The sequence below is a fragment of the Moorena producens 3L genome, assembly GCF_000211815.1.
GTDB classification, from domain to species: Bacteria; Cyanobacteriota; Cyanobacteriia; order Cyanobacteriales; family Coleofasciculaceae; genus Moorena; species Moorena producens.
Genome location: NZ_GL890937.1, coordinates 1 through 52,298 on the forward strand (window position 1 = coordinate 1; position 52,298 = coordinate 52,298).

At 43.6% G+C, this 52,298-nt stretch carries 35 protein-coding genes and 2 pseudogenes; 14 read left to right on the plus strand and 23 right to left on the minus strand.

Features of this window, described 5'->3' with window-relative positions; genetic code table 11:
- The first annotated feature begins 85 nt into the window (after positions 1 to 85).
- The 3 genes and pseudogenes from LYNGBM3L_RS18955 to hetR all read left to right on the plus strand — a co-directional run bounded on the left by LYNGBM3L_RS18955 (position 86) and on the right by hetR (position 2,418).
- Positions 86 to 502, plus strand: coding sequence for a substrate-binding domain-containing protein (locus tag LYNGBM3L_RS18955; RefSeq protein WP_229414604.1), 417 nt, complete (start codon positions 86 to 88; stop codon positions 500 to 502).
- Between the two features lie 473 nt (positions 503 to 975).
- Positions 976 to 1,221, plus strand: coding sequence for a hypothetical protein (locus tag LYNGBM3L_RS18960; protein WP_008186642.1), 246 nt, complete (start codon positions 976 to 978; stop codon positions 1,219 to 1,221).
- 295 nt (positions 1,222 to 1,516) lie between these two features.
- Positions 1,517 to 2,418 (plus strand): annotated as a pseudogene (hetR, locus tag LYNGBM3L_RS50455) (heterocyst differentiation master regulator HetR).
- A 190-nt stretch (positions 2,419 to 2,608) separates the two neighbouring features.
- Here the strand turns inward: hetR and LYNGBM3L_RS18970 are convergent.
- Positions 2,609 to 3,373, minus strand: coding sequence for a TIGR00297 family protein (locus LYNGBM3L_RS18970; RefSeq protein WP_008186648.1), 765 nt, complete (start codon positions 3,371 to 3,373; stop codon positions 2,609 to 2,611).
- Positions 3,374 to 3,608: 235 nt separating this feature from the next.
- Here LYNGBM3L_RS18970 and LYNGBM3L_RS45915 point away from each other — a divergent pair, with 235 nt between their 5' ends.
- Both LYNGBM3L_RS45915 and LYNGBM3L_RS18980 read left to right on the plus strand, forming a co-directional pair.
- Positions 3,609 to 3,782, plus strand: coding sequence for a hypothetical protein (locus LYNGBM3L_RS45915; RefSeq protein WP_154659852.1), 174 nt, complete (start codon positions 3,609 to 3,611; stop codon positions 3,780 to 3,782).
- A 34-nt stretch (positions 3,783 to 3,816) separates the two neighbouring features.
- Positions 3,817 to 4,248 (plus strand): VOC family protein, encoded by a 432-nt coding sequence (locus tag LYNGBM3L_RS18980; protein WP_008186652.1) that lies wholly within the window; start codon positions 3,817 to 3,819, stop codon positions 4,246 to 4,248.
- A gap of 223 nt (positions 4,249 to 4,471) precedes the next feature.
- Here the strand turns inward: LYNGBM3L_RS18980 and LYNGBM3L_RS18985 are convergent, their stop codons facing one another.
- The gene (locus tag LYNGBM3L_RS18985) at positions 4,472 to 13,162 is read right to left on the minus strand and encodes a Calx-beta domain-containing protein (protein ID WP_008186654.1); all 8,691 of its coding nucleotides are present in this window, start codon (positions 13,160 to 13,162) and stop codon (positions 4,472 to 4,474) included.
- 430 nt (positions 13,163 to 13,592) lie between these two features.
- On the opposite strand from LYNGBM3L_RS18985, the gene LYNGBM3L_RS18990 reads away from it, so the two are divergent.
- Positions 13,593 to 14,882: a glucose-1-phosphate adenylyltransferase gene (locus tag LYNGBM3L_RS18990; RefSeq protein ID WP_008186656.1), complete on the plus strand. Its 1,290-nt coding sequence runs from the start codon at positions 13,593 to 13,595 to the stop codon at positions 14,880 to 14,882.
- 422 nt (positions 14,883 to 15,304) lie between these two features.
- Entirely contained in the window at positions 15,305 to 16,330 is a 1,026-nt protein-coding gene (locus LYNGBM3L_RS18995) for a DnaJ C-terminal domain-containing protein (protein ID WP_008186657.1), read from the plus strand.
- Positions 16,331 to 16,431: 101 nt separating this feature from the next.
- Here LYNGBM3L_RS18995 and LYNGBM3L_RS19000 read toward each other — a convergent pair whose 3' ends face one another.
- The 20 genes from LYNGBM3L_RS19000 to LYNGBM3L_RS19095 all read right to left on the minus strand — a co-directional run bounded on the left by LYNGBM3L_RS19000 (position 16,432) and on the right by LYNGBM3L_RS19095 (position 41,355).
- Positions 16,432 to 16,977: a peroxiredoxin family protein gene (locus tag LYNGBM3L_RS19000; RefSeq protein ID WP_008186659.1), complete on the minus strand. Its 546-nt coding sequence runs from the start codon at positions 16,975 to 16,977 to the stop codon at positions 16,432 to 16,434.
- A gap of 485 nt (positions 16,978 to 17,462) precedes the next feature.
- Positions 17,463 to 18,419 (minus strand): NAD-dependent epimerase/dehydratase family protein, encoded by a 957-nt coding sequence (locus LYNGBM3L_RS19005; protein WP_008186661.1) that lies wholly within the window; start codon positions 18,417 to 18,419, stop codon positions 17,463 to 17,465.
- A gap of 142 nt (positions 18,420 to 18,561) precedes the next feature.
- The gene (locus tag LYNGBM3L_RS19010) at positions 18,562 to 19,506 is read right to left on the minus strand and encodes a glycosyltransferase family 2 protein (protein ID WP_008186663.1); all 945 of its coding nucleotides are present in this window, start codon (positions 19,504 to 19,506) and stop codon (positions 18,562 to 18,564) included.
- A gap of 74 nt (positions 19,507 to 19,580) precedes the next feature.
- Complete coding sequence (locus LYNGBM3L_RS19015; protein ID WP_044493912.1) at positions 19,581 to 20,495, minus strand: glycosyltransferase family 2 protein; 915 nt, start codon at positions 20,493 to 20,495, stop codon at positions 19,581 to 19,583.
- Between the two features lie 2 nt (positions 20,496 to 20,497).
- Positions 20,498 to 21,532, minus strand: coding sequence for a polysaccharide deacetylase family protein (locus tag LYNGBM3L_RS19020; RefSeq protein WP_008186668.1), 1,035 nt, complete (start codon positions 21,530 to 21,532; stop codon positions 20,498 to 20,500).
- Positions 21,529 to 22,266 carry a methyltransferase domain-containing protein gene (locus LYNGBM3L_RS19025; protein WP_131827040.1) on the minus strand — a complete coding sequence of 246 codons (738 nt, stop codon included), beginning with the start codon at positions 22,264 to 22,266 and terminating at the stop codon, positions 21,529 to 21,531. Before LYNGBM3L_RS19025 ends, LYNGBM3L_RS19020 begins: the two co-directional genes overlap by 4 nt.
- The gene (locus tag LYNGBM3L_RS19030) at positions 22,263 to 23,906 is read right to left on the minus strand and encodes a glycosyltransferase (protein ID WP_008186673.1); all 1,644 of its coding nucleotides are present in this window, start codon (positions 23,904 to 23,906) and stop codon (positions 22,263 to 22,265) included. Before LYNGBM3L_RS19030 ends, LYNGBM3L_RS19025 begins: the two co-directional genes overlap by 4 nt.
- 307 nt (positions 23,907 to 24,213) lie before the next feature.
- Positions 24,214 to 25,998 (minus strand): ABC transporter ATP-binding protein, encoded by a 1,785-nt coding sequence (locus LYNGBM3L_RS19035; protein WP_044493896.1) that lies wholly within the window; start codon positions 25,996 to 25,998, stop codon positions 24,214 to 24,216.
- Between the two features lie 132 nt (positions 25,999 to 26,130).
- Complete coding sequence (locus LYNGBM3L_RS19040) at positions 26,131 to 27,087, minus strand: glycosyltransferase family 2 protein (RefSeq protein WP_008186679.1); 957 nt, start codon at positions 27,085 to 27,087, stop codon at positions 26,131 to 26,133.
- 163 nt (positions 27,088 to 27,250) lie between these two features.
- Positions 27,251 to 28,435, minus strand: a complete 1,185-nt coding sequence (locus LYNGBM3L_RS19045; RefSeq protein WP_008186682.1) for a glycosyltransferase — start codon at positions 28,433 to 28,435, stop codon at positions 27,251 to 27,253.
- 62 nt (positions 28,436 to 28,497) lie between these two features.
- The gene (locus LYNGBM3L_RS19050) at positions 28,498 to 29,565 is read right to left on the minus strand and encodes an acyltransferase family protein (protein WP_008186684.1); all 1,068 of its coding nucleotides are present in this window, start codon (positions 29,563 to 29,565) and stop codon (positions 28,498 to 28,500) included.
- Between the two features lie 267 nt (positions 29,566 to 29,832).
- Positions 29,833 to 31,074: a lipopolysaccharide biosynthesis protein gene (locus tag LYNGBM3L_RS19055; RefSeq protein ID WP_008186685.1), complete on the minus strand. Its 1,242-nt coding sequence runs from the start codon at positions 31,072 to 31,074 to the stop codon at positions 29,833 to 29,835.
- Positions 31,075 to 31,116: 42 nt separating this feature from the next.
- The gene (locus LYNGBM3L_RS19060) at positions 31,117 to 31,668 is read right to left on the minus strand and encodes a hypothetical protein (protein ID WP_048815282.1); all 552 of its coding nucleotides are present in this window, start codon (positions 31,666 to 31,668) and stop codon (positions 31,117 to 31,119) included.
- Positions 31,661 to 32,785, minus strand: a complete 1,125-nt coding sequence (locus LYNGBM3L_RS19065; RefSeq protein ID WP_008186689.1) for a hypothetical protein — start codon at positions 32,783 to 32,785, stop codon at positions 31,661 to 31,663. The genes LYNGBM3L_RS19060 and LYNGBM3L_RS19065 overlap by 8 nt, the downstream gene beginning before the upstream one ends.
- Positions 32,786 to 33,187: 402 nt before the next feature.
- Positions 33,188 to 33,724, minus strand: a complete 537-nt coding sequence (locus LYNGBM3L_RS19070; RefSeq protein WP_008186691.1) for a serine acetyltransferase — start codon at positions 33,722 to 33,724, stop codon at positions 33,188 to 33,190.
- A 181-nt stretch (positions 33,725 to 33,905) separates the two neighbouring features.
- Positions 33,906 to 34,901 carry a class I SAM-dependent methyltransferase gene (locus LYNGBM3L_RS19075; RefSeq protein WP_008186693.1) on the minus strand — a complete coding sequence of 332 codons (996 nt, stop codon included), beginning with the start codon at positions 34,899 to 34,901 and terminating at the stop codon, positions 33,906 to 33,908.
- A gap of 87 nt (positions 34,902 to 34,988) precedes the next feature.
- Positions 34,989 to 36,455 (minus strand): O-antigen ligase family protein, encoded by a 1,467-nt coding sequence (locus tag LYNGBM3L_RS19080; RefSeq protein WP_008186695.1) that lies wholly within the window; start codon positions 36,453 to 36,455, stop codon positions 34,989 to 34,991.
- On the minus strand, positions 36,442 to 38,637 hold the full coding sequence (locus tag LYNGBM3L_RS19085) for a GumC family protein (RefSeq protein ID WP_008186697.1): 2,196 nt from the start codon (positions 38,635 to 38,637) through the stop codon (positions 36,442 to 36,444). The genes LYNGBM3L_RS19080 and LYNGBM3L_RS19085 overlap by 14 nt, the downstream gene beginning before the upstream one ends.
- Before the next feature lie 23 nt (positions 38,638 to 38,660).
- Positions 38,661 to 39,833 (minus strand): glycosyltransferase family 4 protein, encoded by a 1,173-nt coding sequence (locus tag LYNGBM3L_RS19090; protein ID WP_008186700.1) that lies wholly within the window; start codon positions 39,831 to 39,833, stop codon positions 38,661 to 38,663.
- Positions 39,834 to 40,152: 319 nt separating this feature from the next.
- Positions 40,153 to 41,355 carry a glycosyltransferase family 4 protein gene (locus LYNGBM3L_RS19095; RefSeq protein ID WP_008186702.1) on the minus strand — a complete coding sequence of 401 codons (1,203 nt, stop codon included), beginning with the start codon at positions 41,353 to 41,355 and terminating at the stop codon, positions 40,153 to 40,155.
- A gap of 2,054 nt (positions 41,356 to 43,409) precedes the next feature.
- Between LYNGBM3L_RS19095 and LYNGBM3L_RS19100 the strand changes: the two genes are divergently transcribed.
- The 5 genes from LYNGBM3L_RS19100 to LYNGBM3L_RS19120 all read left to right on the plus strand — a co-directional run bounded on the left by LYNGBM3L_RS19100 (position 43,410) and on the right by LYNGBM3L_RS19120 (position 48,667).
- Positions 43,410 to 44,729 (plus strand): AAA-like domain-containing protein, encoded by a 1,320-nt coding sequence (locus LYNGBM3L_RS19100; RefSeq protein ID WP_008186703.1) that lies wholly within the window; start codon positions 43,410 to 43,412, stop codon positions 44,727 to 44,729.
- Positions 44,730 to 44,836: 107 nt separating this feature from the next.
- Entirely contained in the window at positions 44,837 to 45,529 is a 693-nt protein-coding gene (tmk, locus tag LYNGBM3L_RS19105) for a dTMP kinase (RefSeq protein WP_044493901.1), read from the plus strand.
- Positions 45,499 to 46,458 (plus strand): DNA polymerase III subunit delta', encoded by a 960-nt coding sequence (gene holB, locus LYNGBM3L_RS19110; protein ID WP_008186706.1) that lies wholly within the window; start codon positions 45,499 to 45,501, stop codon positions 46,456 to 46,458. Before tmk ends, holB begins: the two co-directional genes overlap by 31 nt.
- A gap of 445 nt (positions 46,459 to 46,903) precedes the next feature.
- Positions 46,904 to 47,506 (plus strand): peroxiredoxin, encoded by a 603-nt coding sequence (locus LYNGBM3L_RS19115; protein WP_008186710.1) that lies wholly within the window; start codon positions 46,904 to 46,906, stop codon positions 47,504 to 47,506.
- A 396-nt stretch (positions 47,507 to 47,902) separates the two neighbouring features.
- Positions 47,903 to 48,667: a hypothetical protein gene (locus LYNGBM3L_RS19120; RefSeq protein WP_008186713.1), complete on the plus strand. Its 765-nt coding sequence runs from the start codon at positions 47,903 to 47,905 to the stop codon at positions 48,665 to 48,667.
- A gap of 107 nt (positions 48,668 to 48,774) precedes the next feature.
- Here LYNGBM3L_RS19120 and LYNGBM3L_RS19125 read toward each other — a convergent pair whose 3' ends face one another.
- Positions 48,775 to 49,890: a geranylgeranyl reductase family protein gene (locus LYNGBM3L_RS19125; protein ID WP_008186716.1), complete on the minus strand. Its 1,116-nt coding sequence runs from the start codon at positions 49,888 to 49,890 to the stop codon at positions 48,775 to 48,777.
- Positions 49,891 to 51,274: 1,384 nt separating this feature from the next.
- On the opposite strand from LYNGBM3L_RS19125, the gene pipX reads away from it, so the two are divergent.
- On the plus strand, positions 51,275 to 51,544 hold the full coding sequence (gene pipX / locus LYNGBM3L_RS19135) for a transcriptional coactivator PipX (protein WP_008186718.1): 270 nt from the start codon (positions 51,275 to 51,277) through the stop codon (positions 51,542 to 51,544).
- 436 nt (positions 51,545 to 51,980) lie between these two features.
- Positions 51,981 to 52,298 (plus strand): annotated as a pseudogene (locus tag LYNGBM3L_RS19140) (cell division protein SepF); the annotation flags it as partial.

Here is a 52,298-nt window from a genome sequence, read left to right on the forward strand (position 1 = left end):
AAAGCCCCATCCAAGACTTGACTGAACTAGCGGTAAAGTCATTGCTTTAGGTCAACCTGGTTCTGCCACAGGATATTATCTGCCCATCTACAATCTCTACGGTCTGACCCTAGCGGAAGTGCGTTTTGCCCCCACACCAAAACAAGTCTTAGAGTGGATTGCCTCTGAGGAGGTAGTCGCTGGAGCTTTGTCTTTAGAAGAGTTGCAACGCTACCGCCTAGACTTTAGTCAGACTAGGTTCCGGATTTTATATATAGATTCTCATAAAATTCCAAGTGGTTCTATCCTGATCGGACCAACAGTCGAGAGAAATCTACAACAGGAGATCCACAAGGCACTAGAATCTGCCTCCAGCAGCATGGCAGCATCAGTAGGATACATCCCCAATGCTAAAGCACCTGATTATGATTACTTAATTGATGTGGTTCAGAAGGTTAGACCGATTGCCGAACGGATTCAAGAAAAACCTGCTCCTTTATACAGCCTTCCATTTGAGTTGTAAACTTCCAAACAAGGGGAGAGACCGGCAGTAGCGGAAGAGAATCGATTATATTACCATTGGGGATTTTTAACAAATAATTTAGGATTGCTACATAAGCCGTTGGCAATGTGAATGGTTGCTAGGTAATCCCCTTTGCCTACTTAGCAAGTTTGCAGTTATTTAAAGACCCATAATCACCAGGATTACCTATCCTTATTTTTATTCAAAGTAATTGCAATTATAATTTTTTAAATAACATTCATGGCGGTAAATAAATAAATTGTTAACATGAGATAAATCCTTCTCATATAAGGATTACAGTCGCTAAACTTACACAAGTTCGTCAAAACTTTTTTTTTTAAATAAAGAATTTCACGAGGTATTTACAATAACGGTATTTTTTTTAAAATTTCATTATAGTTTATATTTTTCCCTGAACCATATGCGAGCCATCCGTATCAGTAATTAGAGGAACATTTATACGGATATAGGCTATGCGAATTTACACTACTCTTGCTTTAATTACTGTTTTAACCATCTGGTTTGGGGTTAATTTACCGATGATTGCCCATGGCTCAAATGCACCACTAAACTATAGTAATGATTGTCCCAGTGTAGTAGAGCAAACAGGACAAATTTTTTCTTATGGAAGAAAAGAAAACCACAAATTTGTCTCATCACCAGTAATTCCGACTACCCTGATCGCCCATCGTGGTAGCGGACGTGTGTCTCTTGTGTGAGAGTCAACTGACTGGATTCCGTTTGATGGCATATCTGGCTGCATTTCAATCCCACTGTTGGGTACGAGTAGCGGGCTACAGTGGGAAAGTGCTAATTCAATATAGTGTACTTGTAGTTGGCTTATTTTATATAATATATTGGAATAAGACATGATTAGGGTGCCTCTTAATTGGTCAATTTTCTGCCAAGCAACCTCAGCTCGCTTTCTTCGATGACAGTGAGTTAGTTCTAGTGTGGAAAAATGAAACTAAATAAGCTTGATAACCAACGGAAGTAGATGTGATTGCCCCTAAGATGATCAACCAATCCGATCTGATCAAAACCCTAAGCCCCAGTGCAATGGATCAGATCATGCTATACCTGGCTTTCAGCGCCCTGCGGACGAGTGGACACCGACATGGGGCGTTTTTAGATGCAGCAGCAACCGCTGCCAAATGTGCCATTTACATGACCTATCTGGAGCAAGATGGCAATATCCGCATGACTGGGCATTTGCATCACATTGAGCCAAAGCGGGTAAAGGTCATTGTTGAGGAAGTTCGACAAGCGTTAACAGAAGGGAAACTGCTCAAGATGTTGGGGTCTCAGGAACCTCGCTATCTGATTCAGTTTCCCTATGTCTGGATGGAACACTATCCCTGGCAACCAGGGCAATCTCGGATCAATGGCACCAGCCTTGACCTGGAAGAAAAGCGCAATCTTGAGATTAAGCTGCCAGATCACCTGCCGGATGCCCAGATCATCAATTCCTTACAATTCTTTGAATTCCGATAGAATTTCTCCACCGGAGATCCCAAGAAGACTTACCACCAGAGCGACGTCTGCCATTGAGTGAAGCTCTAGCTGAACACATCAAGCGTCGCTTAACCTATTCAGGAACTGTCACCAGAATCGATCACACCGGTGGCTTACCCTACTACGCTCTAACCAATGCATATTACTCGCCAGTAGATGACAAAGCCCGCACCTACACCATGATTGACGAAACAGCGCGATACTTCCGGTTAATGAGAAACTGGGCAGAGCGTCAGCCGCAAGTCATGCGAGGGTTGGAGGAACTAGATATCCCGCCAGAGAAAATCAATCAGGCCATGGAAGAATTAGATGAAATTATCCGCCAGTGGGCAGATAGGTATCACCGCGATGATGGTGAACCAATGGTTCTACAGATGGTCTTTGGACCAAAATCTGAATAAAGTATGAAGTATGAAGTATGAAGTATAAAGTGGGAACTCGGAAGTCGGAAGTCTAACGCTATCTCAATTTATTAGATTGATTAGTTGCTTAGCAAGTTGTATGTTTTCATCCTTCATCCTTAATACTTCACGATTAACACTTCATGCTTCGCAATTAACACTTCATACTTCATGCTTCATGCTTCATGCTTCATACCTGGCTGATCCAGTGCCATGCTAGAGCTAACAGCACAACAGCGATCGCACCAATAATCGTATTAATAATATTCACGACTTCATTGGTCAACCATTCTAATTTAGATTGTAGTGTCGCACCAATTACACTCTCCAGATTGGTGGCGATGAAGGCAGCAATAACACAGAAAAATACTCCTGTCAAGTTAACCAAACCAACGCCCCAACCCACAAATGCGATCGCAGCTGAAGCAATTACTCCAGCTAGGGTTCCCTCAAGACTTACAGCTCCTTCTGTTCCCCGGGCTACTGGCTGTAAGGTAGTAATCAGGAAAGTCCGTTTGCCGTAAGCCTTACCCACCTCACTGGCAGTGGTATCGGACAGCTTAGTAGCAAAACTAGCAACATAGCCCAGTAACAATAACTGCTGGTAAGGAGCATCCACCAGTAGGGTACCCAAGGCACAAATCGCTCCAGTCAGTGCTGAACCCCAAACATTCTCTGGTCCCCTAGCACCGGAACGCTTTTCCGCAATTCCTGCCGCTTCCTTTTGCGCCATACCAATGCGGGTGACACCAGACCCTACCAAAAAGTAAAATCCGACTACTGTGTAACCTGGCCAGCTCAGAGTACCCCAAATCAGTACGCCTAATATCCAAGCGTGGACAATCCCAGCAGGGGTGAGTAATTTTTTGGGGGCTATCCATACCATGGCAAGGAAAACTGTGTTCACTGCAACAGCAACTAGCCAAGGATTTAAAGAAAGACTATCATCAAGCATAGCAAAATAGTTATATTGGTAATTAGTAATTGGTTAATTGGTAATTAGTAATTGATAATTGGTAAGTGGTAATTGATAATTGGTAATTGTAATTGCTTCCGAGCCATTACCCCAGCACTCATACCCTATTACCCATTCCCCATTATCCAAAAAACCAATAACAAAGCACACTACTGAAGCAACCGGATCCCAGATTAGGTCAGATTCTTGAATAAAGTTGAATTTCTTTAAAACCTTGGCCAAAAGGCCACGCTACGCGAACAACCTACCCTACAAGAGATCCCTGGGCAAGAACAACCTTCAACCCTTTTGCCTTCAACCGTCAAAACCTTCAACCTTCAACCGTCAAAACCTTCAACCTTCAACCGTCAAAACCTTCAACCTTCAACCGTCAACCTTCAACCTTTAAAACCTTCAACCGTTTTCCCCTCAAACCAAAACTTATGAAACCAGTCCTATTTCATCTCGCATTTCCCGTTACCGACATTGAGCAAACTAAAGTCTACTACGGTGATGGACTTGGCTGCGAAATCGGTAGAGAATCTCGCCATGCGGTGATTCTGAATTTATACGGTCATCAACTCGTGGCTCACCTAACCAAAGAAACCCTGACACCTCAGCGGGGTATTTATCCTCGACATTTCGGGTTAGTTTTTACATCCCTGGCTGATTGGGAAGCCTTACTTTACCGTACTAAACAAAAACAATTATCTTTCTACGAGCAACCCAAGACCCGCTTTCCCGGTCAACTTACAGAGCATCGCACTTTCTTCCTCCAAGATCCATTTTATAACTTAATGGAGTTTAAGTTCTACTGTCATAGTTCAGCAATTTTTGGTGGACGTGAGTTGGCAGAAATTGGCGATCGCGTTTAAGCCAAATCCTTTTCAGCAATTCTCAAACGAGAAACACACCCAAGAAGGGTTGATGAACACAAAGGTTGATAAAACTAGAAAAACCCCTTACTGAGTAAGGGGTTTTTTCAGCTAAGCTGATTGGAACTACTGATACCAAGTCCCTATAGCTTCCACGGTCGCTGTTTTGGGGGGCTAGTTCTGATCGTCAATCAGCTCAGGTTATAACCGTGTGCAGTATAGCTTAGATAAGGTTGGGGTTGAAGCCAGCCTCGGGTGGCTGGTCGATGACCATTGCATCCCTCAATTCAGACCCATTCAAGTGCCAAAAAGCAATAGTATTATTGTTGTTCCAGACAATATCATACTTGCCGTCATTATCTACGTCTGCAATACCCTGAATGCTCCATCCAGTTGAGCTTAGTATTCCTAAGGGCTCACCATCCCGTGTGAGGATGTCACCTTTGACTAGTTTCTTATTAGACATCTGCCATGTGGCAATCTGTCCACTCTCCGAGTGGTACCACAGAATCTGGTCTTGGCCATCGCCGCTGAAGTCCGCCACAGCTTCGATTTGCCATCCAGTTGATGATGGTGCTAGTACCGGCTCATCGTCTCGTGTTACCACGGCAGCATCGACTAGTTCGTTGCCATTTATCTCCCATATGCCAACCTGTCCACTATCCTGGTTGTACCACAGAATCTGATCTCGATCCCCACCACTGAAGTTACCAGCACCGTGGATTTCCCATCCACTGTCTTCGGCTATCAGTAAAGCCTGACCATCCCGTTCAATGCTCCCCTTATTCACCAGCTGGTCACCATCTATTTCCCAGATTGCAACCTCTCCAGTATCTCGGTTGTAGGCGAGAATATCATGTTTGAGGTCACCGTTAAAGTCAGCAAACTCGGTGATTTCCCATTCCATGGGGTCTACCTCACCAGACTCAATAATCACCTCCTTGATCTCGTCACCTTGCCCTTGCCAGTATTTAATGGCTCCGGTTACTTTGTTAAGCCAGAATACATCATCCGTTTCACCGTCGCCATCAAAGTCTCCAGTACCTTGGATTTCCAAATTGAGATCTTTTTCCGCAGGAAGGCTAACTGTATTTACCTGGTGAGTATCATCTATCTTCCACAGCTTATTCTCTCCTGTCAGTGAATTACGCCAGACAAACCTGGTACTATTGTCAGGAACTGACGATGTGTCATCAGCAATGGTAATCTGAGCAAACCTTTTGCCAACTAAGTTATAATCTTCGCTGGTATTTAAGACCAGGTTAACAGTTTCATCACCTTCGTCGATTCGGGAGTCGATTTCTGGAGTGATTTTCAGCTCGACGGAAGACTCACCAGCGGCAATAGTGACTGACCCATTGAGGGTTTCACTGTAGTCATCTGCGGTAGCAGTGCTACCAAAAGTCATGTAACTGACAGTAAGGTCTTCACTAGTGTCTCCGGAACGAGTGATGGTGATGCTGCCTGGGTCTTGGTCTTTTTCCGCTGCCTCAAGGTCACTAGCAGTGATCGTGACAATCGGGATGTCATTATCAAAAATATTGGCAGTGACTAACCCAACATTGCCCAGGGGATAGTTCACACTGTCCTCGGATTTGGTAATCTCGTGGCTGATGGTACTTTCGTGATCCCCTTCAACCTCTTGATCATCCAGCCCTCGCACTGTGATAGTTTGGAGTTTTGCCTCATTGAAGGTAAGCACTTGCTCTGAAGCAAAGGTAGTTCCATCTAAACTGATTTCAGTTTGATCATCAGCTTTGATAGTAACTTCTACTTCTCCAAGGGGCTGTTTAGTTAACGCAACAGTGTAGATACCAGTACCACCCTCAAATAGTATTGGGTTTTCACTGATGATAATCTCTGGGGTTGTGGTAACAGTCTCATTATCAGTAATGGTAATCTCGGTGGATGGGATATTGAGAGTTGATGGATATTTGACCTCATCCCCGGTGTTGATAATGGCGTAGCTGATGGTGCTGGTGTGCTCACCTTCGACAACGGTGTCATCCACCGCCATTACCTTAATGGTTTTGGCAGCAGTATCGACTAGGCTGACCACCACTTCGTTGTCGAAGCTCTCTCCATCAACACTGATTTCACTGTTGTCATCGGCAGTAATGGTGATTTCTACTGCCCCAGCTGGAACAGTGTCCAGAGCAATAGTATACTCCTGTGCCTCTCCCCCTTCCGTCAGAGGAGAAATTGGGGTGATGATCACTTGACCAGCAGCATCTGCCTCATTATCAGTAATGGTAATTTCAGTGGATGGGATATCGAGAGTATCAGGATATTTGGCCTCATCCTCGGTGTTGGTAATGGCGTAGCTGATAGTGCTAGTGTGCTCACCTTCTATACTCTGGTCATCCACTGCCTGTACCGTAATGGTTTGAGCAAGAGTATCACTTAGGCTGACCACCACTTCGTTGTCGAAGCTCTCTCCATCAACACTGATTTCACTGTTGTCATCGGCAGTAATGGTGATTTCTACTGCCCCAGCTGGAACAGTGTCCAGAGCAATGGTATACTCCTGTGGCTCTGCACCTTCCGTCAGAGAGGCAATCTCGCTGATCAGGACTTTACCAGCAGCATCTGCGTCATTATCAGTAATGGTGATCTCGGTGGGTGGGATAATCAGAGTATCAGGATATTTGACCTCATCCCCGGTGTTGGTAATGGCGTAGCTGATGGTAGTGTTATGGTCACCTTCCACACTCTCGTCATCCACCGCCTGTACCGTAATGGTTGTGGGGGTGGTATCCGTTAGGCTGACCACTACTTCGTTGTCGTAGCTCTCCCCATCGAGACTGATTTCACTGTTGTCATCGGCAGTAATAGTGATTTCTACTGCCCCAGCTGGAGCAGTATCAAGAGCAATGGTATAAGTGCCAGGCTCTCCTGCTTCTGCGATCGGGGAAATTTCCGTGATCAGGACTTGACCAGGAACAACTGCGTCATTATCAGTAATGGTGATCTCGGTGACTGGGATAATCAGAGTATCAGGATATTTGACCTCATCCCCGGTGTTGGTAATGGCGTAGCTGATGGTAGTGTTATGGTCACCTTCCACACTCTCGTCATCCACCGCCTGTACCGTAATGGTTGTGGGGGTGGTATCCGTTAGGCTGACCACTACTTCGTTGTCGTAGCTCTCCCCATCGAGACTGATTTCACTGTTGTCATCGGCAGTAATAGTGATTTCTACTGCCCCAGCTGGAGCAGTATCAAGAGCAATGGTATAAGTGCCAGGCTCTCCTGCTTCTGCGATCGGGGAAATTTCCGTGATCAGGACTTGACCAGGAACAACTGCGTCATTATCAGTAATGGTGATCTCGGTGACTGGGATAATCAGAGTATCAGGATATTTGACCTCATCCCCGGTGTTGGTAATGGCGTAGCTGATGGTGGTGTTATGGTCACCTTCTATACTCTGGTCATCCAGCGCCTGTACCGTAATGGTTTTGGCGCTGGTATCACTCAGACTCACCACTACTTCGTTGTCGTAGCTCTCCCCATCAACACTGATTTCACTGTCTTGATCCGCAGTAATGGTGATTTCTACTGGTCCAGCTGGAACAGTGTCCAGAGCAATGGTATACTCCTGTGCCTCTCCTCCTTCCGTCAGAGGGGAAATCTCGCTGATCAGTATTTGACCAGCAGCATCTGCGTCATTATCAGTAATGGTGATCTCGGTGGCTGGGATATCGAGAGTATCAGGATATTTGTCTGAATCCCCGGTGTTGGTAATGGCGTAGCTGATGGTGGTGTTATGGTCACCTTCGACAATCGTGTCATCCAGAGCCTGTACTGTAATGGTTGTGGGGGTGGTATCCGTTAGGCTCACTACCACTTCGTTGTCGAAAGTCTCCCCATCGAGACTTATTTCACTGTCTTGATCCGCAGTAATGGTGATTTCTACTGGTCCAGCTGGCTCAGTGTCAAGAGCAATGGTATAAGTGCCAGACTCTCCCGCTTCCGCGATCGGGGAAATCTCCGTGATCAGCACTTGACCAGGAACAACTGCCTCATTATCAGTAATGGTGATCTCGGTGGCTGGGATATCGAGAGTATCAGGATATTTGTCTGAATCCTCGGTGTTGGTAATGGCGTAGCTGATGGTAGTGTTATGCTCACCTTCGACACTCTCGTCATCTACTGCCTGTACCGTAATGGTTGTGGGGGTAGTATCCGTTAGGCTCACTACCACTTCATTATCGAAGCTCTGCCCATCGAGACTTATTTCACTGTTGTCATCCGCAGTAATGGTGATTTCTACTGCCCCAGCTGGAACAGTGTCCAGAGCAATGGTATACTCCTGTGCCTCTCCTCCTTCCGTCAGAGGGGAAATCTCGCTGATCAACACTTGACCAGGAGCAATATCATTATCAGTAATATTGGCAGTGAATTCTGCAACTAAGCCAACAGCATAGCTTGGATCATCGGAAACCGTAATTTCGTGCCTGATTTGACTGCTGTGCTCTTCTTCAACTTGCTCATCATCTACCGGCTGCACCGTGATTTCTTTTTCCAGAGTCTCAGCGTTGAGAGTAATGACTTGCTCTTTGGCAAACTCTTCATCATCTACCTTGATTACACTCTGGTCATCAGCAGTGAGCTTAACTGTTACATCCCCAGTGGGTCGGGTACTTAAGGCAACTGTGTAAATTCCCTCTTGACCCTCTTGGACAGATACAAGATCATCGATGAACACGATTCCAGGGTCATCGTCTGCAATATTGGCAGTATATGATGGGCCTTGTCCGATAGGATAGTTCTCAGAATCTTCTGTATCGCTAACTCTGTGAGTGATGGTGCTAGTGTGAACACCTTCTACCAGAGCATCCTGAACTGCTCGTACCCTAATGGTTTCTTCGAGTTTTTCTGGGTTGAGGTTAATGATTCGCTGAGAGCCAAAGTTGATGCCATCGAGACTAATTGTACTCTGGTTATCAGCTTGGATAGTAATTTGTACTGCTCCAGTGGGAGGAGTATTCAAAGAAACTGTGTAAGTGCCTGAACCATTGTTTTCAGTGATCGTGATGGCCTGGCTGAAGATCAGCCCAGAGTCATTATCAGCAATATCGACAGTGACTTCTTCTGGTAGCTCGCCCAGGTCATAGTCTAGGTCTTCGGAAGCAATTTCATGGCTAATTTTGCTAGTGTGATCACCTTCGACCTGATCATCATCTAATCCCTGTACTGTAATTTCTTTTTCCAGGGTTTCAGCGTTGAGGATAATCTCTTGCTCAGGGGCAAACTCTCCGTCACCCACTTTGATTAGACTCTGGTCATCGGCTGTGATAGTGACTGTTACGTCACTAGTAGGCACAGTGCTTAAGCCAATTGTGTAAGTATCTTCTTGAGCTTCCTCAACAGACAAGGTGGTCTTACTGAAAACAATCCCAGGGTCATTATCTGTAATTGTGGCACTGAAGGAGCCGCTAGTTCCTAGAGGATAGTTAGTGGTATCTCCGGTTTCAGTCACTTTGTGGCTGATAGTGCTGGTATGAATTCCTTCAACCAGATCGTCATCAGCGGCTTGTACACTAATGGTTTCTTGGAGTTTTTCTGGGTTGAGAGTAATGACTTGCTCAGAGGCAAACTCCCCTTCACTTACCTTGATTAAACTATCGTCATCAGCGCTTAGAGTAACAGTTACCTCTCCGGTAGGCACAGTATTTAAAGCAACTGTGTAAGTTCCTTCCTCACCGCCTTCGATAATTGCGATCGCACCACCAAAAATTAGTCCAGGGTCATTGTCAGTAATGTCGATAGTAACATCCTTGATCTCCTGGCCTAGAGGATAATTGGTAGTATCACTTGAACCAGTAATTTCATGGCTGATAGTGCTGCTGTGGTCGCCTTCCACAGCGGTGTCATCAACCACCTGGACTGTGATAGTTTGTCGTGTAGTTCCTTGGAGCTGGATCGGAAGGCTAGGAGCAAAGTTTGTACCATCTGTGCTGATTCTAGTCTGTGGATCAGCGGTGATAGTGACTTCTACTGAACCACCTCCCACAGGAGGAGTGTTTAAACCAATTTCGTAAGTCCCGATATCCCCTTCAGTGAGATCGAGATTACTGATGATAACTACTCCAGGCTCATCATCAGTAATCTCAGCTATAACATCTGGAATTTCCAGATCCAGGGGATAGTTTGTGATGTCTTGGGATTCAGTAATCTCGTGGCTGATGGTGCTGTCGCGAAGACTCCTAAATTCAGCATCATCCTTACCGCGCACGGTAATGGTTTTAAGGGTCAGGTCACTGAATGTAACATCTTGAGTGGAAGCAAAGCTAGTACCATTATCAATACTGATTTCAGTCTCATCATCAGCTGTGATAGTAACTTTGACATCTCCAGTAGGCTGAGTGCTTAAACCAATTTCGTAGGTATCAGTACTGCCTTCAGTGACCTGAGGAGTACCAATGATAACTATTCCGATATCATTATCAGTAATTGTGGCAGTGACATCCTCAATGGGTGTGTTCTGATCGGAATAGTTTGTATCCTCTGAAGCAATGCTGTGGGTAATGATGCTGCTGTGAATCCCTTCCGGCGGCTGATCATCTACCGCCTGCACCTTGATTTCTTTTTCCAGTGTGCTTTGGTTGAGGGTAATCACCTGCTGTGATGCAAACTCTTCACCATCCACACTGATCAGACCTTGCTCATCCGCTGTAATAGTAACCGTTACATCCTGGGTAGGCTCGGTGGTTAAACTGATGCTGTAAGTACCCTCTTGACCCTCTGAGAGGGACAAAGACTTATTGGAGATAATCATTCCAGGGGTACCATCCTTAATCTCGATATCAGTAGACCATGTTCCCTGTCTTTCAGGATATTGCGGATCCACAGAATCGGTAATTTGGTGAGTGAGGGTACTGGTGTGAAGACTTTCTACCTTGTCGTCTGTTGTACCTCGCACCGTGACAGTGGTTGGTGTAGTGTCACTAAGTTGGATATTTCGACTGGTGCCAAAGTTTAAGTTGTTCTGATCCAGAGCAAGTTCACTTTCCCCATCTGTGGTGATAGTAACTCTTACGGGGTCAGTGGGGGTGGTACTTAAGGCAACTTGATAGGTTGTCAAGTCTCCACCTTCCTCAGTGGGCTCGGTTGCTGGAGTGATGATTAGACCTGGGTCATTGTCAGTAATAGTGACAATGACATCTCCAACCTTACTATTTATTTTAAAATCTGAGCCATCCGGAGCCTCAGTAATGGTGTGGGTGATGGTGCTGGTGTGAGCTCCTTCGACGGTTGAGTCATCCTTAGGCTTGACGGTGATAGTTTTTGCCGATGTGTCACTGAATCTAACCACTTGGCTGTCGGCAAATGTGGTACCTCCTTCAATACTGATCAGACTCTGGTCATCAGCCTGAATAGTAACTCTTACATCTCCACCGGGATTCTGTAGTAATCGAAGTGTGTATTTCCCTTCATTACCCTCTTCAACACTATCTTCAACACCAGTTTGACCAAGTGGGGAAGTATCAAAAAAGAAAAGGTCAGAGCTATCATCAATAATCTCAATGGTAGCGTTATCTATTGTGGTTGTAGGATAGTTGTCGGTATCGTCTGTAGCACTGATTGTGTGGGTGATTGTACTTTCGTGAGGAGTCCCTTCTGATGGGTCGTTATCTTCAGTAGCCTGCACCTTAATGGTTTGGGGTGTAGTATCGCTAAGTGTGATAGTTCCCTGGTCTACAAACCCAGTCCCATCCGGCAATTTGATCTGACTATCGTCATCAGAATCAAGGGTGATTGTTACGTCCCCAGTAGGATTGGTGCTTAAAGCAATGGTGTATTCATTTTCGTCACCTTCTTGAATCTGACCAGTAGCTTGGGTGATGATTACCCCAGGATCATTGTCAGCAATAGTGACAGTGACGTCTCCAACCTTGCTCTCTTCAAAGTTTGAACTGTTTGAATTAGTAATTTCGTGGCTAATGCTGACTTTTTGAGGTCCGGTGACATCTGAGTCTTCAGTAGCCTGCACCGTGATAGTTTTTTCGGATGTGGTGCTATTGAGGTTGATGACTTGCTCGGAAGCAAATTCTTGGTCATCTTCTACCTTGATTAGACTCGACCCATTGGCTTTGATGGTGACTTTTATGTCTCCTGCATCAAGCCCGTCTGCTTTAATGGTGTACGTACCCTCTTGACCCTCTTCAATAGACAAAGTTTGGTTATCGAAGGTGAGCAGATCTGGGTTATTGTCAGTAATCCTGGGAAAGACCTGTCTAGTTTGACCTGGAGAATATTGTGCTTGTGTTGCCTCGGATTCAGTAATAGTGTGGGTGATGGTGCTGTTGTGCTCACCTTCTAAGGTGTTGTCCTGAATCCCCTGCACCGTGATTTCGGTGGTGAAGTCGGTTTCGTTAAAGGTTATCTCTCCGGAAGAGACAAAGGTGTTGCCCCCATCTAAACTAAATTGACTCTGACCATCACTAGTTTCGATTTCGACTGTTACGTCTCCATCGGGTGCGGTACTCAACCCAAATTCATAGGTACTATTTTCACCCCCTTCAATCGGTGTGGGGGTGCCTTGGATATATAGCCCTGGGTCATTATCGGTAATTTCAAGGGTGACACCAGTAAGTTCAGTATTTACGGGATAGTTGGTTTCGTCCTCTGTGGCTGTAACAGTGTGAGTGATGGTGCCGGGGTGAATACCTTCAGGAGTAGCATCATCTATAACCCGCACCGTAACAGTTTTTTCTGAGGTGTCACTGATTACGACGGTGTGTTGGGTTCTGAACCCCTGACCATCCACATTGATTTGACTCTGCCCATCAGTTCTGAGGGTAACAGTCACGTCTCCAGTTGGCGGGGTGTCTAAGGCAATAGTATATGACTGGTCAGCACTAGTTTCAGTAAGCTCGATAGTTGTCTGTGAGAGAATAAAGTCTGCCATAGTGATTCAAAATGTTTAGTTAGTTACCTATAGCAATAGCTAGTACCAATTGCTAATTAGGGATAGCTGCATCAGAATTGGCTTGGGGTTTGGGTCAATAGGAATTGGCTAAAGCGATTTCGGACACCCACTGGTATAGGTGTCGATCTGAGTTATCCATCCTCTGGCAATACAAATGCCCGACCGGGTTTCAATTTGTCTTAAAACCTTTCCCCAATTAATTTGACCCAGCGATTTTATTGTCTTCCCCTTGACCGATTTCTGTTCACCGGGAAAGTACCGAACTTACTGTGGGGCTAACTAGGGATTTTACATAGACTTCTCGAAAACTTTGCGTTTATAATAAATTACTGGCTTACCCCCCTTGAAAACTGCCCCACACCCATCAGAGACTGGAGTTGTTCAGGCATGAGCATTTCAGAGGTGTTTTGTGAAAAAAGTTTTAGGAATCATTCTCGGTGGTGGCGCAGGAAGCCGCTTATATCCACTAACCAAGCCCCGTGCTAAACCAGCAGTGTCATTGGCAGGTAAATACCGCTTGATCGATATTCCTGTCAGTAACTGCATTAATTCTGAGATTTACAAAATCTATGTCCTAACCCAATTTAACTCAGCATCTCTCAATCGCCACATTACCCGTGCCTATAATTTCTCTGGCTTCACAGAAGGGTTTGTTGAAATTCTACCAGCCCAAAAAACTGCGGAAAACCCAAGCTGGTTTCAGGGAACAGCAGATGCAGTTCGTCAGTATCTATGGTTATTTAATGGCTGGGATGTTGATGAATACCTAATTCTATCAGGAGACCACCTCTACCGGATGGACTATCGCTTATTTGTCCAACGTCACCGGGACACTGGAGCGGATATTACTCTCTCGGTTGTACCTATTGATGAGACACGGGCATCTAGCTTTGGCTTGATGCAAATTAATGATCGGGGCAAAGTGATTGACTTTCGGGAGAAACCCACAGGGGAATTGCTCAAACAAATGCAAGTGGATACTACTGTGCTTGGACTTACACCAGAAGAAGCCAGAAATAGTCCTTACATTGCTTCTATGGGAATTTATGTTTTTAGTAAAGCAGTGATGAAAGAAGTGCTCGAAGCTAATTCTGAACACACAGACTTTGGTAACGAAGTTATCCCAGCCTCGATGCCAAAGTATAACATTCAAGCTTATTTATTTAATGATTATTGGCAAGATATCGGCACTATTGAGGCATTCTACAATGCTAACTTATCCCTGACTCGTCAACCATCACCATCGTTTAGCTTTTATCAGGAAGATGCTCCGATTTACACCCGCGCCCGTTATCTACCGCCCTCAAAGCTTTTAGACTGTCGGGTAACAGAGTCAATAATTGGGGAAGGGTGTATTCTCAAAGACTGCCGCATTAATAACTCGGTATTGGGATTGCGATCGCGAGTGGAAGCTGGAACAGTTATCGAGGACACTTTAATTATGGGGGCTGACTACTATCAATCTTTAACAGAACGTCTCTCAGCCCAAGAACAAGGCCAAGTGACTTTAGGGATTGGTAAGGATACCGTTATTCGTCGTGCAATTATCGATAAAAATGCTTGTATCGGTAACAATGTCAAAATCTTTAACAAGGATCGTGTAGAAGAGGCCAACTGCGAAAGTGAGGGATTTTATATTCGTAATGGCATTGTTGTAGTGCTCAAAAATGCAGTAATTCCCCATGGAGCCGTGATTTAGTCCTATGGGATGGAAAGGGTAAGTTAATCCATATCAAAATTAGGCGCGCTGTAAGCATATGCGCTACGCGCACGCTACGCGAACAGCCCTTAGCGGTCAGCCGTCAGCCCTTACACGCTTACTTTAGACAGGCTTACCCTAAGGATTAGGGATTAGACACCCTTAGGCTAGGCATTAACTACTAAAACCATTCACCATTAACCATTAGCCATTAGCCTAAGACCTTGCTACCTAAGACCTTGCCCTAACCCTCAAAACACCCTTGACAGAGTATTACCATGTACGGAAATTGCGATCGCACCAGTGAGGAAGAACCGAACTAAGTTTACTTGAAACCTTTGTTACCCTGGCGTTGAGGTAGATAAACCATAATCGGCAATAACTGACCCCTTACGATCTTAGACGATTAGGAGACACTCTTGATGGCTGCGACCGACTTCAAAGACTATTACTCCATCCTAGGAGTCAGCAAAACTGCTAGTGCTGATCACATTAAAAAGTCCTTCCGGCGTTTGGCCCGGAAGTACCACCCAGACCTGAATCCTGGTGACAAACAAGCCGAGGCTCGCTTTAAGGAAGTCAATGAAGCCTACGAAGTGTTATCTGACTCGGACAAACGGAAGAAATACGATCAATTTGGTCAGTACTGGAAGCAAGCGGGACAAGGATGGTCTGGTGGTAGTGGAGTCGGTGTTGATGTTGGTGGCTTTGATTTTAGCCAGTACGGCAGCTTTGACGAGTTCATTAATGAATTGCTGGGTCGCTTTAGCACTGGTGCGCCCGGTGGTGCTGGCAGAAGTAGTCATAGCTACTCCTACAGTACAAGTACTTCTAGCTCTAATGGGTTTAATGATTTTGGTGGTTTTGGTGGCTATAGCAGCACGTCAGGCTTTAACAACACTACGGGAGCAAGTGCTGACCGGGAAGCAACCATTAGCCTCAGTTGGTCTGAAGCCTTTAATGGTGTCCAAAAACGTTTCAGCCTAGGTAATGAAACTATAACTGTCAGGATTCCCCCTGGTGCCAAACCCGGTAGTCGTATTCGGGTGCGAGGCAAGGGTCAGGTCAACCCCCTGAATGGGCAAAAGGGAGATTTGTATTTGAAAGTAGAACTCAAATCTCACTCTTTCTTTGAGTTCGATGGTGAGAATCTAGTTTGCGAAGTGCCAATCACACCAGATGAAGCGGTTTTGGGTGGGTCAATCGAAGTACCAACTCCAGATGGCTCTGTGAGTATGAATATTCCTGCTGGTATTCGTTCTGGTCAATCTCTGCGACTACGGGGTAAAGGCTGGTCTTTACCTAAGGGTGGACGTAGTGATCAGTTAGTGCGAATTACGATAGTAACTCCGAAAAACCTCACCAATCAGGAGCGGGAGTACTATGAAAAAATCCGTGAAAGTCGCCGCTTCAATCCCCGCAGTCATTTGTCCCAAGTTCGACTGTGATTATATCTAGCAGTGCTCAATTGGGTGATAGACTTTCCTGCTGGGTTAATGGGAGTAGGGAGTAGGCAGTAGGCAGTAGGGGTAAGACAATTGAAGGTACCTCATAAGAGGGTGTCGATGGCATTTAGGAGTGTTTCTACTTCGGCATTTGAATTTAGGAAAGAAAATAGATGTTGAAAGCGGAGTTTTCCTAGCTGATCTAAAAGAAATTGGCCAGGTAGGGGAGCACCAAGTGCTTGACCAAGGTTATAGGCGCGAAAGGTTCTACAGTTGGGGTCGCTCAGCAGTGGCATTTGTAAACTGAGATCGTTAACAACTTGTTGGCTTTGCTTGATATCTGTACTCGTAATCATTAACACCTCAACCCCTTTCTCAGTGAAACGTTGGTAGTTCTCATTGATGTTTTTGATGTGAGGGAAGCACAGGGGACAGTAATGCTTTTCTGTGAAAATGCGGGTGAATGCCAAGATGACCGGTTGTTTGCCCTGATAATCCGATAATTTGGTCTGACGGTTATTGGTAATATCTGGTAGCTCAAAATCAGGAGTCCTTGCTCCGAGTTGTAGCGCGTTAGTTGCTGGTACAGGCACAAAATTGTGGAAGAAGCGCTGATTGATTAAGCCACTAAAGTTAAGGTCTGTGAGCATCAGGGGTTCAATTCTCCTGGACAGGGTTAGTAAACAGCTAGAGAAAATGTCGCAGAGTCTACCAAAAACTTTTATTATTTGTTAGACTTAAATTAGGGTAACACCGACAGGGATTATTATGTAACTTAAATTAAAGCCGAAAACCAAGGGTTTAATAGTTGCGCTCTCGACCTACCGTGGAACGAACGTTTTGACATTTTTATGGCGCTCGCGGGATATTCCTGAGAGCTTTGGGAGATACCCCCTGGATGCGCAAGCATCTTGCATTGGCGGGCCAAGGTCTATCTTGGTAGACTTTGGTAGCTAAAAAGTATCGGAATAGTTTATAGTCACTGTTATAGTTTACCGATAGGCACCCTCAACTGTAGTTAGTTCAGGGAAAGCATGAATTAAGTGACTAATTTGATTACACAGACCGGAAAAGGGGAAAGAGGGGGAAGCGATGGAGATCAACGCTGGTCACCCCTTGAGAATAAGAAATCACATCAGTGATTAACCGGACTTAATTTTAATGATTCGATTAAACGCTGTAAACCTGACTCTACTGACCACTGAGCTGTAAAATCTAAACAGGAAGATGCGATTGAAATATCCGCTTGGGAATGTTTAATATCTCCAGGACGGGGAGGGGCAAATTTAGTTTCTGATTTCCACTGAGGAAAGCAAGTTTTTAGACTATCAACTAGCTGAAGTAAAGAAGTAGATTTTCCGGTGCCTAAGTTACAAATTAAGCATGAGCCTGATTCTAGGGGTGTTGTTAAAGCTTTGGCAAAAGCCCTGGCAACATCTTTGACATAGATAAAGTCTCGTGTTTGAGTCCCATCTCCGTAAATAGTTATCGGTAAACTGTGCTGCATGGCATTAACAAAGATAGAAATTACACCGGAGTATGGGGAGTTAGGTACTTGTCGAGGACCAAATACATTAAAAAATCGTAATCCCACAAATGAAAAATCTATTTGTTTGGCAAATAAACTGGCATATTGCTCGCTCACCAGTTTTTGTAAGCCATAGGGAGAAATAGGAGAAGTCTGTTGATTTTCTGAAATGGGTACTTGTGTGGGATTGCCATATACAGCGGCTGAGCTGGCAAAGACTAGTTTAGGAATGTTTAAGGTTTTACAAAGTTCAATAACAGCAATCGTTGCCGAAAGATTATTGTGATGAGCCTCTAGAGGTTGCAGCCATGATGCTGTAACGGAGGGGGTGGCTGCTAAATGGGCAATGCCATCAATTTTATTTGTAAATTTAGTTATAAAATCTTCTGGTTTACAAGTGGATATGTCTTTTTGCAGGAATTTGAGATTAGGATGCTTAGGTAGGTTTTGTAGACTACCAGTGGCAAGGTTATCAACTACTGTGATCTGATGACCTTCTGATAGAAGTTGTTCGGTAAGATGAGAGCCAATAAAACCGGCTCCGCCAGTGACAATGAAATGCATGATTTTTTATTTTTTACTAAGTAATGGTTAACGATGTAATCGGTTACTAATTAAAGATTAAATAAGTTATTTTTATTTGCCTAATTAGTGTAGAATTTACTAATCAAAATGAGCTCCAATAAGTACTCTTGATCACCTTGTCTTAAATCTGAAACCAATGGCGAACTGTTACAGGTAATGTCCGCTGTGCTATTAATCTCACCAGAAGCTTAGGTCGTGAAAGATAGTATAAGATAGGATGCTTATAAGACCAGAGTCTCTTTTGGAGAGCATCCCAGAGTTCAGTATCTTTGACCCCTTGTTGAGATAAATATTTTGATAGCCAGTTCAAGAAGGTCAGATGTGCTGGATTCAGATGACCAGGAGTGTATTTTCCTGCTTGCTCTGCCATAGAACAGCAGTTATTAGAATGCTGTCTATACCAATCCCAACAGTCACTAGTGACAAATACAGCGGCTTTGAGATATACCTTCGCGAAAAAGGCTTGATCTTCGTACATTCCCTGGAAGCTTTCTTCAAACCCACCTGTAATATCAAATAGTGTTCGCCGGATCAAAACGCTACAAGTGGCGGGGGTTCTAGCTTGACTCTCCAGCAAGAGGGTGAGCAGCCTGGGGGAGTCAAACAAAGTATCGTAGTCAGGAGCAATTTCTCGCATCAAGTCCCGATCAATATCCTGAGGCTTCTCGGTCCAGCTATACCAAAATTTAGTTAGACCACAAACTACATCTGCTTCTGGTTGTGAACTAAAAATTGCTAGTTGCTTTTCCAGTTTCTGTGGTAACCAAATATCGTCAGCATCTAAGAAGGCAATGTAGTCCCCTTTGGCATTGTGGATGCCTAGATTGCGTGTGGCACTCATGCCGCGATTCTGGTGACCCTTGTGTTCTAGATAGCTTACCTTTTCCGGGTATTGTTGGGCATACCGTTGGGCAATTGCTGTGCTGTTGTCGGTGGAGCCATCGTCTACCAGCAGCAATTCCCAGTTGTTATAGGTCTGGGCAAATACGCTCTGAATGGCTTCTTCAATGAACTTCTCAGCATTTAAGAAGATCATAATACCAGAAACCAGTGGTTTGTGACTCATTTGATCTTACTTATATTCAAGTTTATTTACTTTCCGTTAATGGACAAGATTGATGACCTGAGTTCCAAAAATTTTTAAACCGTTTTCAATATACTGAATAGTCTTTGTTTGAGCTTCCACCCGAAATACCTCCTAGACTTGGACGACAAAGAATACACAGTGGGATTCATAGCTAGTAATAGTTCCTTGATGAATACGCACCAGACTTTGATATCTTTGATTTTATGTTCAGATAAGTACTGTCCTACCCAATTCAAATAAAATAGACGTGCAACATACTCTTTGCCGGTTTTTTCTGCAATAGAACAGCAGTTGTTCGGGTGCTGTCGATACTTGTACCAACAATTGGTAACTGGAAAAACCGGTGCATGGAGACAGATCTTGCTGCAAAAGACCTGATCTTCATAAAGACCTCGGAAGTTTTCCTCAAAACCACCAACATCTTCTACAATCTGACGTCGCAACAACATCCCCGATATGCTAATCCGGCGTTTTAATAAAAGACGAAACAGCCTTGGTGGATTGATCAGGGTATCGGTCGGCACACGAACCTTTTCCACGTGATCCCGTTCTTGGTCTTCAGGATTTCCAGTCCAGCTATACCACCATTGAATTGGTCCGTAGACCATGGCAGCGTCGGGATGAGCATTCAAGAGAACAACTTGCTCTGCCAAGGTATTTGGTAACCAAATGTCATCAGCATCTAAAAAAGCAATATATTCACCTTTGGCATGGCGGATACCCAGATTGCGGGTGGCACTCATGCCGCGATTTTGGTGACCCTCGTGTTCCAGATAGCGCACCTTTTCCGGATATTTCCGAGCATACTGCAAGGCTATTTCTGTACTACCATCAGTGGAACCATCATCGACCAGGAGTAGTTCCCAGTTGTCGTAAGTTTGAGCAAAAACACTCTCAATGGTTTCTTGAATAAATGGTTCAGGGTTTAAGAAAATGATGATAGTGGAAACTAGTGGTTTGTTACTCATAATTAAAGCCATCTTGACAACCAACGATCAAAGGTTTTCCCGTCCCAATCCTGAACCTCAACACGAGGCAACAGAAAAGAGTTGCTATGTTCCTGAACCCGGTCAACAACACTACAACAGGCGCAGGTAAATCCAGCTTCTTGGATAATGGAGATAGTGTCAGCAGTGTAATCCCCATGGGGATAGGAAAAACTGGTAACTGGATGCCCTAGGATTTCCTCAATATAGTGTTTGCTTTGTTCGATTTCATCCTGCTGCAAAGCTACTGGAAGTTTAGAAAGAAATGGGTGGGTTACTGTGTGAGCCCCGACTTCAATCAGTCCCCCTTCTTCGAGATCCAACAGTTCCTCACGAGACATAGAGCGATGGGTCGAGCGACCAATTGGTTCAGCATTAGCCCACACCCTGATTGCCTCTAGCACCTTTTCTCGCTTGTGGCTAGATAAAGGATATAGCAGTTCATAAAGGGAGCGATAGAGGGTATGGCGAAGGCTGGGATCTTCTATACCTGAAGCACTCCAATGGCGATAAAAGTGATAATCAGCCTGACTGTAATAGGCGGCTTCGCCTAATTCCCATGTGTAGGTACTGCCGTTGATATTTAACTGAAGTATTTCCGGTAATATACCAGGTTGTAGTAATAGTCTATCTAGTTCATCCCACCAGAATTCACGCCTATGGCCAATTCCTCCAGTTGTTACAAAAACTGTTGCGGGAATGTCATAGCGTTTCAACAATGGTTTAGCATTGTAAAAATTATCAGCATAGCCGTCGTCAAAAGTGATAACAACTGACCGCTTTATAGTCTGGTGATCGCGAATTGTTTGTGTCAATTGCTGTAGACTCAGAGGGTAGTGATGTTTTCGTAAAACCTCTAGATGTTCAGCAAAATGCTCTGGGGTTACACATAGAGACCAAGGGTCTGAATCTACTTCAGCCACACGGTGGTACATTAAGATCAGCACACCTGGCAAAATTTTATTTTTGAGCCGCCAGGCTGTCTGTTCCAATTTCCTACTGACCTTGCCTATGCTCATGGTTTCAGCTCCTTGACGACTCTAGCCGTAATTAAGACCTGGTAGTTAGGGTCGTGATAGTTGAGTTGTGCCTGGGGCAATTCCTCAGTTACCAAGCCGTGCAGAAATGCGATCGCACTCAATACATTGCCTTGGGCTTCAACTTGCACTGGGGTTTCTCCAAAGGCTTCTTTAAAAAGCCGCTGAGTTGAGAGAGTAGTGAAACTCCAGTATTGACCCCAGCGATTCATATCATCACAGCTGATTTGGGTGATGCCTGGAACCGTGGCCAGTAGGACACCGCTGGGTTTGAGAATGCGGTGGAGGGTTTTGAGGGCGGCTGGCACATCGTAGATGAATGGGAGGGTTTGAGTTAGGATAATGCAGTCGAAGGTGTCGGATGGTAGATGGTCAGCCTTGGTTAAATCTGCCACAATCGTGGCTTGGGGATTACCCTCTTCCACATGAAGCACGTCACTCTGGGTGACGCGATCGCCACCGAATTTGTGAGTGTAGAGAGGTTCCTTAATCTCTAGTACGTGTCCTTTAATATCCTGAGCATGACGGCCAAGAAAATGCTCAATATAATATCGGTCCATAGGTAAACCCCGGTCTAGACCGAAGTCAGAGCTGATCGGCTTGACTCGTCCGAGGCTACCAAGGTTTACCCATCCTACTGGTGGGCGACCGTGGCATATTTCTCGTAGCCAGCGGTATAGAGAAATAGGCCATCTGCCAAGCTCCCTTATAGTCATGATGTCACCTCCCCTTTCACTGCCCTGACTGTAATTAAGACTTGATACTCGCGGTCTCGGTAATCAAGTTCTTTCTGGCTCAACTCCTCCATGGCTAGTCCCTGCAAAAATGCGATCGCTGCCAGTACATTGCCATGGGCTTCAACTTGAACGTTTGTTTTCGGAAATAGTTCTTCAAATAGCAAGCCTGCTGATTGAGAGGTCAAGGCCCAACACCAGTCATCACCCCAATCGCATTTAACGATTTGGCTAATTCCCGGAAAAGTGACCAGCAAAACTCCACCAGGCTTAAGGATTCGGTGGAGTGTGCCTAAAGCTGTCCGCATGTCGTAGATTAGGTGTAGGGTTTGTGTCAGGATGACGCAGTCGAAAGCCTCTGACGGGATGTGATCAGCGTTGGTTAAGTCTCCCACAAAGGTGGCTTGGGGATTGCCTTCCACGACGTGCAGTACATCGCTTTTTGTGACCTGGTCTCCTCCGAAACGACAGGTGTAGGTGTTTTCTCCAATTTCTAATACTCGTCCTTGGATGTCCTTACTGCGGTGACCAAGGAAATTTTCTATGTAGTAGCGATCTATGGGGAGACCACGGTCATAGCCAAACTCCCGACTGATAGGTGTAACCCGCCGCAGGCTGCCAAAATTTACCGATCCTACTGGTAGACGACCATGGAATATATCGTATAACCAACGGTATGTAGCGGCAGGCAATGTTAGCTTTGCTATTGGTTGCAATTGTGCTTTCAACTGTTTTTTCATAGGTTTTAAAGAATATCGAATACGATTTGTCAAATACTGCAAGGTTGGATGATTATATCCCCATAGCTCCTTTTGTAGAGCAGACCAAAGTTGAGGGTTTTTGAGGCTTCCTTTAGACAGATATTCCTTTAACCAATTCAAGAAAGTCTTACGAGCCGTATATTCTTTTTTTGTGTCTTGGGAGGTATAACAAATAGAATGTTTATGCTGACGATACTTTTCCCAACATCCACTTTCCACAAACACAGGGGTTTTCAGGAATATTTTGGATAAAAAGACCTGATCTTCATAAAGACCTCGGAATGTCTCTTCAAAGCCACCAACCTCTTCGACAATCTGCCGTTTTACCAGAAAGCTACAGATACAGGGGGCAGCGCCTCCACCTTGTATCAAGAATTTAAGTAGGGTTGGTGGCTGAATCAGAGTATTGAGTTGAACTCCCAGTTCTGGCATGTAGTCCCGCTGACTGTCTTCAGAATGGCCAGTCCAGCTGTGCCAATACAAAGTATTTCCATAAACCATAGCAGCCTCTGGATGAGACTCCAAAATTCCTATCTGTTTTTGCAGTTTCTGGGGTAGCCAGATATCATCAGCATCAAGGAAAGCAATGTACTTACCTTTAGCATTACGAATACCCAAATTACGGGAGGCACTCATGCCGCGATTTTCGTGATATTGGTGTTCTAGATAACGTATCTGGTCAGGATATTTTTCCACATACCGTTGGGCAATGGCAGTGCTGTTATCGGTGGATCCGTCGTCTACCAGCAGCAGTTCCCAATGGTCATAGGTTTGCGCAAGTACACTTTCTATGGCTTCTTCAATGAACTTTTCAGCGTTTAAGAAGATCGTAATTCCAGAAACTAATGGTTTGCTATTCATCTCATTAATTTATAAAATATTTATCGATTAATATAATATTTTTTACTAAAAAAACTCATTAATTCAGGACAGATCTTATTCTTATCCATCTTAGTTTTATCCCAATCAAGTCAATGTCCCATTAATGATCTATAGCGGTTTTCACTTTGCTGAGGTACAGAGTACCTGGTTTTAGGGAACAGCGGATATGGGAACAGGGAACAGATAAGATGGAAGAGGGAATAGGAAACAGTGAACAGGGAAAAAAACTTGTGTACCTCATTAGGCTAGAAACCGCTATAGGAAATAGAGAGCTGACTTAGTTTTATCAAATGTGGACATGGCGATTTTGCAAGCGATAGAGTTCAGCAAAGAATCCATTGAGCTTCAATAAATCCTGAAACTTCCCATGTTCGATGACTTGTCCCTGCTTCAACACCAAGATCTGATCAGCTTGTTCAATGGTGGATAGGCGATGGGCAATAACAATCACCGTTCGATTTTGACTAAGATTATTTAGCGCCTCTTGGATTAAGTTCTCGGAAACACTATCGAGAGCATTAGTTGCCTCATCGAGAATCAGAATTTCTGGGTCGCGGACGATAGCACGAGCCAAGGCGATACGCTGTCGCTGACCTCCTGAGAGTCGAATTCCTCGGTCTCCTACCTTGGTATCATAACCTTCAGGTAATTCACTGATAAATTCATGGGCATGGGCAAGTTTGGCTGCTGTTCTAATTTCGTCTTCTGTAGCATCCAACCGACCATAGGCAATGTTTTCCCGTACTGTTGTACTAAACATATGAATCTCCTGACTAACCAGGGCAATTCGGCTGCGCCAGTCAGCTAGATTCAGCTGTTGCAAGGGATAACCATCTATATAAATCTCTCCCTCTGTAGGGTCATAAAAACGGTAAATTAAGCCAATAATTGTCGATTTACCCGCACCTGAAGAACCTACTAAGGCAATGGTTTTACCTTGTGGGATAGCAATTGAAATATTCTTAAGTGCAGGTTTTTCCGAGGGGTTGTAGTGAAAGGTAACAGATTGAAAAGAGATTTCTTGTCTGAGACCTTTAAAAGGAGTGTTACCAGAGTGAATATAAGGTTTATCAGAGGGATCCAAAAGATACATGACGTCCTCTACAGCACTTGTCAACGCAGCAAGTTCCACACGGGCACTATCTAACTGCTTCACGTGGGGTTGTAGACGATAGAGCATAAATAGAAACGTTAGTAAGCTCGGTAGGGTAGCTTGGTTCTGAAGCAGTGCAATAACTAGAATGCATAGAAGTAGAATTGTAGAGAGGACTTCAGAAAGGGGATTCACAACTTTAGCGAAAAGCTGAATCTTTAGCAAAGTATTACTTAAGTGCTTTGATGCCAGATCAAAACGCTTCTGCTCATAGGATTCATGGCCAAAAGCCCGAATCACCTTCATTCCAGAAAACCCTTCCAACATCAGGCAAGCAAGGGCAGAATTAGCCTGTAAAACTTGTTTACCTCTGTCATTTACCGAGCGTGTCACAAACTTTATACTCAGGGAAATGAGTACCAATCCAGCAGCAACTAAAAGGGTGAGTTGCCACGATATTAACAGTAACAGAATTACAAATACAGAAATGCTGCAAACATTAATTATCAGGTTAAAAAAGTGCGATAGAGCCTCACAACTCCGCCAGGTTTGATCACTAAGTGTGTCAAGTAACTTTCCCGATTGATTCCTTTCTAAAAAAGAATAGCTGACTTTCAGAAGCTGGTTAAAAACACTGGAACGCAACCGATGGTTAATCCTGAGGTAAAGCCAAGACACTAAACTACTATTTATATAAACAATGGAGTTCTTTATAAAAAGTATTATGAAGATAGAAAAAGCAATAAAAAAAATCCGAGCTTGGCTTGGAAAATTAATAACGAGTTGCTCAATATTATTTAAAATCAAGCTATTTTGGAAGGCTTGAGATCCTAGATTGCCAGAACTTTCCAGAAGAGGAATAAATAAACTAATACTAAATCCTTCTGCCAAAGAAGAGAATACGCCTAAGGTAATAATTAATGGAAAAACCCAAGGATAAAATTTAAGCAATGGCGATAATATTCTGATTTGATTCATGCTTTCTTGTTAATCCTAAGCGCTGTGCGCAGGGAAGAGGGAATAGAGAATAGGGAATAGGGAACAGGGAATAATTTAGCGTGTTATTGTCTTATCAAGGTTTTAGCAATTCGTCTTCGATTACAGAAAAGATTAAGTTGAAATACCCAACGCTAGTTGACGCAGGGCTTGGGTAAGCGATCGCACGCCGTCGTAGCCATGAGGTCCAAACCAGCGGATTAACATAATTGCTAAACTCAGGCGGATATAGCTCTGTGAATAGCGCATTTGTGGATAGTGCAAAAAAGCTTGTCTACGGAAATGCATTGCTTCTTTGTAGTTTCCCTGATCTACTGAATTCCAAGCCTGGTAGAGATTTAAGTAGCTATAACTCCGGTTACGCAAGTACAACAAATCAGAGGGAACAGATTGGAAATTTTTTTCTATGGCCTGACGTGAATCCTGGATCATTTTCTCACGCCTTTTAGACATGCTACTGGCATGCTGTCGCCAAAGAGTTAAGGGTTCTTTGACCACCGCAAATAGATACTGAGCTGCAATCCGAATCCACATATCTCGATCAGCAGCGCTGGATAAGTTGGGGTCGAACATTCCGACAGTGTCAAAGCAACTCCGACGAACCATAGCTGAGCTGCCATTGCCAATCATGTTAACCACCAGAATTTGCTCCCAGACATTTCCTTGTTGATGGAAAGCTATAATGCTGTTTGTGGGTTTACCTTGTTGATCAACTAGAGCGGTCCAGGTATAGACTAGACCTGCCTCTGGATATTCTTCTAAACAGCTTACCTGTTTTTCAAGTTTAGTTGGCTTCCATAAATCATCTGCATCTAAGAAGGCTATATATTTTCCTTGAGCCTGGGCGATGCCTGTATTTCGTGCTACAGACACCCCCTGATTTTCCTGGGAAATCAGTTTGACTCGGGGGTCTGCTATTTGAGATGCCCATTCAACAATGTGGTCTGAACTACCATCGTTGATAATCAGTAACTCAAAGTCAGCAAGGGTTTGCGCTAAAACACTCTCCACTGTTTTCGGGAGGTATTCCATCCCATTATATGCTGGAATAACAACAGTAACTTTTGGCATAGTCAAGTTCATTAATCAAGTTATTTAATCAAACTATTTTGCTAAAGTTAATATTAACTCGAAACAATAATAGGACAGATTAATTGTGGTTAAATGCAACATTAAACTGGAAAATTATGCTCATAATATTTTGGAAAAAGTAGCAAATATTTAACTATTTAATCTAGTCAAGACTAGACTGACTAATCATTTGCATAATTAAATCACGATAGCGTAGAGCAACCATGTCCCAGCTAAAACGCATCCCATTCTTTCTAGCCTTAGTTTTCCAATCTTTGCTCAAAGCCTGTGCGATCGCTCCAGCATAAACATCTGGATTGGTGACATCACACACAATACCAGCATCGCCAATCATATAGCGACGAATCTCATCATCAGTAGTAACAACTCCTAAGCCGCTAGACATTGCTTGTAGGTAAGCATTGGCAAATGGTTCATCGATAGAAGGGAGGGTAAATAGATTCCCATACCGATAAACCTCAGGCATTTGATTGAAGGGAAAGGTCTGTATGGCAAAGCGATTAGCTCCCAACAATTCCTCACCTAATGCTTGAAAATATTCACGGTCAGGTCCATCGCCACAAATCAGAAGACTCCCATAGGGAAGCTTTGCGATCGCTCGAATTGTCAGTTCAACCCGTTTGTGATCGTTATGATTTAAAGAAGCAACACACAACACAATCGGCTTGTTCAAACCTAGGTCGATCTGATTTCCCTCTGGCTTGAATCGATCCATATCTACGCCGTTGGGAATAATTGTGACAGGCTGATTAGGACGCTGTTTATCAACAAAGTCAGCCATGGTCTCAGAGAAAACCACCAGATGATTGGGACAAAATCGCAGGCTTCGCGCCAGTGATTGTCCACCGCCAGTCAAACCAGTGTGTGCTTTAAACAGAATGGGTGTGCCAATCAGTGCTCTTACAAAAGCTGCCATGGCCAAACCGCCATAGTCATTGCAAGGAAAGATTAAGTCGGCTGGCTTCCTTAGCAGTCGCATTGCACAGGGAATAAAACTACTCAAGTGTTCAATGACCATATCAGGGTGAGTAGAGACGCTCCTGAACACTGAGTTAACCAGAGGATTACGTAAGATCTGACGAGCTTTTGTACGAGGGATGCCACCAGCAGGATAGTAAAAAGGACTACAGGGAGCCCCTGCTAACAATTCCACCTCGAAATACGGGCTTAGATGGTGAGTAAGCTCGATCGCAAAGTTTTCGGTGCCACCACTCCAGTTGACTCCTGCACTGGGATGGACTATGGCAACTTTGTAGGAGCGTTTAGTTTTCGTGGGCATTTGAGGCTCTAAAGGAGACCCAAATCGCTTTGGAGGCATAGTTTCCATAAAGTAAGGATAAAAACAGTTGATGTGGTCAAAATCAACCTCTTTAAAATTGGATAGTTTATTTAATTCTTCACTAGGAGTGGTCTCAACCTTGAAATAATGGGCTTTTCAATATAAAAATATACAATACACCCTACTGCTACAGCTATAACTGCATTAAAAATAGCAAATATACTTAAGGTTATTGAATTGGCAAGGAATATCTTTAGTCCAAGATTATTTACTAATATTTTCGTTGAATTATTCATGACAAAACCGTGTATTAAATAAATAGAATAAGATGCGTCTCCTAAAATCATAAGAAGGGGATTAACGTCAATATTTTTGCTTAATTCTAGAGATACTGAGCCAATTATAAGTATTGTTGAAGGTATACCGAAGGCAATAACATCTGAAACGCTCACAAGACCGTAATTGGTATTGATGGCAGATATAGTATATAAGAAACACCCTAAACAAATCAAGTATAAACCATGATTAATTTTATGTCTAGATAAAATATAAGCAGCTAAGCAGCCCAGAATAAATTCCAAATTAAGTTCATTAAAAACAAGCTGGATAGTAGCCTGATCTTCAGGAAAGCTTATGAAGCCAAAAAATGTTAATAATGTTGCTAATATCCAAACGGTAATTGATGGCACCAATAGTTTGGGTTTAACCCATATCAAAAAACTAAATAAAATATAAAAAAATACTTCAAAAGTTAATGTCCAACTAACTCCAATAAAACTTGAAGAAAGTATTTCCCTGTCTTGAGGAAAAAGAATAAAGGCTTTTATTATTTCACCAAAATTACCTTGATGCGTACTCGAATAATCAAACATAAATGATGCTATTAATTTGCCTGTTAATACTACCCAGTAAATTGGGTATATCCTAACAAGTCTTTTCAGAACAAAAGATTTAAGCCTGGAAGGGTTTTGAATATCTTTTTTATGAATATAAAAGATAATAAATCCACTCAAAACGAAAAAAAAATCTACTCCAGAACCCCCAAAAGCAAATATATCAAATAAAAAATCTCGATTTAGATTTTGATTAAATATGAGATCGCCATGAACAAGTACTACGAGTAATGCAGCTATTCCACGAAAAACTTGTATAAGTTTTAATTGTTTAGATTTTGACATTATAAAATTTTTCCTGAATTATTACTGGTTATCAATTGTGAATATGCTAAGTATTTTGATAGGCTATTATAGGATATTTTAAATATATAAATTAACGCTATATATAGCACTAAGCCTTCAAGTTATGACATTCATAAACTCCGAAACTTAATCATAGCTTACTTCTGAATTATGACTTATGACTTGCGCGTAGCGCTATATAACCTTAGTGGAGCTTCAACCTCTACCGGAGCAATATTTAAGATTAATCTTTAAGTTATATAGTTTTTATTTAAAGACATATCTAATAGCCCAAATAGTGAAAATAGGCGTCAGCAATTGACAAATGAGTACTGCACGAGCCACCCAAACAATTCCCCAGTTAACAGCTAGGAGTAAGCAACTAGAAAAGATTACAGTATAAATCAAATTCCAATAAAGATTTAGCTTAGTTTTACCGACAGCATTGAGGAGCTCAGTTGTAGTATTAGTAAGAGCAAGGGGCAGAGCCGAAAGACAAATAAGTATCAAAATTGGAATTGCCACTACCCACTTCTGTCCAAAAACAATTGGTACGTAGAGGGGAGCTAGACTTGCCTGGAGCAGAATGAGGGGCAATACAATGATAGCAGTGGTTTTCAGACTACTAAAATACCGGTTCTTAAGTTGGGTTAAATTTTCTCTGACTGCACAAAGATAAGGAAATACAGAGGAAGTAAATAATTTGATGACATTTTGGCTAATTCCCAAGCCAGCATTGAAGGCAAAGAAATATAGTCCCAGTGCCTCAACACCTAGAAAGCCACCAACGAGTAAGTAGTCGAGATTTGACCTAACCTTTTCGAGTAACTCAACCCCAAGGATTTTGCAGCTGAAACTAAGGACTGACTGCCAATTATGAAGCTTTAAGGATGTAGGTGCTCGCCAAGGATGATGTCGGTAATTAATCAAAATATGCACCGGAGTCGATAAAACCATTGCCCAAACTGCAGCCCATACTCCCATGCCTAATATAGCTAATATTACAGTTATGATATTGCCGATTATCGCCTGGCAGGCATTAGCAAAAGCTGTAACTTTTAGTCGATTATCTCGCCTAATCATTGCAGATTGAACTATAAACAATGGCATCATTAGGTAGATCAATGCGATAGTGATTATGGGCAAAATTATTTGGTTATTGCCATAAAATTTAGCAATGGGAAAGGCAGCAATACATTGGATAACAAACATCAAACCACCAAAAATCCAATTAAGCCAGTAGGATGTATTGCATACAGCTTCTAGCTCTTGTTCACTAGCCTGAATAATTTTGGATTCTGTACCAGCTCTGAGGATTAGAACATTGCCAAATTCAAAGGTGGTATAAATAGCAGATACCAGTCCGTAATCTTGAGGAGTAAACATACGAGCTAAAGTAACTGTTGTAGCTAGACGGGAGAGACGATTGACTAGCTCTGCTATTCCCATCCAACCAGCATTGCGAATAAATTCGCCCGATGATAGTTGCTTGAACTTATTAATTAGCATTGGGTGGTCTGTACTGTAAGTTTTATCTAGTCAAGGATAGTTTTATTCAAGATGGCAAAATTGACTTACTGGTCTAATCACTTCTTTGACCAAATAGATCCAACTCCCTCTCAGGTAATTTAGAGCATCAAAGTAGCAGCCAAATCGGTCAGATAAGCTTACTTGAGCCTGGGATATGGCGCGGCAATACTCACTAAATATTTTCCATCTTGGAAACATAATCTTTTCTTGGTTTGCCGGGTACCACCATTGAGGGTACTCATAGTCATCATTCTCACCATTCTTGCTGTACACCTGCACTGATTGTTTCGGATGTCTGCTGTAAAACAACAGGTATTCAGGAATGTCATAGAACCGTCCCAACAGAGCTAGTATTGCTAGTAAAACTTCATCGGCATGACCGTAGTTGCCTAAAGACAAAGTCTTCTTTAGGAGACTGCTATGAATTAATCTGAAAACTGGGTAGCACCGACTCATATTGCAAACTAAACTACGGAAACGCACTCGTGGTTGGTGTGAGTCAGCATGGAACTTACCATCGCCTAAGATGGAAATCAATAGGCGTCTAACCGTACTAGCTAGTTTTTTAGTCACTGTTTGAGTCTGCGGTTTTAGCTAAGGTTGGAGCTAAAGGTTCTCTAAGTTGACCACCTCCCCCGACAGTGTCTGGTCCATTGTTAGTAACAATATGTAAGGCTTGAACAAGCTTCATAAAGTCTTGGTAAAAGGGATTATTAGTGGGCGCTCTAGCCGTTAAACCGTAACCGTAGGTGGCTTTAAATTCTTCTTCAACCCCCTGTTCTGCTGCTAAAGCATAAGCGTCTCTACCTGTGACATCTACTTGATAAGCACCGTAGTCTTGGAGAGCATGAAACAGCTTTTTCCCTGCTGGGGTAGTTAGACCTAGGCTCTTTTCACTTACCTCCGGCGGAATTGCTAACAGAGAACCCATTACCAGTTGAGGGTCTTCACCTTTATATATCTTTGGAGCAGCTGAATCTGCCCTATCTGCAGGCCAACGGTATCCTGGTGTAGAACTTTGGGGATTGTAATAGATATATTTTTCCCAAAGCTCTAGTTTTAAAACATGACGAATCGGTTCGCTACCAATTAATTCTCCCTTGCGTATTGCTCCTCCTAAAGAGGACAATCCAGAACCAAGATGACCTCCGGCAATACCTTGACTGTATAGATCCAAATCTTTTTTCGGCCAGTGATAGCCATATACCGGACCACCGTTTTGACAGCGAGCCATTGGTTCTAGCTGGATGATAGTACGACCGTCAGGCTGTAGCAAGGCGGCAGCATTATTGGGAGTGGAATACCTAACGAGAGTGTTAATGGCATCAGGAACAATTAAATCATCAGGAATGGGGATAGATAAGTTTTCATAGGTTGTAGTTCCGCTACAACGCTTAGTCCAACTATCAGGGTCATACAACGGTCGCAGTGGGCTACTAGCAGGAATAATAAATAAAAGATCGACATCTATAGTGGAGCGAGCCGATCGCGGCAAATTAGCTGGTTTATACTCAGCATTACTGCCGATGGGCATGTTCCAGATTGAGTCCTGAGAAAAAGGCCATAACCAGGGGTCACGAGTGGTAGGAGTGTTGGCATTAGCGGCAGAAGTAGTGGTATTAGCAGTAATAGATTGGTTCGGTTTAAAATAGTTAGCTAAACCGATACTGATAGTTATCGTTACCAGCACCAGAACTATTACTACATACCATCTGAATTTCCGACTGAATTTCCTAGATTTGAAGAGCATAATCAGGAGCAGGAGAAAGGGGAGATGGGTAGCTATCGAGCAACACTTGATAGACGCCGACGCAGACTGTAATCTACCTCTAGCAATCTGCTTTAGCTGTGAGATCGGAAGAACTGCATCAGTGCGATCGCAAAACTCAAACGGATAAAGTCTAGAGAGAAGCGCAGCTTAGGATAGTGTAGAAGGGCTTGCTGACGATAATGATTTGTCTGTCGGTAATCACTATTAACCTTCTGCAGAGATTTCCAAGCTAAGTTGAGCTTGGCATAACCATAGCTATGGCTCTAGATATTATGCTTAAAAATTAGCGATACTTTAGTTATTTAATACTGATACTATTTTTTATAAATTAACTTTTTTTTTACAAAGTTTACGAATAACTCTTGCCGGGTTTCCTACAACTACAGAACTCTCAGGAACATCCTTTACAACTACAGAACCAGCACCAATTACAGCATTATCTCCAATGGTAATCGCACCAATAATCACCACATTGGAGCCGATATCTACATTATTGCCAATTTTTGGGCAACCGCTATAGGAACCATCTGGTAATTGTTTATTTCCAATAGTGGTTGAGTGTCTTAAGGTACAATTTGCGCCAATAACAGTTTCATGATTTACCACCAAACCTATGCCATGCAAAAGCTTAGTATTAGCTCCAATCTGAGTATCCCAAGGCAATTCAATTCCTAATATACATTCTACTAATACTTGGTAAAGTAAACGATAAAAAATCGATAAAAATGAAAAAGGTGCAGGTAATTTACCAAGCAAATGTGTTGAACGAAACATCAATAAAATGAACCGAGCCTTCAAGTTAGACTCATAGTAATTAACTTGCCAATCTTGTAGTAAATAATTACTGATATTATTCATTATTTTTGGCATTATAAAATAATATTTAAATCCTAGTATATTTCACTAATTTATAAAATTAAAACTTTGAAATGCACCCAAATACTATTGCATAGCTACAAAAAAAATAACCAGTATCCATCAGGAAAACTATTGGATATTAACTAACTTCATACTTCAAACTTCCGCGTAGCGAAGCTAGTTAGAAAGAACTGGCTTGTGTTCCTCTGTAGAGAGTTATTAGTTCTGTGTCGTCAAGAATTTTTTCACTCTTTTTGCCCATAAAGTAAAAACCTGATGCCGAATCAAATGTCCCCGATTTATCAATTAGATAGTAGTCGAAATATTTCAACCAAAAAGATGTCAGTCTGGCAATAACCTTAATCAAACTTCTTGCCATAGGTGTCTTAACAAAACTTAAAAGAAAGTATTGATATGACCAGGCTAATGCCATTCCTGGTCCACAGACAGCACCACTACAAATTTCTTCAAATTTGCGGAATAAACGACGATGTCCTAAGTGAGTGAAGCGAGTAAAATCATATCTTCCTAGGTGTACTTGTTGCATAAACGGAGTTTCTGAATAAACTAAACCATCTTTTTTGAGCACTCGATGAATTTCTTCAACACAACGGGATGGATCTACAACATGTTCAAGGACAGCTTGGATTATGACTCCATCAAATGAATTGTCTTTAAAAGGAATATTGTGGGAGTCAAAAATTACTGCTATACGGGAATCATAAGCAACATCACTTTCGATAATTTCAATGGCAGGTACTGATAACAGCTCTTCCATACCTTGACCAATCACACTACCTCCAATTATCAGTACTTTAGGACTATCAGTCTGCTTGAGCAGAAGTTCTGTGAATTTTTTGTAATTCCTCTTACCTTTCAAATTCAGGATAATGCTAGGAATCAAATTGATGGCAATTCTTTCTAATTTTGGTTTTGGGTTAAGATCAGCATTTTCGGGATTTAGAAAGTTTTTAATCTTAAATATACTAGATGATTCATTGATCAAAATTGGTTTATCCTGAACAACAGGATAATTTTTTTGGCATTGATAATTTGTACATCTCAACTGATTTTTTATTGATTCTAAACTAGACAAGCAACAGGGACAGCAAAGCAAGTCTTGAGTACTTGATGATAAGTTAATTTCAGCATTATTTATGATGTTTTGATTAGTCATGGTGTTGTATTGCTATTGGTTAAAGTCTCAACTATTTCGTGAGTGAAATAATTCGCGTCACTCCTATAAAAGCTAGAGTTACCCTGATCAAAAAGGTGTAAGCCGTGCAGGAGGACTAACCGGTGCGTGACTTTCTGAAGGCGGCAGATCATCCCAATTCCAACCCACCACTGCCAACAAGGTATACCAGTAGAAAAAGAGAGTGGTATGACTCCAGATATTTTCGGTAATCATCCCCACAGGTACAGCCAGAAGAACCGCCAACATGGCTAAACACAGATTTCGTTGTCCACTGCCAGGAGATGCCTGTCGAAATAATTGAACAAGACGCCCAACCTGAACTCCGAGGAAGACCAACCAAGTTACCAGTCCTAGGATTCCTCCTTCTACCAGCGCTCGAATGTAATCATTGTGGGGATACAGCCCATTGGTACTAACATCAGCACTAATTCCGAGACCGTAACCGAGAATAGGAAAATGTTGCCATTGCTGTAGTAGGTAATGCCACTGAGCAATTCGCCAATTGAAACTGTTATGGTCTCCCTTGGAGAGGAGGATGGCACGCCAAATATCGATGTCTGGATTGCCTAAGGGTGTTTCAGTGATTGAGCCGAGACGTTCTTGACCAAACTCCGTACTACCAAACAAAACTATAATTCCGACAAATAGGACTATGCCACCGATTAGGTTCACTATGCTCAATCTAGGGGCGATTAAAACCACAATAAAGGTACCAAGCATCATCAAACCAAATAGAGCCTTAGTACTCACATACACAAGGCTAAGTAAACCCAGCAATAGCATCCAGATCCAGCGTGGCTTTGACTGGGTTAGCCTCCAATAGGTCAGACCCATGAACAGCAATAACCAGGTTACAAAGCCATTAGGGTGACCAATAGTCCCTTTGATTCGAGATACTTCATCTAGTGTTTCGGAATAACCTCCATCAGCAGCAAACATGGGAGGTAAAACCGAAGGTACAAACATCTGGAGCAACGCTACTGTAACTGGTAAGAGCAGAGCCCAAAACAGCCCATAGACAACTTGCTTAGGTGGAAGCCTGTCCTTGAGTTGCATTACCAGCAAGTAGACCATCAGCCAAGAAAATAGACGTATCCACTCACGGATGCTTTCTAGCAAAAACGAAGCATCTAGCCCCAGCCCTCCCAGAGGCAAAAGTATCACCCACAAGCCTTGTAGCATCACCCAACCAGCAAAGAACCACCAAAACTTATCAGTGCGTACAGTTTGCCCCCTCAGTAACATCACTGTCACATAAAGCAAAGTCAAGCCGTCGAGTCCGATAGCAAAAGCTGCTGGTACCTGTTGATCAGAAAACGGATCGAGACAGCTACGCAAGATCAATAGTCCCAGTACCGCTTGCTCAAACCGGGCAAAGAAGTAGACCACCACCGCTACTGCAACCAACCCTAAACCAAGCAAAATCGGCTGAGTACCTGCGAGTAAGCCAACAGCTAGACCAATCGGCACACCTGCCAGTCCTAGCCAAAAGGTCAGAGCAGAGGAACGATGCCAGGGGTTATGAATCTGCATGATCAACCCCCTTGGATACAACAGCACAATTGTTACTGGCTTCCTTGCCATGGGTCTGCCTGAATTCGGCTTGAGGCTGGTAACTATCGAAGGAATCGAAATAGTACTGTTGAGTCCGATCGCTTATGCCATTGGCAACAAACCCCAGTATGGGAGTGCTACTATCTTTCAATTCCGATACTGTCTGTAGTAGGATATCTTTCTGGGTAAAGTTGGGACGTGTGACTATCACCAACCCATCACTATACCGACTCAAGATATGGGCATCAGCAAAACTACTAACTGGTGGCGTGTCTACAATCACTAGGTCATAATGATCTGCGGCTGCTGCCAAAATAGACTTGATCATCTGTGACTGTAGGAAGGTAGCCGAACCAGAGGGCTGGTCACTACAGGTCAAAATCGAAAGGTTTGCGATGGCTGTGGGTTGCACCGCCGACCGCCAGGTTTGATTGCTGTCAATTACATCTGTAACCTTTGGCTTAGGGGGTAAGCCAAACAAATTGTGCTGCATTGGGTGACGCCAGTCGGCATCAATAATCAATGTCCGCCGGGAAAATCTTACTGAAACCGCACCCAAGTGGGAAGCTACCACTGACTTACCTTCTCCGGAAACAGCACTGCTGACCACAATCAGCTGTAACCTCTTCTGAGCACGCAACTCCATGGTTGTCAGGAGCAGGCGGTAAGGCTCCATTAACCTCATATCTTCCAAGAATCGGTTCGGTTGCTCAAGACTGAGTGCCTGAGCAGGTATCTTCGGTAATACCCCCAGCCTAGGCAGCTTCAGGAGTGCCTCCGCTTCCGAGGCATCGTGTAGGGTATTATCCATTACCTCCAGCAGCAGCACCATACCGACAGCTAGGGCAATTCCAGCAGCAGTAGCTATCACCAGCACCACTTTTGGATTGGGTTCCTGGGGTGATGAAGGAAGTTTTGCCCGCTCAATAATTTGAATATTGCTAACTAGTTGGGCTTCTGCAATCCGTGCTTCTTCCAGTTTGTTTTGGAGGAGTTTAAGAGAGGCAATTGCTTCTTCTTGTCGGCGAACTAAGCTAGCAAAGGGTTGCCGTAGAACTGGTATTTGACCAAGACGATTCTGGAGTTTAATGCGCTCAGTCTGCACCAGGTAGAGCTTTTGTTCCAGTGCCGACCGTTCTGTTTGAGCTAAAATAAATCTAGAGGTAAAGTCCTGGCTCAACTGATCAGAGGCCACATCACCAGGGGCAATAATTTGATTATTGGACTGATTAGTCGGTAACAGACGAGAAAGTTTTTGATTGTAGAGGGTAAGGAGTTCATACCGCTCCTGAACCAGTGATATCATCGCTGGATTTTGATCAGTTAGACGCGATCGCATTTTGGCTAACTCCCGATCCAACTCTACTAGCTGAGCTCGTAAGGCTTGGAGTTCTTGATCTTGACCAATGCGTCCAGCGATGTAAGCATTCTGAGTATTATTCAGACTGGTTATGGTCTGGAGTTCTTGGCTACGGGTTTTAGCATCTTGGAGTTGAATAGACACAGCACGTTCTTGGTCTTCTAAAGTAGCTAAACTCCTGACTAAGAGTTGTGTTTGTTCCTCCGGAGAAACTAAACCAGTGGTCTGTTTAAATTTGTTTAACGCTGCTTCTGCTGCTGCTACCTCCAAACGCCGTAATGGTACTTCTTTCTCCAAAAATTCCCGCACAGCTCTAGCTTCTGAACGAATCCCTTCAGCACTTTCAGTAACCATTGCGTTGGCGACAGCATTGAGCACCGTGGTTACCAATTCTGGATTTTGACCCTGATAGCTCAGCTCAAGAATATTGGTAGCAGGCACAATTTTTACCTTTAAATCCTCACGGAGTGTGTCTATGGTCAGTCCTTCTTGTGAACTGCCGAGTAGAGCAATCTCGTCAAGTGCTCCCTGAAGAAGCCGTTCTGACCCCACTAGTTCTGCTTGAGTTGCGATTGGGTCAGCTCCACCGGGTGTATTAGCAGGGACTTGGCTGAGGTTGTCACCCAACTCAGATACACTCACCTTTTTATTGTCCAGCATCAGCCGTGCTTTCACTTGGTACACTGGTGGGGTAACAACCAAATAGGCAATCGCTCCACCAATTACGGATGTAAAGGTAACAAGGGCTGGCAAAAGCCGCCGCTTTAAGGCTAATGGTAGTGATGAAAGGCTGGTGTCCATAACGTTGACGAAACTCTGTGGTTTTACTGGTTCTTGAAAAAGGGGAGCGTGACACTGAATTTGGGATCAGACGACGCACAGAGTTTTTGATACAGTCTCAAGTTATCAGCAGTAATTTTGTCCCAGTTATAGTAAGTGGCTACATGGTCTTGTGCCTTCTTGGCCATGTCCGCTAACTCTTGAGGTTGGCGGATCGCCCTCTCTAGAGCTTGGACACAAGAGTCTACGTTTCCTGCTTGGAACAGTAGACCTCGTTGTTCACCAATCAATTGCTGATGGGGAGGGATATCACTAGCGAGCACTGGAATCCCTTCCTGCATTGCCTCTAGCATCACCAGCGGTAATCCTTCTAAATCCGAAGGCAGAACAAACAACCCTGCGCCCCGAACAATCTCGGCTAAGCGACTTCCATAGAGTTCACCAACGAATAACACGTCTTGATTTGTGCCTGCCAAGTCATGTAGGTTGGCGATGTAGTTATGAGTGTCACTATCACCACCAGCAATCACCAGTTTCCAACCGTTAGATTTGAGCCGTTGGAAAGCTTTGATGAGTAGATCAGGTCGTTTTTCGGGTACAAGCCTGCCCAAGAACAGAATGTAACGCCCCGGGTTTAGACCTAGGAATGTACCATAGGAAAATTTGGGGTCTGACTCTGGGTAAATCCCTGGAGCATTGGGAATATTGACTGTATTCTTGCTATAGGTGTTGAGAAAGTAATTTTGGAGTGCTTGTGACACTACCACTAACTCATGGGCAGAGTACACCGCGTTCCTCTCCCCCAAACGAATTAACCCACTCGACCATTTCCCCCACTTGGCTCGTTGCCAGTCCAATCCCTGACAGGTAACCACAATTTTTGCAGAAGAGGCAATTCTGGAGAGCCAGGAGAACACAGCTGGACCTAGGGCATGGAAATGAATGATGTCGTAGCGTTTGCCACTGGAGATAATCGCTGCCAGGGCAGCATTAGCCAAAGCATCTATTCCTCTGAATTGTATCGAGGGTAGAGAGATTACTCGAACACCTTTGTAGTCAGAGGATGAAAAACCGGTAGACTCGGTGTAGGACGACCGTGCAAATAGATCTACCGAATGACCCTGGGCAACGATTCTGGGATAGAGTTCTGTGCAGTAACGTTCAATGCCACCTTGCTTAACAGGTACTCCTTTGGCTCCAATTACAGCAATTTTCATGAGTTCTAGTTTTCTCTTTTACAATACTCTTCGGCAGACTAATGAAGTGGTGATGACACCCTGAGTATGTAAGGTAAGCATTCAGCCGTCAGCCGTCAGCCGTCAGCTTATTTTATTCAAAAGCTGTTCGGTGTAGCGTGCGCTATGGGCATAAACTGTTCAGTGTAGCGTGGCCACAGGCCTTTGGCTGATACGCGACACGCTGATAGCTAATAGCTGATAGCTGATAGCACCTCAAGTAGCACCATCTGTAGCGCATATGCTTACTATGTAAGTTTGACTGCTCTATCTTGATTAAAGGCAGCGGATTAGACAGAGATTAGGCAGACCGTTGGTGAGCACGGTTGAGCATTTGCTCATAAACACTGCTGACAACTGTGCGAGCACTATAGGGTTGAGCCGTGCGCACACAGGAGGAGGCTGAATAATTCTCTGGATGGTGCAAGACCTTACCCAAAGCAGTTGCGATCGCAACTGCAGTACGCTCGCTGCAAACAATCCCACTATCAGCACCGAGAAATTTGGGAGTTTCACCACAATTCGTGGTCACTACAGGTGTCCCACAGGCGAGAGCCTCAAGGACAGTCAAGGGCAGTCCTTCGTAAACGCTAGTCAAAACAAAGACACTACAGACACGGTATAAGTCTGCTAGTTTTTCCTGACCTACTGCTCCAAGCATAGTCACTCGGTTAGACAACCCAAGAAAGGAAATTTCACCACGGAGTTCATCCTTTAACTCCCCATCCCCAGCAATCAGTAAGTGAACATTGGCAATATATAAAGTTGCCATCGCCCGTATCAGTAACATCGGGTCTTTCTGAGGATGCAGACGACCGGCGAAAAGGATAAAACGGGTCTGTTCAGACAAATTATGCTCCTGTGCCAGAGCTTTGCGTCCCTGTGCTCGTTGCTTTGGGTCTAGGGGATAGAACACCTCGTCATCAACAGTGTTTTTCAGGTAAGCAACACGATTTGCGATCGCTGGATAACGCTGTTGATAAAACTTAGCTGATTCAGTATTGCAGGAAAAAATTTGGCTAAATTGCTTCACCAGTAAGCCTTCGAGGGCAAAATAGCTTGCGGAAAAACGCTGCCAAAGAATGCCATTATTAGCCGTTGCAGGATTCATCTGCTTGGCAATGTCATTGTGTACAAACAGCGTCTTCTCTCCAGACCAATTGAGAGCTGCTAAGCTGGGTTCGATGCGATGAAAATGCATAAAATCCGATGCCAAGCAACGACCGAACAGGGCAGTCGTATACTTCACCGTCGTCGGTATCAAGCCCCTAACATTGTCATCTTCCAAAGGAAACAGGGGCATAAATTGAATGGCTCGACCCGCTACTTCTCCTTCTTGCCAGACACCGGAAGCTGAAGCCAGGTCTCCTGTTCCGACCAACCGCACCTCGAACTCACTGGGAGCATATTTGATAAAGGAGCGGATGACGGTCTGAATCCCACCAATGCTGCTATGCCAAGGATTAAACTGATAGAAAATAGTTAAAATTAGTTTCTTGGTCACTTTAATTAATAAGAAGTAAAACTGTTTGAGAGTCAGTGATTTATGGGTTATAGTTTATAGATTTTATCAATTGCTTTAGGTACTTTAGTCCTGGGTTTTAGGGAGTCGGGAGCGGTGCGACCCAAGGGCGATTTACTCGCCCTAGGAGGCGCGCACCGAGGGAGTCGGGATTAGGGGTAATAAAATTGACTGTACTTCATAAGTATGCTCAACGCTATATAGCATTTATCAAATAGGTGAGGTACACATTTTTTTGATTTTATGGAACATAAAAAAATGCTCTTAGGTATCTGGTATGCTTAACTTGTATTAATTTTAATTAATTAAAATTAATACTGTTTATAGCTCTGATATTTTGATAATTAATTTTTTAATATCAATCGAATATCAATGCCTAAAATGATTGCTAAGCAATATTTTTAATCATTGCTTCTGACAAATTAGCATAGTCATTACGTAATTACCTATATTTTAGGAATAGTGTGTTTACCAACTAACTAGTATTCTTGGATTCGTTACCTTTGATTCCCTATATATAATACGATTGCATTAATTAAATCCCCTAACCTAGGGTAGAAATATATTTTTTAACCAAAGTAATTATTGGATTGTTTTAAATCATAAAAACTTGGTAAGTTTTAGTTTAATAACTAATTATTAACTACACCTTCAAGACTCTAAATCCGGATATTTATTAAAAATTGATCAGTTACTGGATTTAGAAAGTTCTAACAATAGTTAGTGAATACTTTGTGAATACTCTCAACTTAAAAAAGCTTAAAATTATTTCCAGACAAATTTTCCCGAAAAAACTGAACACTTAAGACATATTTCTGTTCCCTGTTCCCTGTTCCCTGTTCCCTGTTCCCTGTTCCCTGTTCCCTGTTCCCTGTTCCCTGCGCGCAGCGCTATCAGTTATTAATTTTGGACTCTGATAGTCTTGGTAAAAAAACCCAGCACAATATGGATCGGAACCATAATTCCAATCAAGATGGTAGTGCTAACTAGTAGATAGGGATTGTTTGGTATCCCACATTCCGCACTTCAAAGTGTAGTTTGGAAGCTACTGGGTCCCGCTACGGCAACACAAACACTGATAACAGGTTAATTTATAACACCTTAAGTATTCCTAATCAACAATATCGCCAGCATTACCAGAGTATAGATACTAGAGTCTACATACAACACCGAATATTACAAACTGACCTGTGGACTCTCGGTTCACAGTCTATCGCCCTGAATTTTATCCCTGACTCCCAGAGCCACTGGATCTAGACTGTGATACACCCATAATTCTATATCCCAAAGGAATCATTACAAATGTGACCTTGCACTGTCAATAAAAACCCAATAAAAAGCTGTAGCCAATGTCTTAGAGGATTTGGCTACATCGTCGCGGCTAAATGCTAGGCATTTAGCCCACTAATCTACCGCTTTATTGAGACTATTATCAATTAACCCAAAATTTTAGGGAAAAATTTGCCCAAAAATTATTTTAATTATATAATTATAATTAATTGATTTAATTTGTCAAGTGTTCAATGTAACTAATTTACTATCATGGAACCTAACTATCCATTCCGTGCCATACTGGAATCAAGCTACCTGATCTGATCAGCTTACTGATCCCTAAAAGCCTGTGTGACACTTAACTAGAGAATTTCCATTGGAGTTGTAAACCTAATTGCTTAGGGAAAGGCAAGAGGAATCCCCCCTAACCCCCCTTAGTAAGGGGGGCGGGCAAGAGGCAAGAGCTAATCAAGTATATAAAGATTTTTGGGAATCGAAAAAACTGTAATACTTGTTTACAATTCATTGGGAAATTCTATAGCAGTTTTCAATTGGGTGAGGTACTTTCGTCCTGGGTTTTAGGGAGTAGGGAGTAGGCAGTAGGGAGTAGGAATCCCCGCGCGCAAGGGGGTAATAAAATTGAATGTACCTCATCGGTATGATCAACACTCTATATTCCTTATAATTATTCAAACAATTGATCTTCCTTGGTTTTGGTCATCTCTGACTCAAGACCATCAGCAAAAGGTGCACATAGTAAGACGATGTCAGTAGATCAGCTCATAGATGTACTCACAGTTATGGGGTACGCTAAATTGACTTCCCTTCAGGAATGGATTCTGTACCAAGCTTGGGAAGAAAAAACCTATACCGAGATGGCGGAGGAGATACACTACGGTAGTGAATATCTCAGGAGAATCGCTTCTAAGTTATGGCTATTGCTCAGCAAGATTTTTGGCAAACCAATCACCAAGGGCAACTTCAAACCAGTTTTAGCTAGCATTCCTCTGAGTCCCTTACACCAAGAGCGAATCGAGCAATATTACCAATCCTTGAGCCAATGCCCAACCTTTCCCATTGGAGTAGTCCCCCTATCATCAGCGTTTTACATTAAACGTCCCGTTGTCGAAGAAATGGCTTACCAAGCCATTGAACAACTCGGAAGTCTAATCCTGATTAGATCCCCGAAAGAGACCGGTAAAACCTCTTTGATGCTGCGGATAGTAGACCGGGCAAAATCCCTAGGTTACGGAACAGTATGGATTAATTTTGCCCAAGCAGAAAGAGCGATTTTAAGTAATTTAGATCGGTTATTACGTTGGTTGTGTGCTAATCTATGTAATCAACTGGTGCTTGCCAAGCAATTGGATGAGTATTGGCATGAGGACATCGGCAGCAAAGCAAGCTGTAGCTCTTTTTTTCAAGGACATATCTTAGAGTCCCTTGAACACCCCCTAGTTTTGGCGATGGATGAAATGAATTTGCTCCTTGAGCATAGGCAAACAGCTCTTGACTTTTTTCTTCTGTTGCGATCTTGGTCTGAGGCTGCCAAACACGTGAAACCTTGGCAAAAGCTGCGGCTTGTGGTTGCTTATTCCACAGAAGTTGATATTCCTGTTACAATCGCTGACTATTTATCGAATTTAGGATTGCCCATTGAATTACCCCAGTTTAACCTTCAACAAATTCAGCAGTTAGCCCAGCTTTATGGACTCGATTGGTTTAGAGGTCAAGCTAGGGAGAAATTAATGGCTATGGTGGGGGGACATCCGAAATTAGTGCAGCTTGCTCTCTATCACTTGGCTTGCGAAAACCTTAGCCTAGAACAACTTCTTGATCAAGCACCTACCGGAGAGGGAATTTATAGGGATCATCTGCTGCTAAAATTAACTAGACTTAGGCAAAATCCTGAGTTAGCCACTTTCTTCAACAAGGTGATTCAAACCGATAGAGGTGTTGAGTTAGATTCAATCTTAATCAATAGATTAAAGAATCTAGGTTTGATCATCTTTGACGGAAATCACGTCATGCCAAGTTGTGATTTATATCGTCAGTATTTATTAGCACAGCTATGGGATGCGTGATTTTAGCCCACGCTAATGGGTACGGCTGAATGCCTGAGCTTGTTCAACCTATTGTTTAAGCTGTAGGCTATGAAGATATTTAGGGATGATTAGTACAGGAGTTGGGCTTGAGGGGTAAGCTAATTGTTTTCGAGGGAGTGGAAGGTGGTGGTAAAACTACCCAACTACAGCGATGCTCAAATTGGCTTCGAGCTGGTGGCTTACAAGACTGTCTAGGTAATGTTTGTTTGGGAAATCAAACAATGCCCGTTGTAGTCACTAGAGAACCGGGCGGAACATTATTAGGTGCTAAGGTTCGCCAACTGCTACTAGATAGAGATTCCTCACCGATTCACCCTCGGGCTGAACTTTTACTCTATGCTGCTGATCGGGCTGAACATGTTGAAGAGTTGATTAAGCCACAGTTGGTCAACGGAGCAATTATTTTATGCGATCGCTACACGGATTCCACAATTGCCTACCAGGGTTATGGCCGAGGTATTGACTTGAAATTGATCGAGGAGCTTAATCAAATTGCTACCGGTGGACTGGAAAGTGACCTCACCCTGTGGCTAGATATTGATGTCGAAATTGGTCTGGAACGGGCGCGACAGCGGGGAACCGTTGACCGCATGGAGCAAGCTGACTTAGCATTTCACCGACGAGTGCAGCAGGGATTTCAGGAGTTGTATCAACAAAATCCCGATCGGATTGTTCGGGTAGATGCTAGCTACAGTGAGGAGGAGGTGCATAATGCCATTCAGAAGATTTTGGGTGAACGGTTGAGAACATGGTTCCAGGAGCGTTCGATTTTATCCTAGGGCAAGACCAAGCGATCGCATTATTGAACGGAGCAATTACAACTAACCGCATTGCCCCTGCCTACCTGTTTGCTGGTCCATCTGGGGTGGGGCGGAGTCTGGTAGCACGGGCTTTTATTGAACAGTTGTTTGGTCAAGGTATCCCAGCTGATGGGCAAGTCTCAATTAAAAAACGACTGATTCAGGGCAATCACCCAGATGTATTGTGGGTAGAGCCAACCTATCTCCAGAATGGTACACTGGTGTCTGCTACAGAAGCTGTCCAAAAAGGAATTCAGCGTCAGGCACCCCCCCAAATTCGGTTGGAACAAATTCGGGAAATTGCTCGGTTTCTGAGTAATTCTCCTCTAGAAGCATCACGTAAGGTGGTGGTACTAGAGCAAGCAGAAACTATGGCAGAGCCAGCAGCCAATGGTTTGCTGAAGACTCTCGAAGAACCGGGAAACGCTACGTTGATAGTGATCGCACCTAACACTGAATCTTTGTTGCCGACCCTAGTGTCTCGCTGTCAGCGGATTCCATTTTCTCGGCTGGGGCCCGAAACTATGACAACAGTGCTGTGGCAAACCGGTCATCAACAGATTTTACAGGAACCATCAGTACTCGCTATTGCCCAGGGAAGTCCGGGGGAAGCGATCGCTGCTTTTGAGCAACTCAAAGCCATGCCCCCAAACTTACTCACCCAACTTACCCAGTTACCCCACACATCCCGTCAAGCATTAGCACTGGCAAAGGAAATTGACAACAACCTGGATACCCACACTCAGCTTTGGTTAGTGAAGTATTTACAACACTGCTACTGGCAATCACACACTCAACCAGAGATGATTAAAAAGCTAGAGCAAGCTCGGCGATACCTGCTCAGTTATGCTCAGCCGCGATTGGTTTGGGAGGTAACCCTGTTGGAATTGAGTATTCTTGAAGCATGAAGGGTTAGGAGTAAATTATAAAGCATGAAGAATAAAGTGTAAAAGAGTAATTGGGAAGGATCAACGATAAAGCTCCATCAAATATTTCCTAATACTGGATACTTATATGCGCTCTTACCATTAAGAATTAAATTCGCCACGGGTCGCACCTGAAGGAAAGCCTACTAATCAAAATCGTTATGACTATGATCTAATTGTAAAGGTTCGTAAATAATCAATTAGATTTGATACCATTTGTGTGGTAGGTTACAGATCATGTCATGGTCTCGGCATGGACATGGGATATTGGTTAGATCATTTTCTTATCCATGAACTCCCTCTCAAGATGTATCTTTTTAGCCAGCACTTTGAGAAATAGTATGGGTAGCAAGGTTTGAGGTGACCACCACTTGATCAGCAATCTGTAGCCAACTGACACCCTAGACACTATAAGGAGAATAACGACATGACTACGACAGAAGGATGTCTCCGGGTAGGCCAACTGGCTCCCGACTTCACGGCCACTGCTGTATTCGAGCAAGAGTTCAAGACAATTAAACTGTCTGACTATCGTGGTAAATACGTCGTTCTGTTTTTCTATCCCCTAGACTTCACATTTGTTTGCCCTACCGAAATTACTGCATTTAGCGATCGCTTTGAAGAATTCAAAGAACTAGGCACCGAAGTCCTTGGCGTCTCTGTTGACAGTGAATTCTCTCACCTGGCTTGGATTCAGACTGACCGCAAGGATGGAGGTGTAGGCGATCTAGCTTATCCTCTGGTTTCTGATATCAAAAAAGACATCAGCACAGATTACAACGTTCTTGACCCGGAAGCTGGTATTGCCTTACGTGGTTTATTCATCATGGACAAGGAGGGCATAATCCAGCATGCTACTGTCAATAACCTCTCCTTTGGTCGTAGCGTTGACGAAACCCTGCGTACCTTGAAAGCGATTCAATACGTTCAAGCTCATCCCGATGAAGTTTGCCCAGCAGGCTGGCAACCAGGTGACAAAACTATGAACCCTGACCCTGTTAAATCAAAGGTTTACTTTGCTGCGGTATAACGGAATCACGAATATCTCCGCCCTCCTACCTTGAAGACTGAGCTTTGATACTGGGAAATTGAGTGGGTATAATACCTGTTCAATTTCCCATTAACATTATGAGGGTAGTGATAAATAGGTAGTGATAGAACATTGCATTTCTGGTAAGCAAGTTGACCATTGCTCGATTAGGAAATCTTATCTAAATTCCTAATAGGCTAGAGGATATAGCACGGCAGTAAAGGAAAACAACAGTTGCTGTCCCCCCGCACTACCCCAGTCAAGAATGCTCGTTCTTTGTGGGAAAATGGTCAAGAAGTCTGTGTCAGTACCTACACATGTTGGTCCGCATATAGTGAGTAGGGAGGAGTGTCAATCGATTGAATCAAAAAATGGCGCTGCCTGGGAGGAAGTACAATGTCAGAAGAGCAAAAACAGCAGCCAGAAGCGGCAAATGATCAACCAATGCAAACGCCGCCGACACCATCAGTGACAGATAAATCCAAAGACAGCTTGGAAACAACAAGTCAATCGCCTCAGACCACTGGCAAGGGAAAGTTATCGTCTTCTCAGCCTAAGTCTGGATTAATGAATCGCTTGCTGCCGATTCTTAGTACTCTTGGCCGGTTGTGGGATGGCACCTTAAAAAAAGTCCGCTCCTTGCTACCGGCAGCTTGGAATGAAAAACTGTCTGATTGGATGTTGACTGGTGCGATCGCAAGCGTAGTAGTAGTCATTCTATGGACAACACTAGCGCTTCTACCAAAGACACCAGCACAGGTGGCACAAGTTCCTGCTGATACCATTAATTCTCCACAAAATTTGGAAGTTCCTCAGGAATCACAACTTGTGGAATCGGAACCCATACCCACACCAGAGTTAACTCCTGAACAAAGCCTGATTGTCGCAATTCAAAATCAAATTGCGGCTATTACCGCTCAGTACGGTAATGACCTGATTCAAGCAATTGAGGCGAACTTTCTCAGAAGTATGCTCTTGGTCAAGGTCAGTGATGAGTGGTACCAACTCAACGATGCTCAGCAGAATACCTTAGCTCAAAGGATGCTGAGTCAGTCTCAACAATTAGACTTTAACAAGTTGGAAATTACTGACTTAGAGGGAACGTTACTTGCCCGTAGTCCTGTGGTGGGGTCAAGTATGGTCATTTTTACCCGACATTAATGGTATTATCTGTTGAGGGTTGAGGGTTGACAGTCAAGTGTCCACCCTCAACAACCCCAACTATTTATGTGATAAGATACCAGACAAAATTAATTATCCTATCACCATTATCCCCCGCTTAATGGGTTCAAGCGCTTCATGGCACGATTTACTACTTCGGAGTAGCGTAATTGCCCACACAGAATGTTGAGCATGATTTGAGTAGCAACGGGTTTTTTAACGCCGACTTTGTACCCAATTCCGGGAAAGCTGTAGAACGCACCAGCGAGCTTAGCAGCCCAACTCATATCAGTTCCCCGTTCTTGCTGCATCACCTGGGTATAGTTTTCTAAGGCATCGGCTTGACCTGCCAAAGCTTGTTGAATGGCCTCAGCTGCTTTCATGCCACTGAACATGGAGGGTCGAATTCCCTCAGCAGTCATGGGATCCACCACACAAGCAGCTTCCCCAGCTAATACAGCATTTTGTGTATGCAGCTTCTCCTCACGTTCCCAGACGCAGATGGCACCTTCGTGCTGTTTACAGCTACTCAGGTCTAAGCCGGATTTCTCCGCATAACCTTTGACTATCTTTTCGATGTCTTTCAGGTCACCACCCCGTAAGGAGCCAAGACCAATGGAGTAGCCTTCGGCTTTAGGAATATTCCAGATAAAGCCATTTTTGACCTGACCAAAGTCAAAATGGATCTCGGTACTATTGGTTTCCGATTTGGGCACCTCTAGGGCTAATGCCAGACGTGACTTACGTTCTTTGAATCCCAACCATTTTGCCATCGGTCCAGTAGCACCGTCAGCTGCAATCACGTAGCGACCTTCAACAGTCCCATTGACAGTGTTGACCTGCCAGTGGTCTCCCTTAAACTCCACCCCTGTAACTGCTGTATTATCTCGAATTTCAGCACCTTGTTTTTGGGCTTGTTGGATGAGATAGTGATCGAAAACATCCCGTTGCACCATCCAAACCGGTTCTTGAGTGTCCAGTTTCACTTCTACTGGGTCATCCATTTTCCAGGTGTAGCGTACACTCTCAGCTTTCAGAGATATGGCAGGTGTAAAGTCGAAATCAAACCACTGTTGCACTTGTGGGGAAACCGCCCCACTACAAGCCTTGTACCGGGGTAAGGATTCTTTTTCTAGAACCACCACAGACTTTCCACCTTTAGCCAGGTGATAAGCAGCAGTTCCACCAGCCGGTCCCGCACCAACGATTATGCAGTCAAACATGATGTTTCTACTTTACTCCTCAAAGATTTATCGAATGAAGTTCACAGACTAACAGCCCAGTGTGTCAGCCTACTATCCAAATTGAGTGACCAAATTGAGTGACCAATTTACCAGGACTTACTCACTAAGATGCCCAGCAATTGAGACAAACTAACGGGCATTGTAAAATCACTATCAATTCATAATAATGACCCTACAAACATTGCAGGGTCGAGATTAGGCTATTAGGAAAATGCAAACCCAAAATCAATAACATCCTGAAAACGCCTAATCATTTATTATCTGGATGCACCTCTACTGATAGTTTTTGTCTCTTGTTCACTCCAGTTTTCAGTCATTAGACTCGTTAATCCGGATAGTTTAGTCGGCTAATTACTAGGGGAATCATTAGTTTATAGAACCATTATCGACCTAGAATTTTTGAAACATGTGGACTTCTGAGCAATCTTTATTAAAATTTCACGAAGTCACAGCCAAAACTATTGCCAAAACTATTAGTGTATTTTTTTTGCTCCCCATCCTCTTCCCCTATGGGCTTCTTCTAAATCCTCAGTCGATCTCCAATCGGTTGGTATCGGTATTGAGGAGTTCAACCAAGGTAGGGGAGATTTGGATTGTGGAGATTTGGGTAGACTTGGTAAGTAAGATCCGATTAGGATTATCTTGCAATTCTAATGCCGTCAGAAACAATATGACCCAATCCCCTAATTGTTCTCCCTGGCGAACTATAATCCACCAATCAAGCTATTATCTCTATAACTTGGTTAAAGTCTTTAGGAATTGTTAGGGTCTTGCTGACTCCTAGTCTTACCTAGATTAACTAACGAACCAAACCCCTGGGTAAGCATTCAGCCGTCAGCTATCAGCTATCAGCTAATGCGCTACGCCCACGCTACTTGAGGTGCTATTAGCTAATGCGCTACGCCTACGCTGTCTTGATGCAAAGCGCGAGTGGGGGAAACCACGGCAGTTGCTCATCGGGAGGGGCTGCGTGGGTCACCTGCGTCCGCACCTTGAAAGCCCCGTGGTAACCCCCTTTGGCGGCACTGCCTCCCCGTGAGGCCACTGCATCGCTACTAGAGGTGCTAGCAGGCGCTTTAACTGCACGGGGTCGGATCAGTAAAACGAGCAGGGATTTTAAACCAGCCGTACCAGCACCCCCGATGCTGGTTTACTACCGACCGTTGATTAGCTGACGGCACCTCAAGTAGCGTGAGCAATACGCGATGCGTGGCCATAGGCCAAGGCTCAAGACTGATAGCTGAATGCTTACACCCCTGGCACAATATCACTAACCTGACTAAGGGAAAGTAAGTCATGGAAATGACTTATTTGACCATTACCAGATAGTTCGGTGCTCAAGTCCCGCCTAATATGGATTTTGATGAGTTCTGAAAACTACCTCAATCACCCCAATTTTGGTCTACTGTTTCGAGTTTGCATTGTTGAAGAACAACAAGAGTTGTTCACTACGATCTATGCCCACAGACTTTTCTTTTTGGTGAAAAGTACCACCAATGGTATTGCCTTTGAGCCAATCAGTCGTTCTGAGGCTCGGCTGTTGGTAGAAAATCGCCTTCGCTTACTTAGGCGCAGTGGTTCATCGGCTGACTATGAGCAGCTTCGGATTATCCATCAGCAAACCTTCCAATAAGTTCCATTAGGAAACCCGTTCGGGTTAATTGGGAGACTCCTTGGAGCCGGACAAGGTGAATGGGCTGATATTACCGCCAGAAGTAGGTATAAACGATGATTGTGAGGGTTTTCTGAAATTAGGTTATGGCTAGAGCCTTGTAATGGGGTAGTATATACCCAACCACATCCATCATCAATATTGCCCTCTTATATATAATGGCATAACCTTCTGCTAAGTGTTGGTTTCGACAACTACACCCCGAGCAGAAGGCAGATATATATTCTATATTGATAACCTTGTGGTGTTCTCAAGGGTGAAAATTATTAAGTAAGCTTATGGGTAAGTTAGACTGTTTACGTTCTAGTCTAAGCATCTACTCAAGACTGCTGCCCTAGAGAAGGTCGATTATCGGTTTTGCAGAAGCTTACACTAAAGTTGTGATGGAGAGTTGACTATGAGCGGTATTTTTAATAAGCTGCGCGATTTCGTCGGTCTGAATGAGCCAGTGGAATACGAATACGAATATGAAGACATGGAGGGGGATGCCTACCCAACTCCCTACCCACAAGAGCAACCGGTGCAACCGTCATCAGAGGAGGAACGTCCAACCAGACGTCGTTCTCGGGAGCGGACAACGGTATCAGAAGCAGGCGTAGGGCCATCTCCCATCAATAATGTGATTGGCATGCCTGGAGCAGTCAATGGCATTTCAGAAGTGGCAGTGATTGAACCTCGTTCCTTTGAAGAAATGCCCCAAGTGATTCAGGCACTG

Excerpts from the sequence above, each read along its gene's own strand:
- LYNGBM3L_RS19090 (WP_008186700.1), bottom strand. The coding sequence starts at position 39,833 with ATGAAAATTGCTGTAATTGGAGCCAAAGGAGTACCTGTTAAGCAAGGT.
- LYNGBM3L_RS19015 (WP_044493912.1), bottom strand. The coding sequence starts at position 20,495 with ATGAGTAACAAACCACTAGTTTCCACTATCATCATTTTCTTAAACCCT.
- LYNGBM3L_RS19070 (WP_008186691.1), bottom strand. The coding sequence starts at position 33,724 with ATGAATAATATCAGTAATTATTTACTACAAGATTGGCAAGTTAATTAC.
- pipX (WP_008186718.1), top strand. The coding sequence starts at position 51,275 with ATGAGTTCTGAAAACTACCTCAATCACCCCAATTTTGGTCTACTGTTT.
- LYNGBM3L_RS19120 (WP_008186713.1), top strand. The coding sequence starts at position 47,903 with ATGTCAGAAGAGCAAAAACAGCAGCCAGAAGCGGCAAATGATCAACCA.
- LYNGBM3L_RS19050 (WP_008186684.1), bottom strand. The coding sequence starts at position 29,565 with ATGTCAAAATCTAAACAATTAAAACTTATACAAGTTTTTCGTGGAATA.
- LYNGBM3L_RS18960 (WP_008186642.1), top strand. The coding sequence starts at position 976 with ATGCGAATTTACACTACTCTTGCTTTAATTACTGTTTTAACCATCTGG.
- LYNGBM3L_RS19080 (WP_008186695.1), bottom strand. The coding sequence starts at position 36,455 with ATGCAGATTCATAACCCCTGGCATCGTTCCTCTGCTCTGACCTTTTGG.
- LYNGBM3L_RS19040 (WP_008186679.1), bottom strand. The coding sequence starts at position 27,087 with ATGCCAAAAGTTACTGTTGTTATTCCAGCATATAATGGGATGGAATAC.
- LYNGBM3L_RS19100 (WP_008186703.1), top strand. The coding sequence starts at position 43,410 with ATGTCAGTAGATCAGCTCATAGATGTACTCACAGTTATGGGGTACGCT.
- LYNGBM3L_RS18980 (WP_008186652.1), top strand. The coding sequence starts at position 3,817 with ATGAAACCAGTCCTATTTCATCTCGCATTTCCCGTTACCGACATTGAG.
- LYNGBM3L_RS19030 (WP_008186673.1), bottom strand. The coding sequence starts at position 23,906 with ATGAATAGCAAACCATTAGTTTCTGGAATTACGATCTTCTTAAACGCT.
- LYNGBM3L_RS19000 (WP_008186659.1), bottom strand. The coding sequence starts at position 16,977 with ATGCTCACAGACCTTAACTTTAGTGGCTTAATCAATCAGCGCTTCTTC.
- LYNGBM3L_RS19075 (WP_008186693.1), bottom strand. The coding sequence starts at position 34,901 with ATGACTAATCAAAACATCATAAATAATGCTGAAATTAACTTATCATCA.
- LYNGBM3L_RS19025 (WP_131827040.1), bottom strand. The coding sequence starts at position 22,266 with ATGACTATAAGGGAGCTTGGCAGATGGCCTATTTCTCTATACCGCTGG.
- LYNGBM3L_RS19035 (WP_044493896.1), bottom strand. The coding sequence starts at position 25,998 with ATGAATCAAATCAGAATATTATCGCCATTGCTTAAATTTTATCCTTGG.
- LYNGBM3L_RS19125 (WP_008186716.1), bottom strand. The coding sequence starts at position 49,890 with ATGTTTGACTGCATAATCGTTGGTGCGGGACCGGCTGGTGGAACTGCT.
- LYNGBM3L_RS19020 (WP_008186668.1), bottom strand. The coding sequence starts at position 21,532 with ATGAGCATAGGCAAGGTCAGTAGGAAATTGGAACAGACAGCCTGGCGG.
- LYNGBM3L_RS19005 (WP_008186661.1), bottom strand. The coding sequence starts at position 18,419 with ATGCATTTCATTGTCACTGGCGGAGCCGGTTTTATTGGCTCTCATCTT.
- LYNGBM3L_RS18995 (WP_008186657.1), top strand. The coding sequence starts at position 15,305 with ATGGCTGCGACCGACTTCAAAGACTATTACTCCATCCTAGGAGTCAGC.
- LYNGBM3L_RS19045 (WP_008186682.1), bottom strand. The coding sequence starts at position 28,435 with ATGGAAACTATGCCTCCAAAGCGATTTGGGTCTCCTTTAGAGCCTCAA.
- LYNGBM3L_RS19085 (WP_008186697.1), bottom strand. The coding sequence starts at position 38,637 with ATGGACACCAGCCTTTCATCACTACCATTAGCCTTAAAGCGGCGGCTT.
- LYNGBM3L_RS19115 (WP_008186710.1), top strand. The coding sequence starts at position 46,904 with ATGACTACGACAGAAGGATGTCTCCGGGTAGGCCAACTGGCTCCCGAC.
- LYNGBM3L_RS18970 (WP_008186648.1), bottom strand. The coding sequence starts at position 3,373 with ATGCTTGATGATAGTCTTTCTTTAAATCCTTGGCTAGTTGCTGTTGCA.
- holB (WP_008186706.1), top strand. The coding sequence starts at position 45,499 with ATGGTTCCAGGAGCGTTCGATTTTATCCTAGGGCAAGACCAAGCGATC.
- LYNGBM3L_RS18985 (WP_008186654.1), bottom strand. The coding sequence starts at position 13,162 with ATGGCAGACTTTATTCTCTCACAGACAACTATCGAGCTTACTGAAACT.
- LYNGBM3L_RS19055 (WP_008186685.1), bottom strand. The coding sequence starts at position 31,074 with ATGCTAATTAATAAGTTCAAGCAACTATCATCGGGCGAATTTATTCGC.
- LYNGBM3L_RS19010 (WP_008186663.1), bottom strand. The coding sequence starts at position 19,506 with ATGAGTCACAAACCACTGGTTTCTGGTATTATGATCTTCTTAAATGCT.